This window comes from Bradyrhizobium sp. SZCCHNRI20481 (assembly GCF_032485055.1).
Lineage (GTDB): Bacteria > Pseudomonadota > Alphaproteobacteria > Rhizobiales > Xanthobacteraceae > Bradyrhizobium.
Map to the genome: position 1 here is coordinate 1 of NZ_JAUEUE010000023.1, position 57,671 is coordinate 57,671.

At 65.8% G+C, this 57,671-nt stretch carries 46 protein-coding genes and 1 pseudogene (1 of these 47 running past the window's edge); 26 read left to right on the forward strand and 21 right to left on the reverse strand.

The genetic code is table 11. From position 1 onward, the window contains the following. Positions 1–153: pseudogene (locus QX132_RS30180) on the forward strand (acyl-CoA thioester hydrolase); the annotation flags it as partial. Positions 154–346: 193 nt separating this feature from the next. Here QX132_RS30180 and QX132_RS30185 read toward each other — a convergent pair. Beyond that, positions 347–874: a ParB N-terminal domain-containing protein gene (locus QX132_RS30185; protein ID WP_315775402.1), complete on the reverse strand. Its 528-nt coding sequence runs from the start codon at positions 872–874 to the stop codon at positions 347–349. Between the two features lie 288 nt (positions 875–1,162). Here QX132_RS30185 and QX132_RS30190 point away from each other — a divergent pair, with 288 nt between their 5' ends. The 4 genes from QX132_RS30190 (at position 1,163) to adh (ending at position 7,721) form a co-directional block, all read left to right on the forward strand. Continuing rightward, the gene (locus QX132_RS30190) at positions 1,163–2,143 is read left to right on the forward strand and encodes a catalase family peroxidase (RefSeq protein ID WP_315783560.1); all 981 of its coding nucleotides are present in this window, start codon (positions 1,163–1,165) and stop codon (positions 2,141–2,143) included. A 1,092-nt stretch (positions 2,144–3,235) separates the two neighbouring features. Beyond that, positions 3,236–4,774 (forward strand): outer membrane protein, encoded by a 1,539-nt coding sequence (locus QX132_RS30195; protein WP_316163585.1) that lies wholly within the window; start codon positions 3,236–3,238, stop codon positions 4,772–4,774. 277 nt (positions 4,775–5,051) lie between these two features. Continuing rightward, positions 5,052–6,056, forward strand: a complete 1,005-nt coding sequence (locus tag QX132_RS30200) for a helix-turn-helix domain-containing protein (protein WP_315734359.1) — start codon at positions 5,052–5,054, stop codon at positions 6,054–6,056. 147 nt (positions 6,057–6,203) lie between these two features. Beyond that, positions 6,204–7,721 carry an aldehyde dehydrogenase gene (gene adh / locus QX132_RS30205; protein ID WP_316163586.1) on the forward strand — a complete coding sequence of 506 codons (1,518 nt, stop codon included), beginning with the start codon at positions 6,204–6,206 and terminating at the stop codon, positions 7,719–7,721. Between the two features lie 176 nt (positions 7,722–7,897). Here the strand turns inward: adh and QX132_RS30210 are convergent, their stop codons facing one another. The 6 genes from QX132_RS30210 to xylB form a co-directional block, all read right to left on the reverse strand. Further along, positions 7,898–8,365: a J domain-containing protein gene (locus QX132_RS30210; protein ID WP_316163587.1), complete on the reverse strand. Its 468-nt coding sequence runs from the start codon at positions 8,363–8,365 to the stop codon at positions 7,898–7,900. An 83-nt stretch (positions 8,366–8,448) separates the two neighbouring features. Then, positions 8,449–8,787 (reverse strand): Rieske 2Fe-2S domain-containing protein, encoded by a 339-nt coding sequence (locus QX132_RS30215; protein WP_316163588.1) that lies wholly within the window; start codon positions 8,785–8,787, stop codon positions 8,449–8,451. Between the two features lie 449 nt (positions 8,788–9,236). After that, complete coding sequence (locus tag QX132_RS30220) at positions 9,237–10,184, reverse strand: ABC transporter substrate-binding protein (protein WP_315734349.1); 948 nt, start codon at positions 10,182–10,184, stop codon at positions 9,237–9,239. A gap of 100 nt (positions 10,185–10,284) precedes the next feature. After that, positions 10,285–11,343, reverse strand: coding sequence for an ABC transporter permease subunit (locus QX132_RS30225; protein WP_316163589.1), 1,059 nt, complete (start codon positions 11,341–11,343; stop codon positions 10,285–10,287). Then, on the reverse strand, positions 11,336–12,859 hold the full coding sequence (locus tag QX132_RS30230) for a sugar ABC transporter ATP-binding protein (protein WP_316163590.1): 1,524 nt from the start codon (positions 12,857–12,859) through the stop codon (positions 11,336–11,338). Before QX132_RS30230 ends, QX132_RS30225 begins: the two co-directional genes overlap by 8 nt. A 148-nt stretch (positions 12,860–13,007) precedes the next feature. Next, positions 13,008–14,453 (reverse strand): xylulokinase, encoded by a 1,446-nt coding sequence (xylB, locus tag QX132_RS30235; protein WP_316163591.1) that lies wholly within the window; start codon positions 14,451–14,453, stop codon positions 13,008–13,010. A gap of 128 nt (positions 14,454–14,581) precedes the next feature. Between xylB and QX132_RS30240 the strand changes: the two genes are divergently transcribed. The 4 genes from QX132_RS30240 (at position 14,582) to QX132_RS30255 (ending at position 19,787) form a co-directional block, all read left to right on the forward strand. Beyond that, positions 14,582–15,415 (forward strand): SDR family oxidoreductase, encoded by an 834-nt coding sequence (locus QX132_RS30240; protein WP_316163592.1) that lies wholly within the window; start codon positions 14,582–14,584, stop codon positions 15,413–15,415. A gap of 172 nt (positions 15,416–15,587) precedes the next feature. Further along, a complete protein-coding gene (locus QX132_RS30245) occupies positions 15,588–16,712 on the forward strand; it encodes a GGDEF domain-containing protein (RefSeq protein WP_315775393.1) in 1,125 nt (374 codons plus the stop codon). A gap of 104 nt (positions 16,713–16,816) precedes the next feature. After that, a complete protein-coding gene (locus tag QX132_RS30250) occupies positions 16,817–18,151 on the forward strand; it encodes an acyclic terpene utilization AtuA family protein (RefSeq protein WP_315775392.1) in 1,335 nt (444 codons plus the stop codon). 85 nt (positions 18,152–18,236) lie between these two features. Next, complete coding sequence (locus tag QX132_RS30255; RefSeq protein ID WP_316163593.1) at positions 18,237–19,787, forward strand: GMC family oxidoreductase; 1,551 nt, start codon at positions 18,237–18,239, stop codon at positions 19,785–19,787. A gap of 3 nt (positions 19,788–19,790) precedes the next feature. Here the strand turns inward: QX132_RS30255 and ggt are convergent, their stop codons facing one another. Beyond that, entirely contained in the window at positions 19,791–21,464 is a 1,674-nt protein-coding gene (gene ggt, locus QX132_RS30260) for a gamma-glutamyltransferase (RefSeq protein WP_315783534.1), read from the reverse strand. Between the two features lie 215 nt (positions 21,465–21,679). Here ggt and QX132_RS30265 point away from each other — a divergent pair, with 215 nt between their 5' ends. Both QX132_RS30265 and QX132_RS30270 read left to right on the forward strand, forming a co-directional pair. Next, complete coding sequence (locus tag QX132_RS30265) at positions 21,680–23,173, forward strand: amidohydrolase family protein (protein WP_315775389.1); 1,494 nt, start codon at positions 21,680–21,682, stop codon at positions 23,171–23,173. Then, positions 23,170–24,099: a GTP-binding protein gene (locus QX132_RS30270; RefSeq protein WP_316163594.1), complete on the forward strand. Its 930-nt coding sequence runs from the start codon at positions 23,170–23,172 to the stop codon at positions 24,097–24,099. The genes QX132_RS30265 and QX132_RS30270 overlap by 4 nt, the downstream gene beginning before the upstream one ends. Positions 24,100–24,115: 16 nt before the next feature. On the opposite strand, the gene QX132_RS30275 is transcribed toward QX132_RS30270, so the two are convergent. Both QX132_RS30275 and QX132_RS30280 read right to left on the reverse strand, forming a co-directional pair. Continuing rightward, positions 24,116–25,252, reverse strand: a complete 1,137-nt coding sequence (locus QX132_RS30275; protein ID WP_315734324.1) for a GGDEF domain-containing protein — start codon at positions 25,250–25,252, stop codon at positions 24,116–24,118. A 109-nt stretch (positions 25,253–25,361) separates the two neighbouring features. Beyond that, a complete protein-coding gene (locus QX132_RS30280) occupies positions 25,362–26,438 on the reverse strand; it encodes a J domain-containing protein (RefSeq protein ID WP_315775386.1) in 1,077 nt (358 codons plus the stop codon). Positions 26,439–26,920: 482 nt separating this feature from the next. Between QX132_RS30280 and QX132_RS30285 the strand changes: the two genes are divergently transcribed. The 4 genes from QX132_RS30285 (at position 26,921) to QX132_RS30300 (ending at position 33,147) form a co-directional block, all read left to right on the forward strand. Next, positions 26,921–27,796 carry a dihydrodipicolinate synthase family protein gene (locus tag QX132_RS30285; protein WP_315734320.1) on the forward strand — a complete coding sequence of 292 codons (876 nt, stop codon included), beginning with the start codon at positions 26,921–26,923 and terminating at the stop codon, positions 27,794–27,796. Between the two features lie 197 nt (positions 27,797–27,993). Further along, positions 27,994–30,333: a xanthine dehydrogenase family protein molybdopterin-binding subunit gene (locus QX132_RS30290; RefSeq protein ID WP_316163595.1), complete on the forward strand. Its 2,340-nt coding sequence runs from the start codon at positions 27,994–27,996 to the stop codon at positions 30,331–30,333. A 413-nt stretch (positions 30,334–30,746) separates the two neighbouring features. After that, positions 30,747–31,787 carry a linear amide C-N hydrolase gene (locus tag QX132_RS30295; RefSeq protein WP_316163596.1) on the forward strand — a complete coding sequence of 347 codons (1,041 nt, stop codon included), beginning with the start codon at positions 30,747–30,749 and terminating at the stop codon, positions 31,785–31,787. Between the two features lie 241 nt (positions 31,788–32,028). Further along, positions 32,029–33,147: an amidinotransferase gene (locus QX132_RS30300; protein WP_315796996.1), complete on the forward strand. Its 1,119-nt coding sequence runs from the start codon at positions 32,029–32,031 to the stop codon at positions 33,145–33,147. A 12-nt stretch (positions 33,148–33,159) separates the two neighbouring features. Here QX132_RS30300 and QX132_RS30305 read toward each other — a convergent pair whose 3' ends face one another. The 4 genes from QX132_RS30305 to QX132_RS30320 all read right to left on the reverse strand — a co-directional run bounded on the left by QX132_RS30305 (position 33,160) and on the right by QX132_RS30320 (position 37,331). Then, entirely contained in the window at positions 33,160–33,477 is a 318-nt protein-coding gene (locus QX132_RS30305; RefSeq protein WP_315783524.1) for a multidrug efflux SMR transporter, read from the reverse strand. Positions 33,478–34,162: 685 nt separating this feature from the next. After that, positions 34,163–34,411, reverse strand: coding sequence for a hypothetical protein (locus QX132_RS30310; RefSeq protein WP_315734314.1), 249 nt, complete (start codon positions 34,409–34,411; stop codon positions 34,163–34,165). Between the two features lie 855 nt (positions 34,412–35,266). After that, the gene (locus QX132_RS30315) at positions 35,267–36,691 is read right to left on the reverse strand and encodes a sensor histidine kinase (RefSeq protein WP_316163597.1); all 1,425 of its coding nucleotides are present in this window, start codon (positions 36,689–36,691) and stop codon (positions 35,267–35,269) included. After that, positions 36,666–37,331 carry a response regulator transcription factor gene (locus tag QX132_RS30320; RefSeq protein WP_315734309.1) on the reverse strand — a complete coding sequence of 222 codons (666 nt, stop codon included), beginning with the start codon at positions 37,329–37,331 and terminating at the stop codon, positions 36,666–36,668. Before QX132_RS30320 ends, QX132_RS30315 begins: the two co-directional genes overlap by 26 nt. Positions 37,332–37,451: 120 nt before the next feature. Between QX132_RS30320 and QX132_RS30325 the strand changes: the two genes are divergently transcribed. The 6 genes from QX132_RS30325 (at position 37,452) to QX132_RS30350 (ending at position 42,395) form a co-directional block, all read left to right on the forward strand. Next, positions 37,452–38,231, forward strand: coding sequence for an ABC transporter ATP-binding protein (locus tag QX132_RS30325; protein WP_316163598.1), 780 nt, complete (start codon positions 37,452–37,454; stop codon positions 38,229–38,231). A 17-nt stretch (positions 38,232–38,248) separates the two neighbouring features. Continuing rightward, positions 38,249–39,115, forward strand: coding sequence for an ABC transporter permease (locus tag QX132_RS30330; RefSeq protein WP_316163599.1), 867 nt, complete (start codon positions 38,249–38,251; stop codon positions 39,113–39,115). A 43-nt stretch (positions 39,116–39,158) separates the two neighbouring features. Continuing rightward, positions 39,159–40,175, forward strand: a complete 1,017-nt coding sequence (locus QX132_RS30335; protein ID WP_316163600.1) for an ABC transporter substrate-binding protein — start codon at positions 39,159–39,161, stop codon at positions 40,173–40,175. A 178-nt stretch (positions 40,176–40,353) separates the two neighbouring features. Further along, the gene (locus tag QX132_RS30340) at positions 40,354–40,965 is read left to right on the forward strand and encodes a LemA family protein (RefSeq protein WP_315759634.1); all 612 of its coding nucleotides are present in this window, start codon (positions 40,354–40,356) and stop codon (positions 40,963–40,965) included. Between the two features lie 15 nt (positions 40,966–40,980). After that, positions 40,981–41,880, forward strand: coding sequence for a YgcG family protein (locus QX132_RS30345; RefSeq protein WP_315775379.1), 900 nt, complete (start codon positions 40,981–40,983; stop codon positions 41,878–41,880). Positions 41,881–41,897: 17 nt separating this feature from the next. Continuing rightward, positions 41,898–42,395: a TPM domain-containing protein gene (locus tag QX132_RS30350; protein ID WP_315734296.1), complete on the forward strand. Its 498-nt coding sequence runs from the start codon at positions 41,898–41,900 to the stop codon at positions 42,393–42,395. Positions 42,396–42,570: 175 nt separating this feature from the next. Here the strand turns inward: QX132_RS30350 and QX132_RS30355 are convergent, their stop codons facing one another. After that, complete coding sequence (locus QX132_RS30355; RefSeq protein ID WP_316163601.1) at positions 42,571–43,554, reverse strand: YafY family protein; 984 nt, start codon at positions 43,552–43,554, stop codon at positions 42,571–42,573. Positions 43,555–43,640: 86 nt separating this feature from the next. Between QX132_RS30355 and QX132_RS30360 the strand changes: the two genes are divergently transcribed. After that, positions 43,641–44,285, forward strand: coding sequence for a glutathione S-transferase family protein (locus QX132_RS30360; RefSeq protein WP_315734292.1), 645 nt, complete (start codon positions 43,641–43,643; stop codon positions 44,283–44,285). Positions 44,286–44,402: 117 nt separating this feature from the next. Here QX132_RS30360 and QX132_RS30365 read toward each other — a convergent pair whose 3' ends face one another. Continuing rightward, the gene (locus QX132_RS30365; protein ID WP_315734290.1) at positions 44,403–45,263 is read right to left on the reverse strand and encodes a right-handed parallel beta-helix repeat-containing protein; all 861 of its coding nucleotides are present in this window, start codon (positions 45,261–45,263) and stop codon (positions 44,403–44,405) included. Between the two features lie 386 nt (positions 45,264–45,649). On the opposite strand from QX132_RS30365, the gene QX132_RS30370 reads away from it, so the two are divergent. Continuing rightward, on the forward strand, positions 45,650–46,312 hold the full coding sequence (locus QX132_RS30370) for a hypothetical protein (RefSeq protein ID WP_315796986.1): 663 nt from the start codon (positions 45,650–45,652) through the stop codon (positions 46,310–46,312). 100 nt (positions 46,313–46,412) lie between these two features. On the opposite strand, the gene QX132_RS30375 is transcribed toward QX132_RS30370, so the two are convergent. Further along, positions 46,413–46,835 (reverse strand): hypothetical protein, encoded by a 423-nt coding sequence (locus QX132_RS30375; RefSeq protein WP_316163602.1) that lies wholly within the window; start codon positions 46,833–46,835, stop codon positions 46,413–46,415. A 1,080-nt stretch (positions 46,836–47,915) separates the two neighbouring features. On the opposite strand from QX132_RS30375, the gene QX132_RS30380 reads away from it, so the two are divergent. Further along, positions 47,916–49,853 (forward strand): hypothetical protein, encoded by a 1,938-nt coding sequence (locus QX132_RS30380; RefSeq protein ID WP_316163603.1) that lies wholly within the window; start codon positions 47,916–47,918, stop codon positions 49,851–49,853. Between the two features lie 128 nt (positions 49,854–49,981). Next, positions 49,982–51,556, forward strand: a complete 1,575-nt coding sequence (locus QX132_RS30385) for a hypothetical protein (RefSeq protein WP_410052915.1) — start codon at positions 49,982–49,984, stop codon at positions 51,554–51,556. Between the two features lies 1 nt (position 51,557). Here the strand turns inward: QX132_RS30385 and QX132_RS30390 are convergent, their stop codons facing one another. From QX132_RS30390 to QX132_RS30400, 3 genes are all read right to left on the reverse strand, one after another. After that, a complete protein-coding gene (locus QX132_RS30390; RefSeq protein WP_316163604.1) occupies positions 51,558–52,766 on the reverse strand; it encodes a CoA transferase in 1,209 nt (402 codons plus the stop codon). A gap of 252 nt (positions 52,767–53,018) precedes the next feature. Then, positions 53,019–53,219, reverse strand: coding sequence for a cold-shock protein (locus QX132_RS30395; RefSeq protein ID WP_315734280.1), 201 nt, complete (start codon positions 53,217–53,219; stop codon positions 53,019–53,021). Positions 53,220–53,472: 253 nt separating this feature from the next. After that, on the reverse strand, positions 53,473–55,200 hold the full coding sequence (locus tag QX132_RS30400) for an adenylate/guanylate cyclase domain-containing protein (RefSeq protein WP_316163605.1): 1,728 nt from the start codon (positions 55,198–55,200) through the stop codon (positions 53,473–53,475). Positions 55,201–55,384: 184 nt separating this feature from the next. Here QX132_RS30400 and QX132_RS30405 point away from each other — a divergent pair, with 184 nt between their 5' ends. Next, positions 55,385–56,932 (forward strand): glycosyltransferase family 39 protein, encoded by a 1,548-nt coding sequence (locus tag QX132_RS30405; protein ID WP_315796983.1) that lies wholly within the window; start codon positions 55,385–55,387, stop codon positions 56,930–56,932. Between the two features lie 3 nt (positions 56,933–56,935). On the opposite strand, the gene QX132_RS30410 is transcribed toward QX132_RS30405, so the two are convergent. Next, positions 56,936–57,671, reverse strand: the 3' portion of a protein-coding gene (locus QX132_RS30410; RefSeq protein ID WP_315796982.1) for a TIGR01620 family protein. 293 nt of this gene lie beyond the right edge of the window; 736 of the gene's 1,029 nt are visible here — the last part of the coding sequence; the start codon falls outside the window, past its right edge — the gene reads right to left on this strand; its stop codon occupies positions 56,936–56,938.

The following is a 57,671-nucleotide window of genomic DNA, read 5'->3' on the forward strand; positions in this document are numbered from 1 at the left end:
GTGAAGGGCGCGTCGATCACGCTGGCGCAGGAGGTCAGGCGCGGCGAGGAGGTGCTCGTCAAGGCCGACGTGAGAGTCGCGTTCATCAGCGGCGGCAGGGCGCAGCCGATACCGAGAGCGCTGCGCGACCTGATGAAGGCGGACCTCGCATAAACTGGTGCTGACGGCCGGACGAGTGGAGGGATGAAGATGTGCCCGCCAGCGATCGCGACCTCGCCGCCGTCCAGTCGGTCACGCCATTTGCGCAGCGGATGCGGCGCGTGGCGGCGGATCACGCTGCGCTGATCCGCCCTACGGACTGCCGCTCAATCAAACCTTGGCCGGGGGCAATCGCGCGTCGAAACCGTCAGTATCGCCCGCCGCTGCGCTCTTGTTGCTTGATCCAATCCGACAGGGTTCGGGGCGTCGATCCCTGTCCGGGGCGCGATGGTTTCGCGGTGGCAGTCCTGTTGCTCCGGTTCGTCGTCTCCGTCGGCCCGCGCGGATGCGTCGCGGCATGGGCGCCCGGGACGCCTCTCGGCGCCGTGGCGAGCTTCTCCGCTTCCTCCTTCTCCAGCCGCAGCTTGCGCAGCCGCTCCATCTTCTCGCGCTCCGGATCGACGGGCGGCGGTGGCAGCTCGCGCTGGCGGGCTTCCTCGGCGGAGATCAGCAGACCCATGATGGCGCTTTCGCCGAGGGCCTTGCAGGCTTCGAGGCGGTGCAGACCTTCGATCAGGACAAAATGGTCCTTGTCGCGGCGGACGAGGATCGGCTCGCGCTGGCCGACCTCCAAAATGCTTTCGGCCAGCGCGTCGACCGCGTCCTGCTTCAGCGCCTTGCGCTTCCTGTCGGGGACGTGGATCTTGTCGATGGGGAAGCTTTCCGGTGCGGACACAGTCGAAACTCCGTCGTGGGCGCGCGCCGTCCAGCGCCAGGGTCGGAGGGGGCACGATCCCCCGATCCGCACGGCAGCGCGGAGCGGAGGCAGACCGGGCACGCGCGGCTACAATAGAGACATTCGCCATCTCGCCGCAAGGAGCGGGTGACGGGGCGGAATGTCTCCTGTCAAACGGCAAGGTGAATCATGCGACTGTGATGGGCGCCCCATCGGTCGCGCACGAAAGTCGCTTGCGCGTCAATTCATGCTGCTATGCTGCACCGCTCATACAGGAGGACGCCGCTCATGACGACACGCACGCTCGTTGCCGCGCTGGCCGGGATTGCCCTCGCGTTGCCCGCCGCTGCCCTCGCGCAGGAACCGCCGGTCGAGGAGCAGCTCGTCAATGCAATGAACAAGGTGTTCGGCGTGCACGCCGGCTTTCGCGCCAATCACGCCAAGGGCGTCGTGGTCGAGGGCAAGTTCAAGCCGTCGACCGAGGCGGCGACCTTGAGCAAGGCTTCGCTGTTCAGCGGCGGCGAAATTCCCGTGACGGTGCGGTTCTCGGACTCCACCGGCGTGCCGAACCTGCCGGACGGCTCCGGCGACGCCAATCCGCATGGCATGGCGGTGAAGTTTCATCTCGCCGACGGCAGCGACATGGACCTCGTGATCAACTCGCTGAAATTCTTCCCCGTCTCGACCGGCGCGGAGCTGCGCGATTTGTTCCTGGCGATCGCGGACTCTGGACCGAACGCGGCCAAGCCGACCAGGCTCGAGCAGTTCATCGCCAGCCATCCCTCGGTGCCGGCGGCGCTCGGTACCATCGCGACGCCGGACAGTCTTGCCGACGAGGCCTATTTCGGCGTCAACGCCTTCGTGCTCGTCAACAAGGCCGGCGAAAAGCAGGCGGTGCGCTGGCAGATGCTGCCGGAGAAGGTCGTGCATATCGACAAGGAGGACGCGGCGAAACGCGCGCCGGACTTCCTGATGGCCGAGCTGCCGGCGCGGCTGAAGCAGGGGCCGGTGACGTTCCGCTTCAAGGCGCAGCTCGCTGCGGCCGGCGACGACACCAAGGATCCGGCCAAGCCGTGGCCTGACGATCGCAAGCTGGTCGAGCTCGGCGTGCTGACGATCGACAAGGCGGTCGAAGACAGCGACGGGGCGCAGAAGAAGCTGCTGTTCCTGCCCGGCCAGCTCACCGACGGCGTCGAGGCGTCGGATGATCCGATGATCGACATCCGCAACGGCGCCTACGCCATCTCGTTCTCCCGGCGCAATCCGTGATGATGACTGACGCGCGACGCGCGGTGCGGCGGATCAGGCTGCGCTGATCCGCCCGACGGGCCTCAGTCTGTCGTCGTGGCCGAGGCGAGCCCAGCCATGATGCTGCGCGCTGCGGGCGGCGCTTGTGCCGATGACCGGACGATTTGGCGGCGAGCTCAAATCCGTATTTCCGGTCGCGATCGGCCGCGACCTAGCTTCGTTCCATCCTGATCGCGATCCAGAACGAGCGGGAATGGGGTGCATCTGTGCGGAGTGCAGGATCGGATCGATGGATACGGTCGGGCCTTCGAGCCCGGCGAGCGAGCACGACACAACCGGCCGCAATTATGGATGCTTCGCGGCGCGCGATCCCGATGAGTTGCCGCAACGTTGACGAAGCCCGGCCTCATTCAGCGCGATTGCGACGGCATTCGCCGCTTTCTCTCCCGATCGATGACGTCGCACAAGCCGCGCGATAACGGCGAAACCAAGAGCAGGGGTTGTCGACACGCGTGGACAGCCGAGCGTCGGCGCGTCGAAGGCGATGGCGACCGTGCAGCCGATGTGCCGCCATGTTCGACGTGATGCAATCAGGGCGTGTTGTCGATGCGAAGGCCGACGATCGCGAGGTGCGCGCGATCAGGAAGCATGCCGTCGAGCGCGGCGTCGACGCGCTGCGCATCCAGTGAGTTCGGTGCGCACATTCATCTACTAATGAACTCATGAGCCGCGGCGGCATCGCGCATTGCGCTGTTTGTCGCAATCGTGTCGCGCGCTGCTTCTTTTCGCCGGAATCCTGCATCTTGCGTGCAACAGTCAAAGCTGAACTTCGATCGCGTCGGCGTCGCGATCTGCATTCCTTCCGAATGACATTTTTCAATTCAGTTCGCGACACAATCTCACCCTCCTGATGCGGCCGCCGTTTGTTGCGGCACGTGTTCAGGAGTTGTGAGTTCGATGCGTCGCGTATTTGGCGTGTGCCTTTGCCTATCTACTTTCGCAGGAAGTACGACATCGGTCTGGGCGACTGATCTCGCCCTGCCTCCCCCGCTCCCGCCGCCTGACGTCTTCGCCTACAGGTGGAGTGGCTGCCATGCTGGCGCGAACGCCGGGATGGCCTGGTCACGCCAGCAGCAGACGTGGACCCAGGTCGCCAATGCCGCCGCCGCGCCCGTTCAGCCTGTGCAGCAGCCGGTCGGCAATGCAAACAACCCGCCTGTGGTCAAGCCGCCTGTGGTCGCAAATCCCGCGCCAAACCCGCCGCCGCCGAACAACCCCGGCGGGAACAACGGCGGATGGAAGCCGCCGCCGCATAAGCCGCCGGGCAAGCCCCCGATCTGTGAGCGCAACGACAAGGGCTGGTGGCAGCCCGGCAAGCAGTATCATGGCGACAAGGATCACGACTGGCCGCACGACAAGCCGTCCTACAAGCCCGATCACGACGGTGGCCATCATTGGCCGCAGGTTGGATCGAAAGGCGGCGACAACAAGTCTTCATGGCCGTCGGCGCCATCCAAGACCAAGGACGACAACTACAACGACGTCAAATACGGCAGCGGCTGGTTCGACAAGCCTCACGACGACGACCATGGCAAGTCGAGCGGCTGGTCGCAGCTCCATTCGAACGGTTACTCCGACAAATATACTTGGCTGCGACATGACCAGCAGAACGATCATGACAAGCCGGCCACCGGCTGGGGCGCGAAGAAGGACGACGGCTACGACAAGCCGCTTGGCTTCGGCTGGTCGAAGCAGCCGCTGAAGAGCGAACGTGACAGCTACGCCTGGCTGAAGCCGGATGACCGGAACGACGACAAGCATGGCGGTTACGGCTGGGGCGGCAAGCCGCGCGACAACGATGACGGGAAGGGCGGCTATGGCGACAAGCAGCCCGACAAAGATCATTGGCAGCAGCACGGCGGCAACTACAATCATGGCGGATGGCCGCATCATCCGGACAAGCCCGGCTGGCCGCCGAAAAATCCACCCCCGAACAATGGCGGCGGCCAGCCGAACCCGCCGCCGCAGGGCAACAATGGCAATCCGCCGGCGCAGAACCCGCCGGTGACCGGCGGCGGCAACGTGGCGCCGCTGCCCGTCGCGGCCGTGCAGATTCCGACCGCCATCTCCAGCAATGGCGGCGACGTCGTCGGCGGCCTGCAGCTCGGTTGCGATTACCAGATGGACCGCTTCGTCGTCGGCATCCAGGCGATGGCCGATCTCGGCATCATCAACGCGTCGAGCCCGCTGGGGCCGGCGCTGACGATGAACACGCGGACCAGCAACCTCTACACCGCCACGGTGCGCGCAGGCTATCTGGTGACGCCTGAGATCCTGGCCTATGTGCGCGGTGGCGCGGCGTGGACGCGGACCAACGTTTCGGTCGTCAACACCGCCACCGGACAGTCCGCCAGCGTGGCGTTCAACCGCAGCGGCTGGACGGTCGGCGCCGGCGTCGAGTGGATGTTCGCCCGCAACTGGTCGGCCTTCGCCGAATATGACTACGCCGATTTCGGCACCGCGACCGGCACGCTGCCGGGCGCCGCCGCGATCACAGGAGGACCGAACGTCGTCAGCCAGAAGACCCAGCTCCACACGGCGATGATCGGTGTCAACTACCGCTTCGAGATGCTGTCGCGCGGCGCCCGCTGAGGCCCGCGGCGGACGCCACGCCGCCGGTCACGCAACACGGCAAGGCCGCCTGGTTCGTCCAGGCGGCCTTTTCGGTTTTGTGGGCTGGTGCTCAGCTCGCGCGCACCGAGCTGAGGAACTTGCCGACGTCCTCCCTCAGGCGGCTACTGTCACGCGACAGGTGGGTGACCGATGACAGCTTGGTCAGCGTTCCTTGACGCCGGTCAAACCGCGGTGCTGTAGTTGCGCTAGTCTAGCAACAAGCCGCGCCAACGCGGGCAAAGCCGGGAGGAGGGACATGGGGCGTTCGCCCGGGAATGCCCATTCGGATCGCGTCCTGGAGGCCTTGGCCAAGGGGGATGCCAAGGCTGACGCTGACGGCAGAGCCGATAGCCGAGGCGCGCCGGCGGTCTCGGCGCTGGCGGCATCATGGCGCCGCTCCGGCCATCTCCATGCGCTCGATCCCGCCACGCCGAAGCTGCCAGCCCGCCTGACGGCCGCCGAGATCGCGGACGCGCGCGCCCGGCTCGGGCGGCTGCTCGCGATCGCACAGGCGAGCCTCGACCGGCTGTTCCTGGCGGTTGGGGGCGTCGGCTGCTCGGTGCTGCTGGCCGATGCCGAGGGCACGGTGCTCGAGCGCCGCGGCGCCCGCGGGGACGACGCCACCTTCGAATCCTGGGGCCTGTGGACCGGCGCGGTGTGGAGCGAGCGGCACGAGGGCACCAATGCCATCGGCACCTGCCTGGTCGAGAAGCGGCCGCTGACCATCGACCGCGATCAGCACTACCTGTCACGCAACGCGCGGCTGTTCTGCACCACGGCGCCGATCTTCGACGAGCACGGCCAGCTCAAGGCCGCGCTCGACGTCTCCTCCTGTCGCGCCGATCTGACCGAGGGTTTCAGTCGGCTGATCGCGACCACCGTCGCGGATGCCGCGCGCCTGATCGAGGCGGAGAATTTCCGCCAGGCCTTTCCGCACGCCCGCATCGTGCTCACGCCGGACAGCGAGCGCGAGATCAACTCGTTGCTGGCGGTCGATCGCAACGACCTCGTCGTCGGTGCCACACGGGCGGCGCGCCGTGCGCTCAACCTCTCTCCGTCCGCGCTGGCGCGTCCGGTGCCGGCCGGCGACCTGATCAAGGATGCAACCACCGGGGGCGACGACATTGACGCCGCCGAGCGTGCCGTTCTGAAGCGCGCGCTGGCGCGCGCCGGCGGCAACGTCTCGAAGGCGGCGAAGGAGCTCGACATGTCGCGCGCCACCCTGCACCGGAAGATGAAGCGGCTCGGGCTCGAGCGGTGAACGCGCCGCGGCTGTCGAATCGCAGCCAACATGTCGCAGAACTGCGACACTTCCTCGGACGCGCTCGTTCCGGCCTCTGGTCTGTCGCGCCGGTTTGATCGAGCCTCTCTCCAACGCCGTGTGCATCGGCGTGAATGGGAGAGAGAGATGACCAAGGTTGACGTCAATGCGGCGTTCAAGCCGCCTTTCGCTGCGCGTTACGACAACTTCATCGGCGGTGCCTGGAAGGCCCCCAACGCCGGCAAATATTTCGACAACATCTCGCCGATCACCGGCCAGCCGGTGTGCGAGATCGCGCGCTCCGATGCCTCCGATATCGAGGCCGCGCTCGACGCCGCGCATGCCGCCAAGGACGGCTGGGCGCGCACCAGCGTCACCGAGCGCGCGATGGTCCTCAACAGGATCGCCGACCGCATGGAGGCCAATCTCGACAGGCTGGCGCTCGCCGAGACCTGGGACAATGGCAAGCCGATCCGCGAGACGACCGCCGCCGACATCCCGCTCGCCATCGATCACTTCCGCTATTTCGCCGGCGTGATCCGCGCGCAGGAAGGCTCGATCGCCGAGATCGACCACGACACCATCGCCTATCACTTCCATGAGCCGCTCGGCGTCGTCGGCCAGATCATTCCGTGGAATTTCCCGATCCTGATGGCGGCGTGGAAGCTCGCGCCCGCGCTCGCCGCGGGCAACTGCGTCGTGCTCAAGCCGGCCGAGCAGACCCCGGCCTCGATCCTCGTGCTGATGGAGATCGTCGGCGACCTGCTGCCGCCGGGCGTGCTCAACGTCGTCAACGGGTTCGGCTTAGAGGCGGGCAAGCCGCTGGCCTCCTCCAACCGCATTGCCAAGATCGCCTTCACCGGTGAGACCTCGACGGGGCGGCTGATCATGCAATACGCCTCGCAGAACCTGATCCCGGTCACGCTCGAGCTCGGCGGCAAGTCGCCCAACATCTTCTTCAAGGACGTCTGCGCCGAGGACGACGACTTCCTCGACAAGGCGATCGAGGGCTTCGTGATGTTCGCGCTCAACCAGGGCGAGGTCTGCACCTGCCCGAGCCGCGCGCTGATCCACGAATCGATCTATGAGCGCTTCATGGAGCGCGCGCTGCAGCGTGTCGGCGCGATCGTGCAGGGCAGCCCGCTCGATCCGGCGACCATGATCGGCGCGCAGGCCTCCGCCGAGCAGCTCGCCAAGATCCTGTCCTACATCGATATCGGCAGGAACGAGGGCGCGCAGCTCCTGATCGGCGGCGAGCGCAACGTGCTCGGCGGCGATCTCGCCGGCGGCTACTACGTCAAGCCGACGGTGTTCAAGGGGCACAACAAGATGCGCGTGTTCCAGGAGGAGATCTTCGGCCCCGTGGTCTCGGTCACGACCTTCAAGACCGAGGACGAGGCGCTGGCGATCGCCAACGACACGCTCTACGGCCTGGGCGCCGGCGTGTGGAGCCGCGATGCCAACACCTGCTACCGCTTCGGCCGCAATATCCAGGCGGGGCGTGTCTGGACCAATTGCTATCACGCCTATCCGGCGCATGCGGCGTTCGGCGGCTACAAGCAGTCCGGCGTCGGTCGCGAGACCCACAAGGTCATGCTCGACCACTATCAGCAGACCAAGAACATGCTGGTCAGCTACAGCCCGAAGAAGCTCGGCTTCTTCTAAAGGCTGGGAGCCGGGCCGGTCGGGCATGAGCGCCCCGACCGGCTTGCTCTTTTTGACTGCATGTCAGCCGGTCGCACGAAAGCGTCCGGCTGGCTCGGGCGCCGGCTCGGATCCCGCTCCTGGTTCGCTCCGCTTGGCCATTTCGTGGCTGTCGGTCACGTCATCGCTCGTGATCTTCAGTCCAACCGCGCCAGCAGCGCATCGCGTGCCTCGGAAATGCGTCGATAAAGTTCATTGCTGCCGCCGGCGTCGGGATGCGCGGACTTGGCCAGCCGGCGGAACGCAGCTTTGATGTGTGTAGCCGTCAGCATACCCTGCAGGGGTAGCTCAAGGATTGCGCGAAAGGCATCGTCGTTCTGGTCGCGCGCGAGCTGATCCCACAAGGCGCGACGCGCGGCCCGCGCCTCGATCCGCAACGCATCCTGATCCTCGCGCCAGCGTCGTTGCGACATGACGAGGCAGGAGCCGAAGACGATGCGGCCGTGGGTCTCCAATTCGTCGAGGCTGAACGGCCCGACGACGTCATAGGGTGGCGCGAGCCGTGCGAGCCGTCCCGTTGCGCCGTCGGTGATGGAGCCGAGCCGGACCGTGTCGACGATCCCTATCGACCCATTCCAGATCACCCATTCGGCGGCGCCCGTCATGCAGCTGAACTCGTCGATACGGCCTCCCTCCGCAGCGCGGACAGGGGAGTGCCCGGCGTTTGTTCCCATCGTCGCTGTGCCGATCAAGCCGGCGACCGGGCCTGCTTGACCGGACCGACGTCGACCTGAATCTCGCCGCCTTCGACCTGCAGCGGGTAGCCGTGCAGCGCGTTGCGGACGAGATGCGTGACGCACTTGCCGTTCACGCCGTCGAAGCCCCATTGATGGTGCGGGCAGGTGATGGTCTTGCCGTCGAACGTCGCCTCGGTCAGCGGCACGTCGGCATGCGGGCAGCGGCCGCGATAGGCCTTCAGCTCGCCGCCGTGAGGCCAGAGCAGCAGCACGCTCTTCTTGCCGACCTGGTACAGGCCCATGCCGCCTTCGGTTATGGCGCTTGTCGGACAGACTGCGGTGAAAGCCATCGGATCGCCTGCTGATTGGTGCCGTCAGGCAGGCTCACGCAAATTCCGGACCAGCGAAAAGCAGCAACAAACAGCGGGTCGTTGTCGCAAACGCGACACGCCGGTGGATGGCGCGGACCTATTTGCGGCCGAGCGCGGCGAGGAATTCCGCTTGGGGAATGAACAGACCCTGGGCGCGCGGACCAGGCCGCGGCCGAGGTCGCACAGCAGGTCGCCCTTGCCGAACAGGCGCTCTGCGCCGGGCTCGTCGAGCATTCACCGCATTGGCGACCTTGAGACGGACTTTCAAGGGCAGGTTCGTCGTTCCGGCCTTGATGTCGTCGCCGAGTTTGACGACGCCTGCGCCGTTCAGAACCTGATAGAGCGCGTCCAGCGGTTCGTTCCAAGAAGAACGCCGCCCGTGAGGGCGGCGTTGCCGGGGGGCTTGGTAGAAGCGAAGCGGCCGATTTCTACTCCTTGCGCTCGGAGGTCCAGCCCTTGTACTCGCCGACATTGTCGCGCGTGATCAGCTTGGACGGCAGCAGTTCGACGGTCGAGGCCGGCTTCTGGCCGTTGAGGATGTTGACGCCGATCTGCACGGCCCGGCGCGCCATGAAGAACGGGTCCTGCGAGGCCGAGGCCTGGATCTGCTGCGAGGCCGGATCCTTCAGCGCGGCTTCGATGTCCGGGGCGCCGTCGACCGCGGTGATGATGATGCCGGTGCGCTGCTGCTGACGCGCGGCGAGATCAGTGCCGATCGCCTGGGGATCGTTGATGGCGAAGATGGCGTCGATCTTCGGGAAGCGGGTGAGATAGCCCTGCGTCACCGTGAGGCCGCCCTCGCGCGAGCCCTTGCCGTCCTGGTCGCTGGAGAGAACCTTGATGCCGGGAGCCTTGGCGAACACGCTCTTGCAGCCGTTGACGCGGTCGATCACCGCCGACACCTGCGGCCCGTTCTCGATGATGACGTCGCCTTTGCCGCCGAGCTTGTCGACGATGTACTGGCACGAGATCTCGCCGGCCTGCACGTTGTTGGTCGTCACGGTGGCATCGGCGCCCTCGGCCGCGGTGTCGACCGCAACGACGAGGATGCCGGCCGCCTGCGCCTTCTTGATGGCGGGGCCGATCGCCTTGGGATCTCCCGGGTTGAGCAGGATCATGTCGACGCCGGCGGCGATGAAATTGTCGATCTGGGTGACCTGCTTGCCGAGATCATATTCGAAGCCGACCGCGGTGATCTTGACGTTGGGATTGGTCTTCTTGGCCTCGAACTCGGCGCCCTTCGACAACGCGACGAAGAACGGGTTGCCGAGCGAGCCCAGCGACACGCCGATCGATTTCAGCTCCTTGGCCGATGACGGCGCGGAGCTCATCACGAGCGCCAGCGCGGCACCGGCTGATAACATCGACTTGACCATGTGTTTCCTCCCTGGTCCTTCCTGTTCGTCTACGCACGGCGGACCAGTGGCCGTGGAAGAATCCGTTGCGGCGGGCTCTGGTGATGCCCGCCATATTGTCTCAGGTGCGGGCCGAGCCCTGCAGCCGGTAGCGGTCGAGCGCGACGGCGCCGATGATCACGAGGCCCTTGATGACGTATTGCCAGATGTCGGACACGCCGACCAGGATGAGCCCGTTCGACAACACGGCGATGATGAGAGCGCCGACCAAGGTGCCCCAGATCGAACCGATGCCGCCGACGAAGGACGTGCCGCCGAGAATGACCGCGGTGATGGCGTCGAGCTCATAGGACTGGCCGAGTTGCAGGCCGTTCGCCGCATAGAGCCGCGCCGCCTGCATGCCGCCGCCGAGGCCCGCGAGCAGGCCGGACATGCCGTAGACGAAGATCAGCACGGCCCAGACCTTGATGCCGGCGAGCCGCGCCGCGCTTTCATTGCCGCCGACGGCATAGATGTGCACGCCGAGCACGGTCCGGCGCAGGATCAGCCAGGAGCCAAGGATCACCAGCAGCGCGATCACCGACAGCCAGGGGATCGATACGACGCCGGGGATGATCGTCAGCGAGGCGTTTCCGATGAAGGCGTAGGGAATCGATGGGTTGAACACGGTGGTGTCGCCACCCATCAGGCGGGCGAGACCGCGCACCGCCGTGAGCGAGCCGAGTGTCACGATGAAGGGCGGCAGCCGCAACAGCGCGATCAACGCGCCATTGATGACGCCGAAGGCGAGGCCCGTCAGCACCGCGGCCGGCAGCCACAGTGCGCCGAGATCGGGCATCTTCGACAGTGTCAGGCCGGCCATTGCAGCCGCGGCGAGGATCGAGCCGACCGACAAATCGATGCCGCCGGTCAGGATGACGAAGGTCATGCCGGCGGCGAGCACGGTATTCACCGCGGCCTGCTGCAGCACGATTCCGAGATTCTGTCCGGTGAAGAATCGTCCTTCGGACAGCATATGGAAGCCGACGCAGAGGATGAGCAGCACCGGCAGCATGCCGGCGGCGCGGATCATCAGCCGCAGCCGCTGCTGCTTGTTGTTCGATGCCGCGAGGCTCGGTGCCGGCGCGGCCTTCATCTGCGCTGGCGCGGGCTTGGCTTGAGCTTGGCTGTTGTCAGGCATCGACGTGCTCCGTCCCGGTGGCCAGCGCCATGATGTCTTCCTGGGTGATGGGTGATGTCGTGCTCTGCTGCAGGTCGCCGACCAGATGTCCCTCGCGCATCACCAGCACGCGGTCGCAGATGCCGAGAATCTCCGGCAGGTCGGACGAGATCACCAGGATTGCGGTGCCGGACTTGGCGAGATTGTCGATGATCGAATAGATCTCGGACTTGGCGCCGACATCGACGCCGCGGGTCGGCTCGTCGAGGATCAGGACCTTCGGTGCGGTCGCGAGCAGGCGTGACAGCAGCACCTTCTGCTGATTGCCGCCCGACAGGCCGCCGACGGTGACGCCCGGATTGGGGGCGCGAATGCCCAGCGCGCTGAACGCCTCGTCGGCGCGTGCGCGCGCCTTGTCGCGGTCGAGAAGGCCGCCGAGCTTCGCGTCACGCCCGATCACGGCAAGGTTGATGTTGTCGGCGCAGGACATGTCGAGGAACAGCCCGAGCGCCTTCCTGTCTTCGGTCAGATAGGCGATGCCCGCATCGAGCGCATCGCGCGGCGTGTCGATGCTGACTTTCTCACCGTCGAGCTCGATGTGTCCGGTCGTCTTCGGCGCCGCTCCGATGATGAGATGCGCGAGCTCGGTGCGTCCGGCGCCGATCAGCCCGGCGAGGCCGACCACCTCGCCGGCATGAACGGTCAGCGAGCAATTCTTAACGCGAAGGCCGTCGCCGAGGTCGACGGCGCTGAGCACCGCGCGATCACGCTTGGCGTGCGGGTCGTGGTCCTTCTTGTAGAAGGACGACACGTCGCGGCCGACCATCATGCGGACGATGCTGTCGGCGCGGATCTCCGGCTTGTCCAGCGACCCGACCAGCCGGCCATCGCGCAGCACGGTGACGCGGTCGCCGAGCGCATAGACCTCGTCCATGCGATGCGAGATGTAGATGATGGCGAGCCCTTCGGCGCGGAGCTGGCGGATCAGCGCGAACAGCTTCTCGCTTTCGCCGGCTGACAGCGAGGTGGTCGGCTCGTCCATGATCAGGATCTTGGATCGTGCATGCAGCGCGCGGGCGATCTCCACCAGCTGGCGCTGGCCCATCGACAACTCGGCCACCAAGGTGGAGGCTGTGAAATCGGCGCCGAGCCGGTCCAGGATCGGCCCGGCGCCCTCGCGCATGGTGCTGCGCGCGAGCAGGCCGCTCTGCGACAGCTCGCGCCCGAGATAGATGTTCTCGGCGACCGTCAGGTTCGGCGCCAGCGACAACTCCTGGTAGATGATCGAAATGCCGGCGTTGCGGCCGCCCATCGGCCCTTCGATGCGCACCGGCCGGCCCTCGATGCGGATCTCACCGCCGGGATCCGGGCGATAGGCGCCGGAGAGAATCTTCATCAGCGTGGATTTGCCGGCACCGTTTTCGCCCATCAGCGCATGGACTTCGCCGGCGTAGACGGTGAGGTCGACCTTGTGCAGGGCCTTGATGGTGAAGAATGACTTCGACACCCCGCGCATCTCGAGGATCGGACCGCTCATCGTGCCTCCCAATGCACGTCGTCTTGTCGTCCGCGGCTCGTTGATCGCTGGCGCGGGAAGCCATTAAACTAGAGGCTGTTGCCGAATACAATATGAAAGAGACGCCGCTGCAACATGTCGCCGCGACGGTGGCCTTTCGGAGATGCGTTCAGCTCGGCCGACGATAGAGCTGTTGCCAGCGCGGCCGCCGCTCGGCATAGGCTGCCGACAGCGGGATGTCCGGAGCGAAGGTCCGCACGCGCGCCGGCGGCGTGCAGACGGCACCGATGTCCTCGCCGGTGACGGCAAGACGTGCCAGCCGTGCCGCACCGAAGGCGGCGCCCGTCTCGCCCTCGGCCAGCCGATGAACGGGAATGTCGAGGACATTCGCCAGGATCGCGAGCCAAAGGTCGGAGCGCGATCCGCCGCCGATCGCATCCGCCTCGGCAATCACAAGGCCGGTTTCCGTCAACGCGTCGCGGCAGTCGGCCAGGGCGAAGGCAACGCCCTCGAGCACCGCCTGAACGATGGCGTTGCGGTCGGTGGCATGGCTCAGGCCGTCGAGCAGGCCGCGGACATGGGGATCGTCATGCGGCGTCCGCTCGCCCGCAAGATAGGGCAGGAAGCTGACCGGCGATGGCATGGCGGGCCGGGTGCCCAGCGGCGCAAGCAGCTCGGTCTCGCTCGCGCCGAGCAGCCGCGCGACCCAGGCGAGGCATGAGGCCGCCGACAGCATCGCGCCGGCCTGCAGCCACATCGCTGGGATCGCATGACAGAAGGTGTGAACGACCCGCTCGGGATTGGCCGTGACGGTGTCGACCGGCGTGATCACGGCGCCGGACGTGCCGAGCGTGATGAACGTGGCGCCCGGCCTGACAGCACCGATGCCGACGGCGCCGGCCGGGTTGTCGCCGGCGCCGCCCGCGATGGTTGGGCGCTTCGTCATGCCCCAGCGTTCCGCGAGGTCGCTGCGCAACCGACCTGCCGGTGCGCAGCCTTCGACGAGGCGCGGCATCTGCGCACGCGTGAGGCGCGTGGCGGCAAGGCCCTCGTCCGACCAGTCGCGCCTGGTGACATCGTGCCAGAGCGAGCCGGACGCATCGGACATGTCCTCGATCGCCTCGCCCGACAGCACCAGCCGGACATAGGCCTTCGGCTGCAGAACCAGCCGCGTGGCCGCGAAAATCTCCGGCTCGTGCGCCTCGATCCACATGAGCTTCGGCGCGGCGAAGCCGGGCATCGCCTTGTTGCCGGTGATCTTGCGCAAAGCGGGCCAGCGCTGCTCCAGCGCGACACATTCGCGCTCCGACCGGCCATCGTTCCAGAGAATGCACGGCCGCAACGGATTCATGGCGGTATCGAGCAGTACCGGGCCATGCATCTGGCCCGACAGGCCGATGGCTTCCACCGCCGCCACCGCGCCGGGATGATCGACCTTGAGCGCATCGAGCGTGATGAACACCGCGGCGATCCACGCGGCGGGGTCCTGCTCGGCCCAGCCCGGTCGCGGCACGTCCATCGCCAGGGCGTGGCTGCGACTCGCAACGACGCGCTGCGCGTCATCGACGATGATCGTCTTGACCGCGGATGTTCCAAGATCGATGCCGAGATACATGACGCCTCACGCCTGCGTGCGCAATGACGGATACGGAGTGGAGCGATACCAGACTCCTGATAGCCTTGTCATCCGAACGCGAGTCATCGCAGCGTGCCGAGGCGAGATCATTTTCAAGGAGTCGAGACATGGAGCCATCTGATCAACCAGCCGAACGGGCGTCGCGTCTCGTCGGACACTACGCGCTGGTGACGGGCGCAACGCAAGGCATCGGCCGCGCGATCGCGGTGCGGTTCGCCGAGGAGGGCGCGCATGTTGCGATCAATTTCGGCGGTCCGTCGCCGTCCGGCGACGAAACCCTGGCGCTGGTGCAGGCGGTCTCCGCCGCGCACGGTCACAGCGCACGTGATCATTTCGCCGTGAAGGCCGACATCGGCGTCGAGGCCGAGATCGCCGAGATGTTCGAGACGGTGCTCAAGCGCTGGCCCAGGCTCGACTGCCTGGTCAACAATGCCGGCTTCCAGCGGGAATCGCCCAGCGAGGCGCTCGACGTCGACACGTATCGCAAGATTCTCGAGGTCAATCTCAACGGCGCCGTGCTCTGCGCGCGTCACGCGCTGGCGCATTTCGTCGCGCGCGGCGGCGGCAACATCATCAACACCTCGAGCGTGCACCAGATCATTCCGAAGCCGGGCTATCTCGCTTATTCGATCAGCAAGAGCGCGATGGCGGGCCTCACGCGGACCTTGGCGCTCGAATTCGCCGGGCGCGGCATCCGCGTCAATTCGGTCGGGCCCGGTGCGGTCGACACGCCGATCAACGCGGCCTGGACCGGGGACCCGGTGAAGCGCGCCGCGGTCGAGTCTCATATTCCGATGGGGCGGGTGGCGAGCCCGGAAGAGATCGCCGGCGTGTTCGCCTTTCTCGCCTCGGCCGAGGCGAGCTACATCACCGGGCAGACGATCTATGCGTGCGGCGGCATTACGCTGTTCGGCGAATTCCGAGACAATTGGGCGAGCTGATCCGGCGCCAGCATCGGTCTTGCGCGCCGTGCGCCTGCCATCATTCGCATTGTCGTCGTCGTGGTGAGGTTCTCTTAAGCATCCGCCGCGCATGGCAGCCCTTCGCGGGTGCAGCGAGATTTCGTTAAGGCGTGGGTACGAGAGTGCGCGCGCCTGGCGAACTGGAATTGCGATGCATCGATTGGACCCGGACATTCGTCGCGATCTCGCGCATCTGCTGTACAGCTCGATGCCGCTGGTCGGGACGATCTCGGCCGCCGCCGTCGTGATCGGCAGCGTGATGGCCTGGGTTGCGCGCGATCCGGGCTACGCCGCGATCACGGTGGTGCTGCTGGTGATCGGTGCCCTTCGTGTGATCAAGCTGCGGATGTTCGCGGCGCGCTTCGATCGGCTCGATCACGATGGCATCATTCGCTGGGAACGCCTCTACGGCCTCGGCGCTGCCGCCTTCGGTCTGGCCGTCGGTGCGTTGTCGGCACGCGCGTTTCAGATCGGCGACGGGCCCGGCATTTGGATGTGCTTCGGCCTGTCGATGGCCTTCTGCGTCGGCATCGTGTCGCGTGTCAGCCCATGGATCGTCATGACCTCCTCGGCGGTGCTGCTGATTCCGACCGTGGTGGCCTGCCTGATGCAGCCCGAGCCAGTGTACCGGATGGGCGCCGGCATGGTGGTGCTGTTCTGGATCACACTGCGCGGAACGTCCTATCGACTCACGGCTGCCTTCACCGAGCGGATCACGGCGCAGCAGGCCTTGGCGCGGCAGGCGCTGTGCGATTTCCTCACCGGCCTGCCGAACCGCGCCGCGTTCATCGCCGCACTCGGCCGTTGCGATCGCCCCGTCGCCATCATCGCGGTCGATCTCGACGGTTTCAAGCTCGTCAACGACCAGTTCGGCCATCAGGCCGGTGACGAGCTGCTGCGTCAGGTCGGCGCACGCCTGCAGGACTGTCTCGGGGACGCCGGCCTTGCGGCGCGGTTCGGCGGTGACGAATTCATGCTGCTGCTGCCTGCGGTGGGACGCGACGCCGCGCTCGTGCTGGCGCAAGCCGCGGTGACGGCACTGTCGCAACCGTTTGTCTTGACCGGAATGCGCGTTCAGATCAGTGCCAGCGCCGGCATTCTGGTTACCGATGATCGGCAGGCCGACACGGAGTCTCTGCTCGACCAGGCCGATCGCGCGCTCTATGCGGCCAAGCGCGCCGGCGGCCAGCGATGGTGCTGGGCTGACGAGCACATCGCCGTTGCCGTCACATGCACGGCAAGCAGCGAGGCGCCGACGCTGGCGCTCGCGGACTAGCAGCATGCCTGACCGTTCCATGCGGACGCTGGCAAGGTCGGACCGCGGCCGCTAGTGTGATCGGCAGAAGCCGACGAACGGCATGATGTCAGGAGGAGCGGCCGATGCGGAGCATCAGGATCGGCGCCGGAGCGGGCTATTCCGGCGACCGGATCGAGCCTGCGGTGGAGCTCGCGGCGAAGGGCGGCCTCGACTATCTCGTGTTCGAGTGCCTGGCGGAGCGCACGATCGCGCTGGCGCAGCAGGCGCGCATGAAGGATCCGGCCGCCGGCTATGATCCGCTGCTGGCGGCGCGCATGCAGGCCGTGCTGCCGATCTGCCGCGCCAACAACGTCCGTATCGTCACCAACATGGGTGCGGCCAATCCGGTCGCCGCGGCCGAAGCCACCCGCACCATGGCGCGCCGGCTTGGACTGGCGGGGCTGAAGATCGCGGCCGTGACCGGCGACGATGTTCTTGAGCCGTTGAAGACAGCGGATGTCGTGCTCGACACCGGCGACACGATCCGGGCCCTCGGCAATCGGGTCGTCTCGGCCAACGCCTATGTCGGGGCGGGCGCGATCGCGGAGGCGCTCGCGGCCGGCGCGGATGTCGTGATCACCGGGCGCGCCGCCGACCCGGCGCTGTTTCTCGGACCTCTGATCCACGAGTTCGGCTGGGCCCTGGATGATTGGGACCGGCTCGGGCAGGGCACCGTCGTCGGTCATCTGCTCGAATGCGCCGGGCAGATCACCGGCGGTTATTTCGCGGACCCCGGAGTGAAGGATGTTCCCGATCTCGCCCGGCTCGGCTTTCCGATCGGCGAGGTGCGCGAGGATGGCGAACTGATCGTGACCAAGGTCGCGGGCTCCGGCGGCTGCGTCACGCCGGCGACCGTGAAGGAGCAACTGCTGTACGAGATCCACGATCCCGAGCAATATTTCCAACCCGACGTCGTGGCGGATTTCTCGCAGGTGACCGTCGAGGAGCTTGGTCCGGACCGGGTCAGGGTGGTCGGCGGCCGCGGCCGGCCGAAGACGGGACTGTTGAAGACCTCGGTGGGCTATCTCGATAGCTATGTCGGCGAGGGGCAGATCTCCTATGCCGGCCCTGGCGCAGTCGCGCGTGGCCGCCTCGCGCTCGATATCGTCCGTGAGCGCCTCGCACTCATCGGCGTGGCGACGAGCGAGCTGCGCTGCGACCTGATCGGGATGAATGCGCTGCATGGCGACGATCGCGGACAAGTCGCCGAGCCCTACGAGGTGCGCGTTCGCGTCGCCGGGCGGACCGAGACGATGGCGGAGGCGGTCCGCATCGGCAACGAGGTCGAGACGCTCTACACCAATGGCCCGGCCGGCGGCGGCGGCGCCTGGAAATCGGCGCGCGAGGTGATCGCCGTCGCTTCCTGTCTCGTTCCCGAGGACGTGCCGCAGCTCTGCGTCGGCATGCTGGTGGCTTGAGCTTTCGAGGGCTTCACGGATCGCTCCCGGCAGCGCAAGCTGGTGGTCATGGTTGCGATGCCTGAGAACAGCGAGAATTCAGTCCATGTATGACGTCATTGTCGTCGGCGGCGGCTCGGCGGGAGCGGCCGTCGCTGCGCGCCTGTCGGAAGACTCCCAGACGCGGGTCCTGCTGCTGGAAGCCGGCGCCGACTGGCGCGCGGACGACGCGCCGTGGGAGATCGTGACGCCCAATCCGATTCCGATCATCCATGATCGCGCCTTCCAGGAGAAATGGCAGTGGCCGCAGCTGATGTCCCGCCGCGTCGCCGGGCAGGACATGCGCTTCTACTGGCGTGGCAAAGGGCTGGGCGGCAGCTCGATGATGAACGGCCAGATCGCGATCCGCGGTGTGGCCGATGCGTTCGACGAATGGGCGGCCAATGGCTGTACGGGATGGTCAGCCAAGGAGGTCATGCCGCTGTTCTCGGTGATCGAGGACGATCTCGCGCTTGGCGATCGCGAGGGGCACGGTCGCGGCGGCCCGCTTCCGGTCTACCGCGCACCGCCTGACAAATGGGGCCCGATCGACCGCGGCTTGCGCGATGCTGCGCTGGCGAGCGGCTATCCCTGGTGCGACGATCTCAACGGGACCGACGGCGAAGGCGTCGCCTGCTATCCGATCAACAGCCGCAACGGCCGCCGTATTTCCACCAATGAGGGTTATCTCGAGCCGGCCCGCGGCCGTTCGAACCTCGAGATTCGCGGACGGGCGCTGGTCGATCGGCTGCTGATCAGCGACGGCAGGGCGACCGGCGTGCGCGTCCACATCGAAGGTGAAGGCGTGAAAAACGTCGCGGCGCGCGAGGTCGTGCTGTGCGCCGGCGCCATCCACAGCCCCGCAATCCTGCTGCGCTCCGGGATCGGCCCCGCGGCGGATCTGCAGGCGATGGGGCTTGCCGTCGTGCGCGATCTTCCCGTCGGCCGGCACTTCTTCGATCACCCGCTGTTCCGCACCACCATTCAGTTGCGTGAGGAGCTGCGTCCGACCGATCGCGATACGCGCCATACCAATTGCTGCGTCACTTACTCATCGGGCCTTGCCGGCGGCGGCAAGCGCGACATGATCCTGATCGCGTTCAATCACCGCGGCATCGGGATCCCCGGCGCGATCGGCGCCGGCCTGTTCAACGCCTTCTCACGGGGCACGCTCAAGCTCGCCTCGGCCGATCCGAGCGACGATCCGATCGTCGAGGAGAACATGCTGGCTGATCCGCGCGACATCGCGCGGATGCGCGACGCGGTGAAGCGGCTGGCGCTGATCACGGTGCAGCCGGCGCTGCGCGACATCGCCGACTGGATTCGCCTCGGCGATACGGAGCTCACGCTGCCGCAGGCGGCGGCGCTGCCCGATGCCGAGCTCGACGCGCTGCTGCGCCAGGTCACCGGCGACATCCAGCACGCCGCGGGGAGCTGCCGCATAAGCGGCTTCAACGATGACGATGGCGTGGTCAATCCGGATGGCACCGCGAAGGGGATCGCGGGGCTTCGCGTCGCCGACGCCTCGATCATGCCGTCCGACTGTCGCGCCAACACCCACTTGACGACGGTGGTGATCGGCGAGGCGATCGCGCGGATGATGCGAACGAGCCGATAGGCGCTACGCGATCGCGAAGCGAAGCCCGGCGCGGGCGCGCCCGCCGGAGATCGCGACCGGGGTGCCGTCGGCGCGCCAGCACGCGGCCCCCGTCAGCGTGCCGTCGTCGCCGAACGCAATCGCATTCATGCCGCCGGCCACGACCGGCTCGCGCCTGATCTCGTGGCCGCGTGCGGCGAGCTCCCGCGCCACATGGTCGGGAAACGCCGGCTCGAGCTCGAGCACGCCGCCCTGCGTCCAGAGCCGCGGCGCCTCCACCGCCTCCTGCAGCGACATGCCGTGGTCGATCAGGTTGACCAGCGCCTGGAAGGCCGAGGGAAAGATGCGCAAGCCGCCGGGCAGGCCGAGCGCATAGCGCAAGCGGCCGTCGCGCAGCGCCATCATCGGCGCCATCGAGGTGAAGACGCGCTTGCCCGGCTGGATCGACAGCGCGCGGCCCGGATGCGGATCGAAATTGTACATGTAGTTGTTGGCGGTCATGCCGGTGCCCGGGATCTGCACGCAGGCGCCGAACAGGCCGTTGATGGTCTGGGTCGCCGCGACGACGTTGCCCTCGGCATCGGCGACCGTGACATGGGTGGTGTTGGCGGACTCCGTCGGCGCAAGGCCCGGGCCGAAACTTCGGGCCCGGCTCATGTCGATCTGCGCCCGCCGCTCCGCGGCATAGACCTTCGACGTCAGCCGCTCGACCGGCACGTCGACGAAAGCGGGATCGGCGGTGGCGACCGCGCGGTCGGCGAAGGCGATCTTCAGCGCTTCGGCGAGCAGATGCACGCCATCGGCCGAACCGAAGCCGAGCCCGCCGACGTCGAAGCCTTCGAGGATGTTCAGCATCTGCACGATATGCACGCCGCTGGAAGACGGCGGCGGCGGGCCGATGATCTCATGGCCGCGATAGAAGCCGCGGATCGGCGCGCGCTCGGTCACGCGGTACGCGGCGAGATCCGCTGCATCGATCAAGCCGCCGTTCTCCGCCATGTAGCTGGCCAGCGCGGCACCGAGCGCTCCGCCGTAGAGCGCCCCGGGTCCCTGGTCCGCGATCAGATGCAGCGATGCCGCGTAGTCGCTCTGGATGACGCGCGTGCCGGCCTTCACCGGCGCGCCGCCGGGCAGGAACAGCGCGGCGAGACGCGGATCGCGCGCGAGATCGCTCGCGACCAGTCGCACGCAGTCGTTGAGATAGGGGCTCGCGATGAAGCCATGCTCGGCGAGCCGGATTGCCGGTGCCATGACCTCGACCAGCGGCAGCCGGCCGTAGCGTTCCAGCGCCTCGCACCATCCCTTCAATGCGCCGGGGACGGCCACGGCGCGTGCGCCGACGACGTTGCGGCGGTCACGGGTCTCGCGCGCCAGCGCGATCTCGTCGGAGACCGGATCGTACATGCCGGGGTCAGCGCGCGACGGCGCGGTGCTCAGGCCGTCGAGCACGACGTGGCGGCCGTCGGCGAGGCGGATGTGCGATAGGCCGCCACCGAGAATTCCGACCATCATCGGCTCGACCACGGTGAGCGCAAACAGGGAAGCGACCGCGGCATCGATCGCATTGCCGTCGCGTATCAGCATCTCGGCGCCGGCGCTGGAGGCGAGCGGATGGTTGGTGACGACCATCCCGCGCGAGCCGGTCGCCGGCTGCTTCTCGCAGGTGAAGTCGGCGATGCGCCGTGTGGGCGAAGCCATTCGGGTCTCCTCTGTCGAACGGCGGATGCCGAGAGGTCGTCTTTCGCAATCCTGACCGATCCCTTGCGCAAGGGGAAGAGCGGCGCCCCAGTTCGACGAACTGATAAGTGCGTCACGCATGGCTCGGAGAGCATCGATCTCTCCCGCCGCGTTCTCATCGCCGCGCATCTGTGTTAGGCCTGCGCGCAGTTCCACTTTGCGAGCCCAGCTGATTCATGCCTCACTACGATCTGATCATTCGCGGCGGCCGCGTGCTCGACCCCGAAACGCAACTCGACGTCACCGCCGACGTCGCGATCAAGGATGGCGCGATTGCCGCCGTCGGCGACGTCACCGGAGCGGCGGATCAGGTCATCGATGCGGCCGGCCTTGCCGTCGTGCCCGGCTTCATCGATCTGCACGCGCACGGCCAGTCGCTCCCGGCGGACCGCATGCAGGCGTTCGACGGCGTCACCACGACGCTCGAGCTCGAGATCGGCGTCATGCCGGTGGCACGATGGTATGACGAGCAGGCGGCGATCGGCCGCCTTCTCAACTATGGCGCCGCTTCTGGCTGGGTGTTCGCGCGCATCGCGACGATGACGACGCAGCAGACCGCATCCAGCATCGCCGGCATGGGCGAGGCGATGCGCGACAAGCGCTGGGTCGAGGAGGTCGCGACTGCGGCCGAGACCGCGGAGATCGTCGAGCGCACCCGGCAGGGGCTGGAGCAGGGCGGCCTTGGCATCGCCTTCCCGAATGCGTATGCGCCCGGCACCGGCATGAAGGAGCTGTCGGAGCTGTGCAGCCTGGCTGCCAAGCAGAACGTGCCGACCTATACGCACATTGCCTACATGTCGAATGTCGATCCGCGCAGCTCGGTCGACGCCTATACGCGGCTGATCGGGCTTGCCGGCTCGACCGGTGCCCACATGCACATCTGCCATTTCAACAGCACCAGCCTGCAGGATGTCGAGCGCTGCGCCGAGCTGGTGCAGACCGCGCAGGCGCAGGGCCTCAAAGTCACGACTGAAGCCTATCCCTACGGGACCGGCTCGACGGTGGTCGGCGCCGGCTTCTTCGCCGATCCGGCGTTCTGCCAGCGCATGGGCACCGGCTATGACGCGATCGAGATGGTCGCCGAGCGCCATCGTCTCGGCAGCCGCGACGAATTGCTCGCGCGGCAGCAGGAGGATCCCGGCGCATTGGTGCTGATCCATTTCCTCGATGTCGCCGTCAACCAGCGCCACCGCGACCTGCTCGACGTCTCCGTGCTGTTTCCGGGCGGCGCCATCGCGTCGGACGCGATGCCGTGGATCCTGTCCAACGGCACGGACTACACCGGCGACGCTTGGCCGCTGCCGGACGACGCGGTGTCGCATCCGCGCTCATCGGCGACGTTTACAAAATTCTTGCGCGAATGGGTGCTGGACCGCAAGGCGGTGCCGCTGATGGAGGGCCTCGCCAAGTGCACGCTGATCCCGGCCCGGATTCTGGAACCATCGACGCCCGCGATGCGAAAGAAGGGACGGCTGCAGGCCGGCTGCGACGCCGACATCGCGGTGCTCGATCTCGCCAGCCTGCGCGATCGCGCCGACTTCCTCAACATGAACCGGCCGTCCGAGGGCGTGCGGCATCTGCTCGTCCATGGCCGCGCCGTCATCGCAAATGGTGATCTTGTTCGCGATGTCAGGCCGGGACAGGCGGTGCGCCGTCCGATCCTGTCATGATCGTCCCGGTCCTGCTGGTTGCCGGATCGCTCGGCGCCGGCAAGACGACCCTGCTCAATCATCTGCTCGCCAACCCGGACGGGCGGCGCATCGCCGCCATCGTCAACGACTTCGGCACGGTCGACATCGACGCCCAACTGCTCGGCACGGTGACGGAGGAGGTGATCAGCCTGAAGAACGGCTGCATCTGCTGCTCGCTGCAGGGCGACCTGCTGCGCACGCTGTCGTCGGTCATCAAGCGCGATCCGGCCCCGGATGCGATTGCGATCGAGACCTCGGGCATTTCCGATCCGGCCGAGATCATTCGCAACCTGATGGATCCCGTGATCTTCAAGGTGGCGCCGCTGGAGACCGTCGTCACGCTGGTCGATCCGCAGCGGCTGCGCGACGATCCCGAGATCGAGCAGGACGCGCTGTGGCGCTCGCAGCTGCGCGCCGCCGATTTCGTGCTGCTGACCAAGGCCGATCTGCTCGACCGCGCCGCCCTCGACGAGGTCCGCGCCGTCGTGGGCCGCACCAAGCCGCAATCGGCGATCTTCGAGACCGCCCATGGCATCGTCGCGCCGGACCTGCTGTTCAGCCGCGACATTCGCGCGCCGCGAGAGCTGCCCAAGCAGGTGCCGACGATGTCGCAACCTTTCGCAACCCTGACCTGGACCTCCCGTGCTCCGCTGTCGCTGGCCCGCTTTCAGCAGGTGATCGGAAAACTCGCGCCGCGCACGCTGCGCATCAAGGGCATCCTGCTGTTCACCGACCATCCGGGACAGCCGATCCTGTTTCAGTCGGTGGCGACGCGCGGCACGTTGGCGCCATCGCCAGTGCCGCCCGCGGACGGCCTCACGGCCCAACTCGTGCTGATCGGACGCGAAGGTGAGCTCGACGCCGCCGAGATCGACGTACTGCTGCGCGAGATGGTCGTCGTTTGAGATCGAAGGGCGCGGGTCAGCTCGCCTGCCGCAATGCGCCGTCGGCGGCTTCGGCCCAGGTGCAGCAGCCGCCCCCGGCGCGCTTGGCGGCGTAGAGCGCGCTGTCGACCTCGCGCAGCACCTCGTCCATGGCCTCGTCCGTGAGCGGCCGGTCGTTCACCAGCAGGCCGGCGCTGGCGCCGATCACCACGGGGATGTCGGACAGCAGGAACGGCATCGATAGCGAGCGGACCGCCTCGCGCGCGAGCCCCAGCGCCTCGTCGCGTCCGTTCGCGCCGCGCGCGACCGGCCTCAGCAGCATGAACTCGTCACCGCCGAAGCGCGCGGCGAGGCCGCCCGGGCCGACACAGCTCGACAGCCGGGTCGCGACTTGCCGCAACAGCTCGTCGCCCGCGTGGTGCCCGTGGCGGTCGTTGACAGGTTTGAAACCGTCGAGGTCGATGGCAATGATCGCGATGGTCCCGACCGCGCGTTCAAGCGCGGCCAGGAAGGCGGCGCGGTTCGGCAGGCCGGTCAGGAAATCATGGTTGGCCTGGCGGGCCAGTGCGTGCTTGGCCTCGAGCCGTTCGATGAAAGCGGTGCTGAGATGACGCGATGCCTCGCGGATCGAAAACCAGAACAGCACCAGCAGAACGGCGCCGAGCTGATAGGGCAGCTCGGGGCGCATCAATCCGGCGATCAGCGTCGGGGCGAGCAGCACGGCGGTGGTCGTCAGCACGACCCACGGGCGGATCGCCGCGCGGGACACCATGCCGACGCAATAGGACATCGACAGGCCGAAGGCGATCCATGCGCCCGGAGCATCGTTGAGCTGGAACGCGCGGAAGGTGAGGGCCCCAAGTGCAAGGCCGAAGGCGGCGGCGCCCGCGGCGTAGACCTTCTCCCAGAGGATCACGTCGCGATCGGACAGGCGCCCCGCATATTGCTTGTAGCGCAGCAGGCTGACGACGCGACCGATGGCGTTGACGATGATCGCGAACGAGATCGCGATGTAGCCGGGATCGTCGTGCAGGACCGCAAGCGTGACCGAGCCGGTGATGGCGGCCGCATTGATCGACATGACCTGCGGCAGAGAGGTGTACAGGAGATCGACGAGCTCGCGCCGGATCGCCGGGTTCGGATGGATGAATCTGGAAAGCAGCCCGTGTCCCATGGGGACACCATGCGACACCTTTCCTAACAGTTGATGGGCTTGAACGATTCGCGCGACGAAGGTTCGAAGTTACCTTAAATCTTCGTCAATCCGTCAATCCGTCAATCGCTCAAGGCGCGCGGCTGGGATCGGTGGTCGGATAGATCGGCGTCGCCGTCGACATTCGCGAGGGCATCGGCGCCGCCGCCGCCACTTTCGGCGCCTCGGCCTTCGGCGTTTCCGCCTTGATGTCGGATTTGGGCGGCTCGAGCTTCAGCGGCCGCAGCGGCTGACGCTTCGCCATCGCGTCGAGCACGGCGCGGTTGGTCTTCTCGATGCGCTTTGCGGCCGCGACGTCGGCAAAGGCGCGGTCGAACTTGCGCATGCGATAGAACACGATGCCGCGGTCGATATAGGCCTCGTGGTAACGGGGGTCGAGCTGGATCGCGGCGTCGAGATCGGCCAGCGCCGCCGCGAAATCGCCCTTCTGGAACGCGGCCATGCCGCGATCGTGACGGGCCTGGGCCTCGCTCGACGCCGTGCCGCCGGCGAGCATTGCATCTGCGGTGCATGGCGCGGTCGCGCCCGCCGCGCAGGGCGTACGCTCCTGCTCGGCCGAATAGACCACGTCCACCTTGCTGACCCGCAACGGCAGCGGCTCGGCGGGAGCTGAGGCATTGTTGCTCGACGCATTGCCGTTGCCGACCGTCGTGCCGGCAGCCGGGTCGCTGCCGGGATTCGCGGCCGCGTCGCTGGCCGTCGCCGCGTCAGTGAGGCTGTCGATCGGCCTGGCGGGAACCTGGTTCGGCTTTACCTTGTTGGTCGCAACCACGATCGGCTCGAGCGGCGCGACGGATGCCGAGGACATGTGGGTGAATAGGAGGTAGCCCGTCAGCGCCAAGGCGGACGCGCCGGCCAGCGCCATCACGCCGGACGCGACCTTGTGCACCTTGGCGACGACGGCGAGCTTGGAATCCTGCCGATGCTCGTCCTGCGCGGCGCCGAGCAGCCGGTCATAGGCCGTGCGCTGCTCCTTGTCGCCAAGAATGTCGTTGGCGCGGATGATCTGTCGAAACCGCAGCGCGGCGTCCGGATCGCCGGGATTGACGTCGGGGTGGCTCTCTTTGACCGCTTTGCGGAAGGCCACCCGGATATCGTCAGCGTCATCGTCCGGAAGAGCTCCGAGTAAATCGTAAAGCGTCTTCATCGTCGTTCTCGCTGCAGGCTTCCCTCGTCTCCGATCGAAATTCCTACGGCGAATTTACGCTGGAGCACTCGTACTAACTGTTTCCGCTTGGCATGATGGTTGGTCAATCCGGCGGAAAAATGACTGAAAATGGCGAAGTTCGTAGCCATTTTTGCCGTGTTTGAGCCATCGCGCTCGTCCTTCCTCGTCATGGTGCGCGCAATCTCAGATTGAGTCGCTGCTCTCTAGCCGCCTCCGCCGCCGGATCTTCCTCTATGGTGAAGAGAAAGTTTGAAGCCGGATTTAACGGGAGGTGATTGGCAGGTCAGTTATTTGCGACAACATGCGATTGCCGCAGCAGTGTGGCACCGTCGCTCACCCGCCCGCGCGAGCCAGGTTCCGCCAGGGCGGACGCCGTTTTTGGAAACGCTCCGTGCAGCGGAAGCCGCCCGCGATCAGGCGCCTGCTTGCGGAACCAGCGGCCCGGCCGCTATACCGGCCGCATGACTGAATTTCATGGTGTCTTTCCCTACCTGGCCTCGCCGATTGGTGCGGATGGCACGATCCGTACGGAGGTGCTGGGGCGTCTGTGCGACGACCTGATCCATGCCGGTGTGCACGGCCTGACGCCGCTCGGCTCCACCGGTGAGTTCGCCTATCTCGATCGTGCCCAGCGCATGGCCGTCGTGGAGACGACCATCGATGCGGCCCAGGGCCGCGTTCCCGTGATCGCAGGCGTGGCCTCGACGGCGATCGCTGACGCGGTGGCGCAGGCCAAGGCTTACCAGAAGCGCGGCGCAACCGGAATCCTGGCGGTGCTCGAGGCCTACTTCCCGGTCAACGACGCCGGCATCGAGGCGTATTTCCGGGCGATTGCCGATGCGGTCGACGTTCCCATCGTCATTTACACCAATCCCCAGTTCCAGCGCTCGGACCTGTCGCTCGATGTCATTGCGCGCCTCGCCGAGCATCCGCGCATCAACTACATCAAGGACGCGTCTACCAACACCGGCCGGCTGTTGTCGATCATCACTCGCTGCGGCGACGCCATCAAGGTGTTCGCTGCGTCCTCGCACATTCCGGCGGCGGTGATGCTGATCGGCGGCAAGGGCTGGATGGCCGGGCCGGCCTGCATCATCCCGCGCCAGAGCGTCGAACTCTACAATCTCTGCAAGGCGTCCCGCTGGGACGATGCGATGCTGCTGCAGAAGAAGCTGTGGCGCGTCAACGAGGCCTTCGCCCGCTTCAACCTCGCGGCCTGCATCAAGGCCGGCCTGTCGATCCAGGGTTACGACGTCGGCGATCCCGTGCCGCCCCAGGCCCCGCTCACGCTCGAGCAGCGCAAGGTCGTCGAAGAGGTCCTCAGCAGCCTGGGGTAATGCCAGGATCCTTACTGCCCGTCATGGCCGTGCCGACCCGGCCATCCATGCCAAGCGGAAACGAAGTCGTGGATGCCCGGGCCCAGCCCGGGCATGACAGTGTGGTATGCCGCACCAGCACAATCACGGCTTGGCCAGCGGAACTGCGATCCGCTAAAACGCATGCAATTGCATTTGAACTGACCAAGGACTGACGAATGAACATTCTTCCCAACAATATGCGGTTTGGTGCGGGGCAGCCCGTCAAGCGTCTGGAGGATCAGCGACTGCTGACCGGGAAGGGACAGTTCATCGACGACAAGGCGGAGGATGGCGCGCTCTGGCTCTACGTGCTGCGCTCGCCGCATGCCCATGCGAAGATCGTGTCCATCGATGCCGCCGCCGCGCGGGAGATCGCCGGCGTGCAGGCGATCTACACCGGCGCGGACCTCGTCGCCGACGATGTCGGCACCATTCCGACATTGGCGATCTTCAAGCGGCCCGACGGCAAGCCGATGACGGTGCCGCCGCGCCGTCTGCTGGCGCACGAGATCGTCCGCTTCACCGGCGAAGCGGTCGCCGCCGTGGTCGCCACCTCGCGCACGATCGCGCAGGAAGCGGCGGAAGCGATCGTCGTGGACTACGAGGTGCTGCCGGCGGTGACCGATCCGGTGAAGGCGCTCGCGCCGGGTGCGCCCGTCGTCTGGGCGGAGGCGCCGGACAATATCGTTGCCGCGATGAGCTATGGCGATGCCACCAAGGTGGAGGAGGCCTTCTCCAGCGCTGCGCACAAAGTGTCGCTCGACATCACGAGCCAGCGCCTGGTGCCCTCGGCGATGGAGCCGCGCTCGACCATTGCCGAGATCGAGAAGAAGACCGGCAGGCTGTTGCTCCATGTGCAGTCGCAGACGCCGGCCTCGACCCGTGACGTCCTTGCGGAAGCCGTGCTGAAGCGGCCGAAGGAAAGTGTGCGCGTGCTGGTCGGCGACATCGGCGGCGGCTTCGGCCAGAAGACCAACCTCTATCCGGAGGACGGCATCGTCGCCTATGCCGCGACCAAGCTCGGCAAGAAGATCCGCTGGCGCGCCGAGCGGACCGACGAGTTCGTCGGCGGCACGCATGGCCGCGATCTCACCTCGACGGCCGAGTTCGCGCTCGATGCCAAGGGCAGGGTGCTGGCGTATCGGGTGCGTTCGATCGGCGCCACCGGCGCCTATTCGTCGGGCGCGGCCAACATCATTCCGCTGGTGCTCGGGCCGTTCGTCCAGACCGGTGTCTATGACCTTCCGCTGGTGCATTTCGAGGTCAAAACGGTTATGACCCACACCGCGCCGGTCGGCGCCTATCGCGGCGCCGGACGTCCCGAGGCGGTGTTCATCGTCGAGCGCCTGTTCGACACGGCCGCGCGCCAGATCGGGATCGATCCGCGCGCCATCCGCAAGACCAACTACATCAAGCCGGCGCAGCTCCCCTACACCAACGCGGTCGGACAGGTGTATGATTCCGGCGCCTTCGCCCACATGCTGGAGCGCGCGTCCAAGCTTGCCGATTGGGACGGCTTCAACGCGCGCAAGCGCGAGGCGAAGAAGCGCGGCATGCTCTACGGCCGCGGCCTCACCAGCTATATCGAATGGACCGGCGGCCGCGCCCACACCGAGAAGGTGTCGCTGCACGCGACCTCCGAGGGCCGCGTCATCCTGCATTCCGGCACCATGGCGATGGGGCAGGGCCTGCAGACCACCTACACCCAGATGATCTCCGACACGCTCGGCATTCCCTTGGACAAGATCGACGTCGTGCAGGGCGACACCGATCTCGCCACCGGCTTCGGCAGCGTCGGCTCGCGCTCGCTGTTCGTCGGCGGCACGGCGGTGGCGGTGTCGTCGAACGATCTCATTACCAAGGCGCGCGAGAAGGCATCGAACCTCTTGGAGACCGCGGTCGAGGACATCGAATATCGCGATGGCGTCCTGACGGTCGTTGGCACCGACCGCCGCATCAGCCTGTTCGAGATCGCCGGCAAGGAGAAGCAGGCCAAGCTCTCGGTCGACAGCGAGGGTGAGGTCGATGGTCCGAGCTGGCCGAACGGCACTCATGTCTGCGAGGTCGAGATTGATCCGGAGACCGGCATCAGCCGCGTGGTGCGTTACACCACGGTCGACGACGTCGGCGTCGCCGTCAATCCGATGCTGGTGGCGGGCCAGATCCATGGCGGCGTCGCGCAGGGCATCGGCCAGGCGCTGTACGAGAACGTCGCCTATGATGCCGACGGCCAGCTCCTGACCGCGACCTATCAGGACTACTGCATCCCGCGCGCCGACGACGTGCCGCCGATCGTGGTCACGCTCGACGATTCCGCGCCGTGCAAGACCAACCCGCTGGGCGCCAAGGGCTGCGGCGAGTCCGGTGCCATCGGCGGTCCGCCCTGCGTCACCAACGGCGTGATGGACGCGCTGTTCGAGTTGGGGATCACCAACCTGCAGACGCCGCTGACGCCGGAAAAGGTGTGGGCGGCGATCTCCGAGGCGAAGGCGGCAAAAGCCAAAGCGTCGGCCTGAGCGAGCGCGCGGGACGCTCCCGCGTCGGACGTGCTCCTGTTGCGTCGCTCAACGCGCCGATCTGCGCCGAACTGTTCGGTGACGAGGGCGGCGAGGGTTACGCCCGCATCTGGTCGCGCCCCTGCATGCGCAGCGGCGACTGATCTTGCTGCGTCATAGCCCGCCATTCCGGGGCAGCCCGTCAGGGCTGAATCCGGAATCTCGAGATTTTCGGTGCAATTGCGCACCTGAGGGGACGATGCTGTCGGATCGCCCCGCCGAGCCCGGCAAGATAACGATCTCATGCGAATCGTCGCGGCGCCGCGACCGAGAGCGACGATGATTGACCCAGATCAAGGTCGCCGACTCGCACTCGCCTCTAGATTGTATCCAACACAACGAGGAGCGCGACCATGCGGCGGTGTGCGGGCGTGATGCGCGGGGCGATGGCTTTGGCAATGGTCGCGTTTGGATCATCTCTGGCGGACGCGTGTTCGCGCGTCCTCTGGGCCGATAATGGTCAGGCCGTTGTCACCGGGCGCAACATGGATTGGCCCGAAGACATGCGCACCGATCTCTGGGCCTTCCCGCGCGGCCTTGCGCGCAAAGGCGAGAGCGGCGACGACAACGAACTGAGCTGGACGTCGAAATACGGCAGCGTCGGCGGGGCGGTTTATAATCTGGCGATCGCCGACGGCATGAATGAAAAAGGTCTTGTCGCCAACCTGCTGTGGCTCTCCGAGAGCGATTACGGAAAGCGCGATCTCAAGCGCCCCGGCCTCGCGCTGTCGCTATGGGCGCAATACAACCTCGACAACTTTGCCACCGTTGCCGAGGCCGTGGCCGACATCGAAACCGGTCGCTATCAACTCATCACCGCCGGCATGCCCGGATACGCGACGGCGACCGTGCATCTGTCGCTTTCGGACGCGACGGGCGATTCGGCGATCATCGAAATCGTCGATAGCGGCAAGGTGCGCGTTCATCACGACCGCCGCTATCTGGTCATGACGAACTCGCCGCCCTTCCCCGAGCAGCTCGCCAATCTGAAGAAATACCACGTCTTTGGCGGCACCGAAGCGCTGCCGGGGACGAGCGAAGCGGCCGACCGCTTCGTCCGCGCCGCCTATTACATCCAGAACCAGACCAAGCCGTCGGACACCCGCCAGACCGTGGCCCGCATGTTGTCGGTCATGCGCAACGTGGCGCAGCCTTTCGTGCGGCCAGACCCGAAGCGACCGGAGGCGTCGCATACGATCTGGCGGGCCGTCGCCGACTCGACCGACCGGCTCTATTTCTTCGAATCGACGCTCAGCCCGAACATCGTCTGGGTCAACTTGCCGCTCATCGACCTTTCCGTCGGCGCTCCGATCCGCAAGCTCGACCTGTCCGGGGCGGACAGAGATCTGGTCGGCGAGGTGAGCAGCCAGTTCAAGCCGGCCGCGCCGCTGGAATTCAAGAAAGGCGGCTCCTGACGGGGCGGAACCCTGAGGACAGATACAACGTCATCCTTATATCTGCGTTGTGGCGCTCGCACGCCGCGCGACATGATGCCGGGCGCTCGCCGTGCAGCCCTGCCACCGCACCGGGCCGGAAGCGCCGCGCCGTTTGTTAAGGACGGATTGTGGTGCATTGCAGCACTGAGGCTATGCGCCGGCGATGCTGTCGCACCAGAGTATTCCTGCCACATCAGCAACCTCCTGCTTTGGTCATGCCATGATCACGCACGAAATCGGCCCGGATGCCGACCGCAAGGTAAGGATCTCTCCGGTCAACTCGCACAATGAGTGGGATCCACTCGAGGAAGTGATTGTCGGAAGGCTCGAAGGCGCGACGATCCCATCCGCCCATCCGGTCGTCGCCTGTAACATTCCGGGAATGGCTGCACGGGCGCAAGCGCTGCTCGGGGGCTTCCGCTATCCAAGGATGTTGATTGAACCGGCTCAGCGCGAGCTCGATGGCTTTATTGCGCTGTTGCAGTCGCTTGGCGTGGTGGTCACCCGACCGGAACCGGTTGATTTCAAGAAGCGCTTCAGCACGCCCGAATGGTCTTCGCGCGGCTTCTGCAACTCCTGCCCGCGCGATAGCATGCTCGTGATCGGAGACGAAATTATTGAAACGCCCATGGCGTGGCCCAGCCGCTATTTCGAGACCCATTCCTTTCGTCCGGTCCTGAAGGACTATTTCCGTCGCGGCGCCCGCTGGACTGCCGCGCCACGGCCGCAACTCACGGACGAACTGTATAACGCCGATTTCAGACGGCCCGAAGAAGGTGAGCCGATGTCATATATTCTGACTGAATTCGAACCGGTGTTCGACGCTGCCGATTTCGTTCGCTGCGGGCGCGATCTGTTTGTAACCCTCAGCAATGTCACCAATGCATCCGGCATCGAATGGCTGCGCCGCCATCTCGGCGACGGCTATCGCATCCACGAGATCGAGAGCCGCTGTCGTAGCCCGATGCACATCGACACGACCATTTTGCCGCTGGGGCCGGGCAGGCTTCTGATCAATCCCGAATACATCGACGTCAGCCGCCTCCCGGACATACTGAAGAAATGGGACATTCTCGTCGCTCCCGAGCCTGATCCGATCACCGATCGCATGCTCAATATCACGTCGCTATGCGGAAAATGGCTCAACATGAATGTACTGATGGTGGACGAAAAGCGCATCATCGTTGATCCGCATCATGTGCGAACGATGCGTGCGATCGAGCAATGGGGTTTCGAGCCGATCCCCTGCGAATTCCTGCATTACGCCGCATTTGGCGGCGCATTCCATTGCGCGACACTCGACATCAGGCGGCGCGGGGCGCTCGAGAGCTATTTTTGAGGATTGGCACGCCTATCCGGACTCGAGGCGCAGTCCGACGATGCCAAGTACAATGAGACCAATCGAGGCGAGCCGGGTCGCGGTCGTCGGCTCGTCGAACAGATAGATTCCGAAGAGAGTGGCGACGGCGATGCTCGCGCCGGTCCACGCGGCGTAGGCCGTGCCCATCGGGATCGTCTTCATGGCGAGGCCAAGACAACCGACGCTGGCGCCCATAAAACCCACGGTGACCAGGATCGACGGCAGGCGCGAGAGACCTTCGGAATATTTGAGAGCGATCAGCCAACCCACCTCGCAAAGGCTGCCAATGAATAAGATCACCCAGGCCATGAGAGGTTCTCCCAAAAGATGGGCTTAACGATCCTCGACGGAGTTCGTGTCAGAATTCCACGGTCTCGCTATTCTGCCAACTCGTTTCGCCAAGCCCTTACACTTTGCAAGTGCACGCTGGAAGGCTACGGAAAAGCCGGCTTGTCGGATCACCCTGGGTAAGCGGTTCAAGAGCCAACAAATATGAGTCGATCATCAATTGAGAGCTGCCTGGGCACCTGATGGAGATTTCGTCTACGGCCGCCGTGGTGATCGAACAGCACGGCATGTCGGCTCATGGCCCGAAGCGAAAGTGCTGGAGCGCGCCCGACATTTCCGGAGCTGGGGTCAGATCGGCTGTGCCACCCGCCTGCCGGCCACAGCCGCCCTTGGTCCGAAGTTGACATCCAAAATAGTAGGCTCCGGTAGAATCTACTTCGCTCTTACGACCCCGCCGCAAATCCCCCAGCCTCGAAAAACACTGGTTGCTCGCGGTCGGCCAATCGGGATGGTGAGCCTTCGCAGGACCGCGCAGAAGTGCGGCTCGATCCCTCTTGCGGTGGTGGCCTGACGGTGGACAAGGGTGGGGAGTCGGGCGATTCAGCGATGAGCAGACGACGTAATGTCACGCCCCGGGCGTCCAGTCAGCGCGAGAGGCCGTATCGTTTGGGCATCATCACTGGAAAGCAATGAGTTGAGAAGAGAACTAGGGTTTAGTTTCCCATTTCAAACAAAACTCAATGTCGTCCCATCCGATACACGCCTTATGTTCATCCCAATTGACACAGATCTTCTTTTTTCCAAAACTTACACAGTATTTTCCCGATGCCTTTGCCAAGGATGGCTCGACATATATTGTCTTTCCATCGATCTCGGTTCGCACCAAAATGGTTTTGCCTTTTTTGTCCGTTACTGTTGTTTTGTCTTTACTGAGAAACAGATCTTCATCGGTCATGGTTCTTTCTCCTAAATTGCGCGCTGCCACTTGCGTCCCGGTTCGATGTCAAGCGGTCAACTCAATATAAAACCGACCAGCACCCGTTAGCTTGGCGCGAACTTGAATTCAGTCATGCTTACACCTAGAAGTAGAAATTATCTCAGAGTACTACGTATTGATTTCGATCAAAGTCGGTCGGTCCGTCTACGACGAAAACACCCAAGCTAAAGCTGCCGGGAATGCTGGCAAGCCAGGATGTCCGCCCCAACGGTCGCGACCGGGGGCGGCTGAGTCGGGCAAAACGCGCGAAGATTTGTGCCGGTCCGATCGTACGGGAGTGCCGTAGGGGACGAAAAATCATGTGCGTGGAAAATCTCATTTCGCCAGCCGTTTCAACGCGCAAGGGCAAGTGAGGCCCAAGCCTCGAATTTTTTCGCTTTCTTTTTATCAGAAATCGTGGGTTAATGCACGCATCCCGCCTCAACGAGAGGGGCGTTGCGCGCGATCGTCACGACACGCGAGGCGGGGATGCGATGGACGTTTTTGCGGCGTGAGACGAACGCGGCGAGGGCGGACGTGAAGTCGTGTGGTTCTGGCATCCCGACGCTGATGCTAAGTTGCTTGGGTGATGATCCGAGCGACGACGGTGGCCAAAAAGCCCGGTGCACCGAGAAGAGCACGATATAAGCGTTAAAACCGTCGCGCAGGGAAGGCCGGGATGTCTCGGCCGAACCTGTGGTTCCTGCCCCGTGCATTTTGTTCGCACGGGGGCCATGGGGGCGGCGAGCTCCCGGCCTTCCCTGCGCCCTCTCGATCTTCGAAAGGGCCTGTCGATCGCAAGACCCGGGCGTGATCCGCCGCGGGACGACGACGTCATGTCTGCTGCTGTTTGAGATGTGAATCTGGACGTGGATCGACTGCTGTCGACCGATCCACCGGCAGCTCCAGTCGCACACTGAAGTCGCCTGCCACTCCGCTGAACCGCAGCCGGCCGCCATGGGCCTGCGCGACCTCGGCCGCGATGGCGAGGCCCAGGCCGGAGCCGTGGGAGCCGTCGCCTTTCTGGAAGGGAGATAGCAATCGCTGCTGCGCCTCGGCGGCGATGCCGGGGCCGTCGTCCCAGACGATGATCGCGACATGGCTCGCCTTGCTTTCCACCGTCACCATCAACCGCATCTTTGCACCATGCGCCAGCGCGTTGTGAATGAGGTTGGCGAGTGCCTCGCGCAGGCTGATGGCATCGACGGCGATGACGGCATCGTCTTCTGCTGGCACGAAGCTGACGGAGACCTCGCGGTCGAGCGACAGCGGCACGCTCTGCGATAGCACCGACTTGGCCAGCGCGTTGATGTCGGTCGCGGCGAAGCGCGGCGCCTGGGCGCGGTGCTGGATCATGGCGTGATCGAGCAGTTGGCTGGTGAGGCGGGCGAGATCCGCGATGCGACTGCGCAGCCTGTCGAGCGCCTTCGGGTCCTTGGTCTGATCGCTCAGCAGCTCGACCTCGGCATCGATCGCAGCGAGCGGCGTGCGCAGCTGGTGGGTGGCGTCGGCGATGAAGCGCTGCATCAGCGTGATGCGCTCGGCAAGGCGTTGCATGAAGCCGTCGATCGCGCCGACCAGCGCGCGCACCTCGCGCGGCGGCGTCATCGCGATCGGGCTCAGATCGTCCGGCCGGCGCTTGATGATCTCGGCCTCGATCCGCGTCAGCGGTGCGAACACCAGCCGCAGGCATAACGCAGTCGCCACCAGCGCCAGCACGCTCATCGCGGCGATGAGGCCGATCGCCATCGAGGCAAGATCCCATGTCAGCGCGTCGCGGGCGCGCAGGGTCTGCGCCAGCACGATCTGGCTCCAGCCGTCTCCGGGCGCGCCGTCGAGCTTGCGCGCTACCGCGGCGATGCGCACGGCCTGGTCGCGATAGATGCCGTCGCGCAGCACGACGCCCTCGCGCAGCGCCCTGGCGGGCGCGGTGACGGCGAGATCGTCATAGCCGGCGACGACGACGCCGCGCGGATCGGTGACGCGGTAGAACACGAGGTCATAGGCCGACAAGGTCGCAAACGCTGCCGCCGGCGGATCCAGCGTCACGACGCCGCCCTGCATGTAGATGTTCTCGGCGATCTGCACGGCGCCGCCGGCGAGCAGCTTGTCATAGGCGTCGCGCGCGGCGGTGGCGGCATATTGCCAGGCGGCGAGGCTCAGCACGACGGCGCCGACGGCCAGGATCGCGCCGATCGCGATCAGCAGCCGCGCGCGCAGCGAGGTCCTGAGGTCACGAAGCGTGGAGCTGATAGCCAAGGCCGCGCTCGGTCTTGATTTCGACTGTTGTCGCCGCCAGCTTGCGCCGCAGCCGGGCGACGAACTGCTCGACGGCGTTGGGGCTCGGATCCTGGTCGAAGCTGAACAGCTGCTCGACCAGCTCCTCTTTGGCGACGTAACGCCCAGGGCGTGCGGCGAGGATTTCCAGCACGGTCAGCTCGCGCCGCGTCAGGTCCAGCGGCTGGCCGGCGACGCTGGCGGTGCGCCCGGCGCGGTCGATCACCAGCGGCCCGAGGGTCAGCAGATTGTCGGACTGGCCGGCGGCCCGGCGCAGCAGCGCCCGCGCTCGCGCCTCCAGCTCGCGATAGTCGAACGGCTTGATCAGGTAGTCGTCGGCGCCGAGGTCGAGCGCGCCGATGCGGTCGTCCACCGCCGAGCGCGCGGTCAGCACCAGCACCGGCGTGCGCAGGCCGCGCTTGCGCAGGTGCTTGAGCACGGCAAAGCCGTCCATGTTCGGCAGCATCACGTCGAGCACGATCAGGTCATAGGTCTGCACCTCGATCAGCTCGCTCGCGGTGCGGCCGTCCTTTTCCCAGTCGACGGCGTAGCCGATCCGCTCGAACCGGCTGGTCACGGCGGCGCCGATCTCGGGCGTGTCTTCCACCAGCAGGATGCGCACGGTCTCGTTGTCCGCCTCGGAGTCAGGTTCGCGTCAGTCTCCTCCTCTATCACCTCGGATAAGGGCGCCGAAGTGCACCAAGCGAAATTTCGCACTGCAATATAACGGAGGGGAGGACGCATGACCGTCCATCAATCGCCATCTCAGTTCGAGCCGCTGCTCTCCGTCGAGGGCGTGACGCTCCAGTACAAGACGCCGGACACCTTGGTCACGGCGACCTACCGCGTCGATTTCAAGGTATTCGATTCCGACCGCTTCGTGCTGCTGGGGCCCTCCGGCTGCGGCAAATCCACCCTTCTGAAGGCGATCGGCGGCTATCTGAAGCCAACCGAGGGCCGCATCCGCCTCAAGGGACACGACGTCAGCGAGCCCGGCCCGGACCGCATGATGGTATTTCAGGAATTCGACCAGCTCCTGCCGTGGAAGACCGTGCGCGAGAACGTCGTGTTCGCGCTGACAGCCAGCGGCCGGCTCGGCGCGGCCGAGGCCAACGAGCGGGCGAAGTCCTATATCGACAAGGTCGGCCTCACCAAGTTCATCGACTCCTATCCGCACATGCTCTCCGGCGGCATGAAGCAGCGCGTCGCGATCGCCAGGGGCATGGCGATGGAGCCGGACGTGCTCTTGATGGACGAGCCGTTCGCCGCCTTGGACGCGCTGACCCGGCGCAAGATGCAGGACGAGCTGCTGCAGCTCTGGCAGGACACCCGCTTCACCGTGCTGTTCGTCACGCATTCGATCGAGGAGGCGATCAAGATCGGCTCGCGCATCCTGCTGCTGTCGCCGCATCCCGGCCGTGTCCGCGCCGAGCTCAACAGCGTGCCGCCGGGCACGATGGGCTCGCCCGAACAGGTCGCGCTCGAAGGGCGCATCAACGACATGCTGTTCGGCCATCACTGAGACACGAGGAGAGCATCATGAGCGAGACGATGGCGCTGCGCCCCGAAATCGTCAATGCAGACACGCCCCTCGGCGACGTCAAGGTCGAGGCCAGCCTGTCCTGGCTGGAACGCATCTACCACGTCGGTGCGGTCCGCAAGGCCATCATCCTGGTGGCGCTGGCCGGGCTGTGGCAGGCCTATGGATTGTGGCTCGGCAATCCCCTGTTGTTTCCGACCTTCACCGACACGCTCTCAGCCTTCTTCGAGAACATCGGCAACGGCATCATCCCTGCGCGCACCCTGGTGTCGCTGGAGACGCTGCTGATCGGCTACGGCATCGGCATCGCGCTGGCGGCCGTGCTGACCACGATCGCGATCGGCTCGCGGATCGGCGCCGACATGCTGGAGGCGCTGACCTCGATGTTCAACCCGCTGCCGGCGATCGCATTGCTGCCGCTGGCGCTGATCTGGTTCGGCCTCGGCAAGGGCAGCATCATCTTCGTGCTGGTGCATTCGGTGTTGTGGGCGATCGCGCTCAACACCCATTCCGGCTTCCGCTCGGTGTCGAACACCTTGCGCATGGTCGGCCTGAACTACGGCCTGCGCGGGTTGAAGCTGGTGCGCTTCATCCTGATCCCCGCCGCATTCCCGGCCATCCTCACCGGCCTCAAGGTCGGCTGGGCCTTCGCCTGGCGTACCCTGATCGCGGCCGAGCTGGTGTTCGGCGTGTCCTCGGGCTCGGGCGGGCTCGGCTGGTTCATCTTCGAGAACCGCAACCAGTTGGAGACGGCCAACGTCTTCGCCGGCCTGTTCACCGTGATCTTCATCGGCCTCGTCGTCGAGAACCTCGTGTTCGCGACCATCGAGCGCAAGACGGTGCGGCGCTGGGGCATGCAGCACTGAATTTCGAGTTATAAGCACAACAACAACAAGGAAGGAGACGACCATGTCCTGGAGCAAATCATTCACGGCCGCCGCGCTCGGCCTCACCGCGCTGCTCGGCGCCACCGGCGCCTCGCGGGCCGAGGTCAAGGAGATCAGGCTCTCCAAGGGCTACGGCATCCTCTATCTGCCGCTGATCGTGATGGAGGATCAGAAGCTGATGGAGAAGCAGGCGGAGAAGGCCGGGCTCGGTCCGTTCAAGGTGAACTGGCAGATGCTCGACGGCGGCAACATCATCAACGACGCGATGATGGCCGGCTCGCTCGACATCGCCGGCACCGGCGCGCCCGGCTTCATCACGCTGTGGGCCAAGGCCAAGGGCATTCCGGCGGTGGAGGTGGTCGGCGTCAGCGGCCTCAGCTCGACCTCGCTGTGGATGAACACCAACAATCCTGAGATCAAGTCGCTGAAGGATTTCAAGCCGAGCGACAAGATCGCCCTGCCGGGCATCAAGACCTCGCTGTCGGCGGTCATGCTGCAGATGATGGCGGCGCAGGAGTTCGGCAAGGAGAACTACGCCAAGCTCGATCCGATGACCGTCGGCCTGCCGCATCCGGAGGCGCTGGCGGCGCTCACCTCGGGCAAGACCGAGATCACGGCGCATTTCACCTCGCCGCCGTTCTCCTACATCGAGCTGAAGGATTCGAAGATTCGCCGCGTTGCCAATTCCGCCGACGTGCTCGGACGGATGACGATGGACGTGGTGTTCGCGCCCAAGCGCTTCGTCGACGCCAATCCCAAGGTCGTGCAGGCGTTCCTCGACGCGCTCGACGAGGCCTGCACGCTGATCGCCAACGACAAGGCTGCCGCGGCCGAGATCTATGCCCGCACCGCCAAGGTGAAGACCACCAAGGAGGACGTGCTGGAGATGCTGCAGGACAAGGACACCTGGTTCTCGTCGACGCCAGAGGGCGTGCTGAAGATCGCCGAGTTCATGCACGGCGTCGGCTCGATCAAGGTCAAGCCGGCGAGCTGGCAGGACATGTTCGTGACCCAGCTACGCGACCGCAAGGGCAGTTGAGCGAGACCCGTCACGGCCTGCGCGGCCAATGACTGGCATCCGCGAGGTCGCCCGGGAACTCTCCCGAACCCACGCTCCGGCCGCCGAGACTTATGTCCGGCGGCCGCCGGCCGTCATTGCGCCGCTGCCCAAGCTGTGCTCTGACGAGGCGGCACAACCGGGAGAAGGGGGACGCGCGATGCGGAAATTGCTGACCGTGCTGGCGGCGCTGATGACGCTGAGCCTGACCAATTGCGGCTACAATGCCATCCAGACCAATGACGAGCAGGTCAAGGCGGCTTGGTCCGAGGTCGTCAACCAGTATCAACGCCGCGCCGACCTCGTGCCCAACCTGGTCAACAGCGTGAAGGGCTTTGCCCAACAGGAGAAGGACGTGCTGCTCGGCGTCACCAACGCCCGCGCCAAGGTCGGCAGCGTCCAGGCCACGCCCGACGTCGTCAACGATCCCGCTGCGCTGCAGAAGTTCCAGGCCGCGCAGAGCGAACTGACCGGCGCGCTGTCGCGGCTCCTGGTTGTCACTGAGAATTATCCGCAGCTGAAATCGGACGCGCTGTTCCGCGACCTGATGTCACAGCTCGAAGGCACCGAGAACCGCATCACGGTGGCGCGCAACCGCTTCATCAAGGCGGTCCAGGAATACAACGTCGGCATCCGCACCTTCCCGAATAACCTGACCGCAATGATGTTCGGCTACAAGGAGAAGGCCAACTTCACGGTCGAGAACGAACGCGAGATCTCGGTGGCGCCGAAGGTCGATTTCAACGCGCCGTCGCCTGCGCCGTCGAAATAGCCGGAGCAGGGAATCGTGCGCGCGCTGCCGGTCCTCAAGGCGCTGCTTGCGACGCTGCTCGTCTGCTTCGCCACGATGGTGCTGGCCGACGTCGCGGTGCCGCAGCTCACCGGCCGCGTCGTCGACCAGACCGGCACGCTGTCCTCCTCGGACATCGCAGGCCTCACGCAGAAGCTGAAGGACCTGGAAACCCGCAAGGGCAGCCAGGTCGCGGTGCTGATCGTGCCGACGACGCAGCCCGAGACCATCGAGCAGTTTTCGCTCCGCGTCGCCGAGACCTGGAAGATCGGGCGCAAGAAGGTCGACGACGGCGCGCTGCTGGTGATCGCCAAGAACGACCGCAAGCTGCGCATCGAGGTCGGCTACGGCCTCGAAGGCAGCCTCACCGACGTCACCGCGCGGCGCATCATCGACGAGGTCATCACGCCGAAATTTCGCAGCGGTGATTTCGCCGGCGGCATCGACGCCGGCGTCGATCGCATCATCGGCGTGATCAATGGGGAGACCCTGCCGGTGCCGCAGCCGCAGGCCTCGCACGGCACGGATCTCGACATCGACTCGATCTCCTCCTTCGCGCCGGTGGCGCTGTTTGGTGCGCTGGTGATCGGCGGCATCCTGCGGACCCTGCTCGGACGACTGATCGGATCGCTCGCGACCGGCGGCGCTATGGGCGTGATCGCCTGGCTGCTGGTGGGATCGGCGGGTCTCACGGCGCTGTCGGCCATTGCCGGCTTCGTCATCGCTTTCATTGCCGACAGTTTCGCCGGGATGAATACGCCGGGCAGCGGCCGCCGCGGCGGCTGGTCGAGCGGATCGTCGTCGGGCGGTTGGAGCAGCGGCAGCTCGAGCGATAGCGGCAGCTTTTCCGGCGGTGGCGGCAGCTTCGGCGGCGGCGGCGCCTCGGGCAGCTGGTAAGGACGGGACGCGCGACCATGGGCATCAAGCGGATCGGCAGGCATCTCCTGCATCGTCCCTGGCAGCTGAAGCGCATCTTCACGCCCGCAGTGCTCGCGCGCATCGAGCAGGCGATCAAGGATGGCGAGCGCACCCATGCCGGCCAGCTTCGCTTCGTCGTCGAGGGCGCGCTCGACGGCCGGCCGCTCTGGCGCGACCAACCGCCGCGCGAGCGCGCGTTGGATCTGTTCTCGCACCTGCGGATCTGGGACACCGCGCACAACAATGGCGTCCTGATCTATCTGCTCTTGGCCGATCGCGACGTCGAGATCATCGCCGACCGCGGCATCCACGACCGTGTCGGCGCGGCGGGTTGGGAGGCGATCTGCCGGGCGATGGAGGCTGAGTTTCGCCAGGGCCACTTCGAGCAGGGCGTCATGCAAGGCATCTCCGCCGTCTCACGCGAGCTCGCCAGGCACTATCCGCCGCACGCCGGCGATCCAAATGAGCTGCCCGACGCGCCAGTGGTGCTGTAGCGATCCATTCCGCGGCACACGTCTCGCTCAACCCGACTTGAAATTGGCGGGCACGATTCCAACCCCGTCATTGCGAGCGCAGCGAAGCAATCCAGACCGTCTCTGCGGAGGGATTCTGGATTGCTTCGCTGCGCCGCTGCGCTCGCAATGGCGCGGACGGAGCCGTGTTTGCCATTCACGTCGTCGTCGCAGAAGCGCCGTACCGCTTCGCCATCGCCCCCGCCATCTCCGTCATCTTCGCCCGCAACTCGGGCGGATCGAGCACTTCGACCTCCGGCCCGAAGCGCAGCAGCTCGCCAACCGCATGCCATAGTGTTGTTCCGGTCGGGATCGTCGCGATGCGCCAGCCATCGGCATCGGCTTCGTCGGCCAGGCGCGTGCGGGCGCGCACATAGGGCTGACTCAGCGCCTCTAGCAGCCGCACGCCGAGCGGTGACAGCCGCACCGTTGCGAGCTTCGGATGCAGCTCCGCTTCCAGCCGCTCGGTCGCAGCCCGCCAATAGGCGGCGAGATCGAAGTCGGCGGGCCGCGCGAAGGTCTCCACTGTGACGGTGCAATCGAGCACGCGCGCCACGCGATAGGTGCGCACGCTGCGCTCGACCTGCCCTGCGAGATACCAGCCGCCGCCCTTGAGCACGAGGCCGAGCGGCGCCACCCGGCGCCGCTTCTCGGCGCGCCAGCTCTGATAGCGGATGTCGATCAGGCGGTCGGCGAGCAGCGCGTCCGCAATGGTTCGCAGATGCGTCGGCTCCTCGGACTCGCCGAACCAGCCAGGCGCGTCGAGATGGAAGCGCGCCTGCATGCGGCCGGCATTGGCGCGCAGGCTTTGCGGTAGTGCCGCCACCAGCTTGGTCTGCGCCGCGCTCATCGCGCCATCGAGCCCGAGCGCGGCAGCGGGGCCCGGCAGGCCCGCCATGAACAGTGCGTCGGTTTCCGCCGGCGACAGCCCGTTCAGCCGCACGCGATAGCCGTCGAGCAGGCGGAATCCGCCTTCGGCGCCGCGCTCGGCATAGACCGGGATCCCCGCCGCGGCGAGCGCGTCGATGTCGCGATAGATCGTGCGCACCGAGACCTCGCAGGCGTCTGCGAGCTCGGGCGCGGTGACCTGTCCCCTGGCCTGCAGGGTGGTGAGGATCGAGAGCAGCCGGCTCGCGCGCATGCCCTTCTTTAAACATACCTGACACACCTTGTCAGGTATGGTGTGCGACAAGCCCGCACCGCAGCCGGCAATGGGAGGACACCATCATGACCGCCGACGACAAGATCACGCTGTATTACTCACCGCAGACCCGCGCCGCCGGCACCCGCGTCCTGCTCGAGGAGCTGGGCGCGCCCTACGATCTGCATGTCCTCAACATGAAGGCGGGCGAGCAGCGCAAGCCGGAGTTCTTGGCCGTCAATCCGCTCGGCAAGGTGCCGACGATCGGACATCGCGGCCAGATCGTGACCGAGCAGGTCGCGATCTTCATCTATCTCGCCGATCTGTTTCCGCAAGCGGGGCTGACGCCGGCGCTCGACGATGCCATGCGCGGGCCCTATCTGCGCTGGATCGCCTATTACGGTGCGTCGTTCGAGCCCGCCGTGATCGACCATTTCATGAAGCGCGAACCGGCCCCGATCACGCAGTCGCCCTATGCCGACTACGATACGATGCTGGGCGCGCTGGAGCAGCAGCTCGCCAAGGGGCCGTATCTCCTCGGCGAGCGCATGACCGCCGCCGACGTGCTGTGGGGCGTCGCCTTCAACTGGACCATGATGTTCGGCGTCGTGCCGCGCAAGGACGTGTTCGTGCGCTATGCCGAGCGCATCACCCAGCGTCCGGCGTTCCAGCGCGTCACCGCCGCGGATGCCGAGATGGCGGCCCAGCACGCGGCCGCCGCCGGCGTCTGAGCGCCAGCATCGACGCAATCGAGCGAGGTCCCGCCGGCAACGGGACCTCGCTGATGTGATTGCACGTTGTCCGGCAGGCGCAGCTCGCCAAATGCCGGGCTTCCCGCGGTGGCGCCGCTAGTTCAGGCTGATCCCCGTGAGCGGCGTGCCGTCGACGCCGTTGTTGCTGATCGCGTTGTTCTTGAAGGACGAGACGGAGCCGCCGCCGGTCTGGACGACGCCGTTGGCGTTGCCCTGGATGACGGAATTTCCCAACGTCACGATGGCGCCGCTGCCGCTCGCCAGAACGCCGGTGTTGTTGAACTCGGAGGTCAGCCGGTCGAGAAACACGCCCATCCCCGGCTTTCCGGCCGGGACCGTGGCGGATATCCCGGCATTGGCATTTTCGATGGCCTTCGTGTTCGAGACGAGCACGCTGATCGCACTGCTCGAATTCGCGGTTGAGACCGTGACGCCGAACGCGGACGCCTTGAGCGAGGAGTCCGCGATCACCACCTGTGCCGCACCGGTCGGCGCGACCGAGATTGCGCTTTGCGAGAAGTTCTCGAAGGTACAGTTCTCGACGACGAGCTTTCGGCCGGCCAGGAAATTGACGCCATTGAGGCCGAGGGTCGTGCCGGCGCCGTTGATGCTCAAATTGCGCAGGATGATGACGTCGTTGGCGCCGGCATTCACGTTGATGCCGTTGGTCGCCGAGGCCAGGATCGAGGCCATGGTCCCTCCGCCGTCGATGGTGATCGACTTTGTGATCGTGACGGCGCCGTAGCCGCCGGGATCGAGCACGTCGATCTCACCGCCGGCGGCGGTCTTCGAGATCGCGCCGGCGAAGGTCTTGCAGGGCGCAGTCCGGCTGCACGGGTTGACGTCGTCGCCGACGCCGGACACCCAGGTCCGCGTCGCCTGCGCGTGAGCCCCTGGCGAGGCAAGGATCAAAAGTGCGGCGCACAAAAATCCGATCGAAGAAATGAGCTTTCGCATGAGCGCTCCCCTTGAAATGCTGGAAATGAAAAAATAACCCGAACGCAGAGTATTAGTCTACGAAAGCAACCAGAGCGTTCATCGAAAACGGCGAGGGGAGACGGCACATTTGCGATCGAGAACCGGCGCCCAGCCGAAACGCGGTGAGAATTCATGACGACGCCGGCAAAACAGCTCATAGTTTGCTCGCCTTCGCCCCTCCTGCCAATTGAGTGTACATTGTCCTGTGATTTGGCGCAGGCGCCTTGGAAGATCGCTCTGCGCATGATCAACGTCATTTTTTAAGAGCGACGTGAGTAAAAATGTTTGAAGTATTCGGCGCCGCCCCTCTGGCGGAGTGGATCGAAACTCGTTCTGCGAGATAAGTCTTTTTCGGGAGAAGTCGCGTGATTGAAAGGGTCTGGGTGAGTGACTGCTTCATGGACTCTTCCAATATTTCGAAATTCAATCTGAACCCGGATGACCAGGGCAAGGATTACTGGCAAGATACCGAATATCGGGAAGAACTGGACCGTCTGGACAAGCTCATGCGCAAGCACGAGGACGGTGAAACGTTGACGGAAGATGAGCGTCCGAAGCGGGCCTACCCGAGGTACAAGGATCGGCGCATTGGAAAGTTGTCCGATTTCTTTCGGGTCAATGCCTTCATCGTTGTCTCTTCCGATTTTGCCGAAGTGCTTGGGAGATTCGACCTTGGAAAGGGCGGCCTGTCCAACATAGAGCTCTATCAGGGCAATCGCGTCGAACTGGTGCCGGGGGCCTGGTATTTCCTAAATCTCGGATGTCAGAAGCAGACCTTTCGTTCCGGGCGATCAACCGGCGGTTTCGTTCAGCCGGACTTGTGGCCCAAGGGCAAACTGATGGTTAGCTTGCCCAAAGACAACCAAATTGCGGTCGCTGCGGCAGCTCTGGAAGGTTGTGACCTCTGGACCGACCCGAGCCTTGCGGGTGCGCTGTTTCTGAGCGGGCGGCTCGAGGCTGCGCTGAAGGCCGCCAAGCTGACCCGTAACGTGCGGCGAGCACGGTGCATGATCGTCAATGAAGATTGAGGAGCGCAATGGGCTGAAGCCAAAGACCTCGGCATCTCTCGCAAGGGAGTTAAGGTGACAGTCCTGGACCGCAAACTTAGTTCGTGGATGCAGAGGCTTGTTAATCATCGATCACGCGCTGGGACAGCGGAACGACCGGTGGAGGCTCGGGGGCGGCCAGGAAGTTGAGGTGCTCCGCAAAGCTGCCTCTCCGATCGACGTCCATCTTCAGCCCGATACGCCCCGCCAACCTGTGGCGCCCGGTGGCGAACCAGCGAAAAACCTCGTAGAATATCGGGCAGTGGCTCTCATATCCAAAATGAGGGATCCCCACGAGACACGGTTGACCGAACCCCATTTCTTCATGATCACGCCTGGTGCCGTCGCCGTGTGAGACATTCCATCTGATGTCGGCGTTCTTCGACACCACAAGATCGCCAGCGAAGATCGAGATGTCGTGGACGATGTTGATGCCGTGATATGGACCGGTCCACGCCGGCTCGTAGTCATGAATGGCTGAAATGACTTCGCCGTCGCTCGGCAACAGGTGTCCGCCATATCTGAAGATCCAGCTGTCGAGTGTCGGCAGAAATCGGGTCCGATAGCGTCAGCTCGATCGAGAATGACCTCAGATAATCCGCCAATGCTTTGAGGCGGCTTTGCTTCTGCGCGAGAAAATAATCGGTTTGTCCTGATTTTGGCGTCTGACAGAACTGCCTCGCTGTCGTGAAATGGAGGCGAATAGATGGGGTAGTCGAAAAGTGCACGCCGGACTTTCCGATGATCGATCATGTTCGCAATGAAGCGCATGCTTCCTTGTCCAATCAAATGCCGTGAGCCAGGTTAGCAAGGAATTCCGGCGCCGTGTTGAACGCACCGGCTTGGATCAACCGCCTTGCTCTCCGCCCCGCACGACGGGCAATTCCCGCATCCCTCTCATGCGCCAACTGCCCGTCGAGCCAGTTTGTCGCATGTGTGCCGCCTTGCGGCGTCGGGCAAATCGCGACGATGATCCCGGCCATCCCGTTCGCGATGAGGAGGGGCGGCTCGGCCGATCGTCACGAGGCGTAGCAGCGGGGAGCGGTGGCCGTATCGGGCTTGGGGCTCTGCGCAAGCGGGCCGGCGAGCAAGCGTGGTACGGACGGTCAAGTCGTAGGGTCCTGGCATCCCGATGCCGATGCCAAGTTCGCATACAGGCTTCGCCTCGTGCGGATGACGGTGACCAGAAAGCCCGGCGCACCGGGGAGACTACGAAGCAGCCGTAACGCCATCGCGCAGGGAAGGCCGGGTGCCAGTCGGCACCCGGCCTTCCCTGCGCCCTCCGACTAATGAGGAGGGAATGATCGTCAAAGCTCGGGCGCAATCGCGCCGCGGGAGCGGCTCCGTTCGTTTCCGCGTCGACCGCGCTGCGCCGTGTGCCGAGCGAGCCTGCTGCCACCGGGCGAGGCCGCACAGAGCTGAATATTCGGGCACCGCCCGCCACATCTGCTCCACTTTGTCGGCGCAAATCCGCCCGGTATGAATCCCTAAAACTCAGGTAAGCCTTCCAAAAGTAAGATTTTGGCAATCAATCGAACGCTAACTAAGGTTACCAAGTGCTCAACGTCATGCGGAGACTCTGAACGTGAGCGACCAAAAGCCCGAACGGGCCAGCCTTGGCGTGGCCGATACGACTGGCATGGCCAGTGCGAGTGTCGACCTGATGCCGAAGACATCCGCGTTCCCCGATGCAGTCGACCTGGCCGTGCCTGCGATCGCGACCGTCGCCCCGCCCATGATCGCGCCGGATCACGAAGCGCCTGCGGCTGACCGTCCGGGCATCGACCCCAAGGCGGCGATCGTGGAAGCGGTGACCGCGCCCGAGCCGCAGGCCGAGGCCAACAAGTCTGAGATCAAGACCGAGATGACGGCCGACACCGAGATCGGGACGATCAGCGTCAAGCCGGTCAAGCCCGAGCAGGTCAAGGTCGAAGCCCTCACGGCCGAGCCGGAAAAGATCGAGCCCGCCAAGATCCAAGCGGCGAAGCCGGAGCGAGCCAAACCAGAGCCCGCGCGGCTCGACCTGGTCAAGTCCGACAAGGGCAAATCCGACAAGGTCAAGCCCGAGCTGACCAAGGCCCAGGCGGCGGGGGGCAACCTTGCGGCGACGGGCAAAGTCGAAGCCGCAGCGAGCTCGAGTGCTGCGAAATCTCCCTCGACGATCCTGGATCTGATCAGGACGGAGCCGGTCAAGTCGGAGCCGATCAAGACGGCTGCGGCCGGTGAGCTCCTCAAGGTCGAGATACCGAAGCTGTCGATGCTCGCGGCCAATGCGCCGAAAGTCGGCCCGATGGCGGCGGCTGCGCCGAAGCCGGAGACGGCCATCAAGCCGGACGCGCCGATCAAGTCCGTGGCTGCCACCAAGACAGAAGCCGTCGTCCGGCCAGAGCCGGCTGCCAAGCCGGAGACTGTTGCCAGGCCCGAGGCTGTCGCCAAGTCGGAGGCCAAGTCGGAGCCCGTTGCCAAGCAGGCATCCGCGGCCAAACCCGAGGTGTCCGCGACGCGCCCGGTCACGCCAGTCCAGGCGGATGCCGGACCGGCGACCAGGGCGGGTGCTTTTGCCGCGGTCGACAAGGCCGCGGCCTGGGCCAAAGCCAAGTTCAAGACCGAGCCCTTCAAGTTCGATGCAACGTCCAAGTCGGCGTCCGCTGCCGCAACGGCGGCCAGCAAGACCGCTGCCGGAGCGGCGCTGCCGCCTCCGCAGCCGGGCCAGGCCCCGCGGCCGCATGGCGTGAACGGCAGGCTCGGCCTTCCGGCCATGGCCGCGATCCTGCTGCTGTCGATGATTGTCGGCGGCGTTGCCGGTGGTCTGGTCACGGCTAAGTTCGTCACGCGCTCCGGCGGCGGTGACGTGGCCGATGCGGCGGCAGGCGAGGCTGCAGACGCCACGCTTGGCGCGACCGTGGCGCGGATCGACAATGATGTCGCCGCGCTGAAGGCGAGCCTCGACCAGACCAATCAGACCAGCCTCGTCGAGCTCAACAAATCCGCCGAGCGTCTCGACCGGCTCGAGAAGATCCTGGGTGACCTGTCGACGAAATCGTCGGCCAAGCCGAGCGAGCTGCAGCGTCTGAGCGAGGCCGTGGACCGGCTGCGCGCCGCGCAGGCGTCCGCGACCGCGCAGGCCCCCGCGCGAGACAGCGCCGCGTCCGTGCCGCAGGCGGTGGGCGCGATCAATGCGGCGGCGCCGCCCGCGGGCGTGGCGAGCCGGGCCGACGCGGCCAGGACCACCGAGGCAGCCAGGACCGAAGCAGCAAGGGCAGAGGCGAGCCGGGCCGAGCCGGCGAGGGCGGAGACCGCTCGCCCCGAGCCGAACCGCACGGAGGCCACCAAACCCAAGGTCGTCGAGGGCTGGGTGCTGCGCGACGTCGGTCGTGGCGGCGCGCTGATCGAGGGCCGCGGTGGCCTCTACGAAGTCTATGCCGGCGATCCCGTGCCGGGCCTCGGCAAGGTCGACGCGATCCGCAAGCAGGACGGCCGCTGGGTGGTCGTCACCACCAAGGGGCTTGTCGTCGCACGCTGACGGACCATCTGTTTTTGGAGACGAATCTGGACGAGGCGCCTCACCGCGACGTGAGGCGCCTCGTCGCACAATTGTCCGAAGCCGCCCGCCTTTCGGCTATCTTCGAGGACTAGCAGGCCCTCAATTGCATGTTCGTGGAAGCGAGGAGGCGCGTCTTGCGACTGTCGGTATTCGGCCTTGTCATGCTGTGCTGCGGCCAGCTCGCTCATGCGGACGAGAGCGCGCCGATCGAGCGCGGCGCCGCCATCCTCGAGCCGTTCGCGCTGCGTGAGCTCGACAACGGCGCGTTCGGCCTTGGGAAGATGCTTGCGCGCGCGAGCGATGCGCCGCTGACCGGCGCGGCATTGTTTGCGCTGCCGTCGATGATTCCCGTGCGCAAGGCGCTCGACGCGGAGTTCGACCGCTATGTCGACAAGCACAAGACCACGCTGCCGAACGAGAGCATTGGCGTCGGCACGTCCTACGCGTTCCAGCTGTTCGACCGCACCATGCTCGATTCGTCCGATGCCCGCTTCGTGCTGGCCGGCGTCGTCAATCGCATGGATCGCGCCTTCGTCGATCCCGACCATTGCGGCGAGGTGCGGCTGCTGTACCGCCTGACGCGGACCACGCCGCCCGAGGCCAAAGATGGCGAGGTCGCCTCGCCGCGGCTGCCGATGACGCTCAACATCGTGCTCAAGGCGCGCAGCGATGCGGAGGCCAAGAACAATTCGCCGAGCTGTGCCGAGATCGCCAAGCGCTGGCTGGCGACGTCCGATCTGCAACTGACCGGGCCGGAGCTTGCCGCGAAGCTGACGGCGCCGGACGGCCCGCTGGCGCTGATCAGGCCCGAGAACATCCACCGCATCGAGACCAACCTGCAGATCGCGCATGCGCCGAAATCGGCGATCCGCGATTTCCGCACCGACTACATGATGAAGGTGTTCGACTATCAGGCCGCGAGCGGGACGTTCGAGGAGGCGGTGCTGGAGGATCAGGTCGATCGCGACCGGCTGCTGGCGGATGCCGCTCTGGCGCGCGAGTTCAAGGCCTGGCTGCTCGACCCGGTCCATCTCGGCGAGCTCGACCGCGGCACCGCGGTGATCCCCGAGCAGTTCCTGGCCAAGGTTGCGGTGGCGCCGACCCCGGTCGGATTCGTCAATTCCGATCTGCTGCCGGCCTACGGGCTGGTGCAGGGGAGCGCGGCCGGGCAGGGCGCGGTGTTCACCGAGGCCGACGTGGTCGGTGCGCTGGAGAAGGCGGCCGCGCAGGGCATCGTGCTGGAGAACATCCGGTCGGTCGCGGGCTTCGAGCGCCGCCTCAACGATTCGAGCTGCGGCGGCTGCCATCAGACCCGCGGCATCGGCGGCTTTCACTTTCCCGGCGTCGACTGGATGGCGGAGAAGCCGTCCAACACCGTCGTGGTGCCGGGCTCGCCGCACTTCTTCGGCGACCAGGTCCGCCGGCGCGACATCCTCACCGCCTTTGCCGAGGGGCGGACTCCGGATTTCTCGCGCGGCTTCGCCAGCCGCCCGCAATTGCGCGGCAGCGATGAGCTCGCCGGCACGGTCTACAACGACGGCTGGGGCGGGCATTGCTACGCGAGCCACGCCGCGGCCGCGGACAATGACAGGAGCTTCTCGACCTGGACCTGCGCCGCGAACCTGTCCTGTCAGACCGGCCCGGCGACGCGGTTCGGCATGTGCTTCGTCGCGACCCGCTAGCTCAGGCCACCGCGCCGCGCGCGCGCAGGTCGCGGATGGTCTCGTCGTCGAAGCCGGCGCTGCGCAGGATCTCGTCGCTGTGTTGGCCTATGCCGGGCGGCTTGCGCGGGGTGACCTTGCGCTGGCCGTCGATGAAGATCGGGCTGTTGACCGTCAGCATGGTGTCGTTCTCGAACGGCACCAGCACCTCGTTCTCGATCATCTGCCTGTCGTTTGGAATGTCGTCGAGAATGCCGACCACCCCGAACACGAGCCCGTTGCCGTCGAGGATCCGGCGCCATTCGGCCAGCGGCCTGGTCGCGAACACCACGTCGAATTCGTGGATCAGCTCGACCGAGCGGGCGTGACGGTCGGCCTTGGTGACGAAGCGCGGATCGTCGATCAGCTCCTCCCGGCCGAGGCAGCGGGCGAGGATCGGCCACTGCTTCTCTTCATTGAGGAGCGACAGCATGATCCAGCGGCCGTCCTGGCACTTGTAATGATTGGCGACCGCGTTCAGCGCGCGTTCGCGTGGCCGCCGCTCGACGAAGGTCGCGCCGCAAAGCTTGGCCTGAGCAAGCACGGAGGCCGCCCAGACACCATTCGCCATCAGGTTGGAGGCGACGTGGCAGCCCTTGCCGGTCTTCTCGCGCTGGTAAAGCGCCGTGACGATCGCGCCATAGAACGCCATCGCGCAGGGGTGGTCGCCCATCCCGGCGACGGAGCGGGCGGGTGTCGTGCTCTCGTCGGCGCGGACCAGGTCCATCAGTCCGGAGCGCGCCCAATAGGCATTGCTGTCGAAGCCGGGTTTGTCGGCTTCCTCGCCCTTCTCGCCATACCCGGTGAACGACGCATAGATCAGCCGCGGATTGAGCGGCGCCAGCTTTTCGTGGGTGAGGCCGAGCTTGGCGCGGACCGACGGCGGGAAGTTGGTGATGAAGACATCGGCTTCACTCACCAGCCGCTGCAGCACGGCTTGAGCTTCGGATTTCGAAAGATCGAGCGCGAGGCTCCGCTTGTTGCGGGCTTCGAGATACCACGCGTAGTTATGCTCGCTGCGCGGATAGCCCGGCAGGTTCGGCAGGTTGCGGTAGGGATCGCCGGCGCCGGGCGGCTCGATCTTGATGACGTCAGCGCCGAAATCGGAAAGGACGGTGGCAGCTGCGGGAGCCGCGATGAAGCTCGCGCAGTCCAGCACCTTCAGGCCATGGAAAATGCCCTTGTCGTCCATGATGCGTCGCTCCCGTCGCTTGTTTCCGCGCGCTGGAATTCTGCTGACGGCGCGGTTCGAGGCGCATTTGACCCAGGTCGGGCGAGCGAGGCAATGGCGGGGAGGGAGCCGAAACTACAAACAAACGTAAAGATGTGATCAGGAGCGGGCACCGCTCCTGTCTATTTCGACGTGTCGACAATCATGCTGGCTTGGTGAGGGAAACGATCGCGCCGAAAAGCCGCGAGGCGGAATGGCGCGCCAATTGGTCCACTACACTTTCAGGTTCTCGGCCGAACTCCTGCCGCGGTTGGCGATCTCGTCGTACTCGATCGTCTGGCCCTCGTTGAGGGTCGTCAGCCCGGCCTTCTGCACTGCGGAGATGTGAACGAAAATGTCCTTGCCCCCGGCCGCGGGCTGGATGAAGCCATAGCCCTTGGTCGGGTTGAACCACTTGACCGTACCTTTAGCCATACGTCGCCTCCGCGGGACCAATCCGAGTACGAGCCGGCGGTCCCCGTAAACCGTCAGGCCCGGAATTCAAGACTACTGCGGTTGCGACAGGCGTGATAGCGCAAACCGCGGGCGGTTTTGGCCCGAAATGATCGATATCGTGGCGGCTTTGCGGCTTTTGACCGTAGCGCCACCGTTCCGCCAGTCACCGCGGACCCGCTGCAACCGTTCTCGGTATGACAGCGCAGGCTGCAAACAGGTTCAACGCAACGCGTCATGCCGCGGCCCCTTCGTCCGAGAGCATAGCGAGTTCGGCGGCATCCATGGCCGTCCTGACGCGCATCGGCTCAGCGCGGCCGCGAATCTCGACCTCGCGTTGCGGCAGCATGTCGGAGGCGAGTCGCGCCCGCGCGTAGACCTCGTCCGAGATGATCACCTGGCAGCCGAGGATCTTCGTCATGTCCTGCAGTCGTGATGCGACGTTGACGGCGTCGCCCAGCGCGGTGAACACCATGTGGTCGCGATAGCCGATCTCGCCGACGATCACCTCGCCGCCGTGAATGCCGATGCCGAAGCGGATCGGCTCATGCAGATCATGGCTGAGGAACGCGTTCAGCTCGGCGATGTTGGCCGCGATGTCACGCGCTGCCTGGATTGCCTGGCCGCAGGCGACATGTGAATCGGCGGCTAGTCCGAACAGCGCGAGCATACCGTCGCCGACGAACTGATTGGGCTGCCCGCCATTCGCCAGCACGGCCTGGGAGACGGCGCTGAGGAAGCGGTTGACGATGAACACCACGTCGAACGGCAGCCGTTTCTCAGCGAGGCCGGTCGATCCGCGCATGTCGACGAACAGGCTGACGAGATAGCGCTCCTGCCCGATTCCGGCACGCGAACTGCCGCGCTCGCCGGGTGTCGGGTTCGGCATGAACAGTTGAAAGAATGAGAGATCGTCAGTGGGGCGCAACTGGCAGGCCAGCCTGACCGACGGGTCCGCCGCGCCGATCTGCGCGAGCACGAAGGCCTCGCGAGGCGAGGGTGGCGGCAGCGCGCCGGGATCTCCGATCACCCTGATGCGGCAGGTCGAGCAGCGCGCGCGGCCGCCACACATGCTGGCATGCGGTACGTTGTTGCGCAGACTGGCCTCGAGCACGGACAAACCCTTTGGCACCCGGATGGAGCGGCCATTGTTGTAGGACAGCGTGACCATGCCGCCACGTCGCTCATGGACCGCTCGCACGCCGCGCGCGGCGAGCGCCAAGCCGATCAGGCCGCCATAGCCGACCAGGAAGCCGTTCATGATGCTCTCCAGCAGCGCCTGTTCAGATGGCGTGCCGGTCTGCTTCGGTGAAAGATTTTCGGCACGCCACTGCGGTGTTGCGCTTGCGGCGATGACGTCTCGGCCTCCACGGTAGAAGCCGAGCAGCGCCAGCGCCGGGAGCAGCACGGCGCAGGCGAGCAGCCACGGCGCCGCGCGCTTGTAGAACGGCTTGAGCCGCAGCCAGAAGTGCAGCCCGATGCAGCCATGCGCCCATGACGTCAGCAGGGCCGCCGACATCAACCAGATCCGCCAGGACGGGCCGGTCCAATACGAGTACAGAACCTGCGGGTACAGCTTCTCCTGTCCGTACAGGGTCTGTCCGATGCGGACGCCGGCGATGTGGCTGAAGATCAACGCGGGGATGCTGAGGCCGAGCAGCAGTTGCAGCGGCTCCATCGTGCTGCGGCTGAATTGCCGGCGCTGATAAAGCGCCCACACGCCGAGCCCGCCATGGGTAAGAGCCGCCCCATAGAACAGCACGGCGATCGGAAGAAACTGCCAGAACACCACATGATAGGACACGCCCTCGGCGAGCGCCTGCAGCGAGATGTTGCCGAGCGCATGGTTGAGAAAATGACTGAGCAGGTAGCTGAAGAGTATGAAGCCGCAGATCAGCCGCACCTGCCGCACACCGATGCCGCGACAGGCGGACTGCAAACGATGGTAAATCGAAATGGTCATGTGGTCCGTATGATCTGGAGCGGCAATGCTAGAGATTTATTCCCTGTTGTCCTAGAGGGCTGGTGACGGCGGTCATCCGGCGGCGCGAGCTGTGCGCGGGAACGTTGACTCGCCCGGCGGAGTCGGGGAAAAGCACCGCGTGACGGCCATTTCCCCAGGCATCGACAGCCCAGAGTCTCGGTCCATGCGCGCTGCGTGGCTGATGGCTGCGGCCGTGATCGCGAGCATGACGATCATCCGCATCGTCTATGCCGGGACGCTCGATCTGCGCACCGACGAGGCCTATTACTGGACCTGGTCGAAGGAGCTGCAGCTCTGCTTCCTCGATCATCCGCCCATGATCGCCTGGTTCATCCGGCTGGGCACTGCCCTGTTCGGCGATACCAATCTCGGTGTTCGCTTTGCCGGCATCCTCGCGATGGGGGTGACGCAGCTCCTGCTCGCCGACATCGTTCGCCGTACCACTCACGATATGCGGGCCGTGATCCTCGCGGTGCTGCTGCCCGAGGCGGCGCTCTACTATGGCCTGCTGATGGCCAAGGTGGCGCCGGATGTCGCGGCGATCCCGTTTGCGCTCGCGATGATCTGGGCGCTGGTTCGCCTCGCCGAGAGCGACGATGGCCGCTGGTGGCTCGCCGCCGGACTGTTCGGTGGACTGGCGCTGTTGTCCAAATTCACGGTGGTCATGCTGCTGCCGGGCGTGGCGGCGTTCCTGCTCGTTCCGGCCTGGCGCAGCCGTTGGCTTCTCAGTCCCTATCCATGGTGCGGGGCGCTGATCGCGCTCGCCGTGTTCTCGCCGGTGCTGATCTGGAACGTTCAGCACGACTGGGCCTCGTTCCGCTTCCAGTTCGTTCGCGCCACGGCGCCGCATGATTTTTCGTTGCGGACGCTGGGCGATTACATCGGACTGCAATTCGGACAGGTCGGCTTCGTCCTGCTGCCGGTCACGCTGTCGGCGCTGACGCTCACGGCCTGGCGCGGCTGTCGCACGCGTGAGCCGGTCGCGATTCTGCTGTCGACGGCGGTGCTGGTGCCGTTCCTCTACTTCCTCTGGAAGTCGCTCACTTTGCGGATCGGTGACACCTGGCCGATGTTCATGTGGCCGATCGGGTTTGCGGCGGTCGCGATCAACATCGTCAAGATGCCGCAGGACGGCGCGCCCGCCTGGTTCGTCCGATCGACGATGCGCTGGGCGCGCATCGCCGTCGTCAGCGGCATTGCCATGGTGGTCCTGATCTTCCTCTACTACGTCGCAGCGCCCTGGAATTTCCTCGGACGAGCCGATCCGATCGGCGCCGAGGCGGGCTATCAGCAGGTTGCGGCGCGCGTTGAGCAGGAACTGGCAAACACCGGCGCCACCTGGATCGCAACCTCCGACTACCGCACCTACGCAATGATGCGGTGGTTCTTCAGAGGCCGCGTGCCGGTGGTCCAGATCAACGAGCGTGCCCGCTTCATCGGCTTCCGTGATCCCGGCATGGACCTGATCGCAGGACATGCCGGCCTCTATGTCGTGCGCGAGCCGGACAATGCCGGCCCGCTGCTGGCGGACACGACCGCGCACCGCGAGCCGCTCGGACATGTCGAGCGGAGCTGGCGCGGCCACGTCATGGACACTTACGCGTTCGGCAAGCTGACGGGCTGGACGCCGGAGCTGGCGCCGCCACCGGACTCGCCATTGTACCCATGGCGCTGGCTCGCCGGTGACCCCGATCACACGCCGCGGGCCTGAGCTTCATGCCTGGTCCTCCTGCTTGCGCAGGAGATCCTTGGCGAGATCCGCCAGCGCCGGCCGCGGCAGCGCGGCGAACGGCATCGGCCGCGTCACGTCGATGGCCGCGAGGCCGAGCCGCGCCGTGAGCAGTCCGTTGAGCACGCCTTCGCCGAGCCGCTGCGACAGTTTGGCCGCGATGCCATGCCCCAGCACCTGCTGGATCAGGCTGTCGCTCGCGGCCATGCCGCCGGTGATGGCGAGATGCGCGACGACGTGGCGCAACAGGCTGATCATGCCGAGCGCGCCGGGACGGCCGCCATAGAGCCGCGCCAGCTGACGGATCATCCGCAAGCTTGCCACGAAGACGAACAGCACGTCGATCAGCGCGCGCGGGCTCACGGCCGTGACCACGGAAACCCGTTGCGCCGCGACCGACACCAGCCGCCGTGCCTCGATGTCGAGCGGCGCCATCAGCTCGCGCTCGGCGAGCTTGATCATGTCACCGCCGTCGATGATGTCGTCGGCGTGGCCGGCAAGCGCGGCACGCGGACGCGCCAGCCGGGGATTGGCATGTGCGATCCGCAGCAGCTCGGCGACCACCTCGCGGCTCTCGGCGCGATCGTCGGACAGCAGCACCGCGGCCGCGCGCTGATGCAGCTTCTCGATGGTGGCGAGACGCACCAGCCCGTAGGTCTCACGGGCAACGACGGCCGCCAATGCAATCGCGGCTGCGGCCGCGAACCCCGCGCCGACATAG

Coding starts and splice junctions, on each gene's coding strand:
- QX132_RS30190 (WP_315783560.1), top strand. CDS start 1,163: ATGACGACACGCACGCTCGTTGCCGCGCTGGCCGGGATTGCCCTCGCG.
- QX132_RS30195 (WP_316163585.1), top strand. CDS start 3,236: ATGGCCTGGTCACGCCAGCAGCAGACGTGGACCCAGGTCGCCAATGCC.
- QX132_RS30200 (WP_315734359.1), top strand. CDS start 5,052: ATGGGGCGTTCGCCCGGGAATGCCCATTCGGATCGCGTCCTGGAGGCC.
- adh (WP_316163586.1), top strand. CDS start 6,204: ATGACCAAGGTTGACGTCAATGCGGCGTTCAAGCCGCCTTTCGCTGCG.
- QX132_RS30210 (WP_316163587.1), bottom strand. CDS start 8,365: ATGACGGGCGCCGCCGAATGGGTGATCTGGAATGGGTCGATAGGGATC.
- QX132_RS30215 (WP_316163588.1), bottom strand. CDS start 8,787: ATGGCTTTCACCGCAGTCTGTCCGACAAGCGCCATAACCGAAGGCGGC.
- QX132_RS30220 (WP_315734349.1), bottom strand. CDS start 10,184: ATGGTCAAGTCGATGTTATCAGCCGGTGCCGCGCTGGCGCTCGTGATG.
- QX132_RS30225 (WP_316163589.1), bottom strand. CDS start 11,343: ATGCCTGACAACAGCCAAGCTCAAGCCAAGCCCGCGCCAGCGCAGATG.
- QX132_RS30230 (WP_316163590.1), bottom strand. CDS start 12,859: ATGAGCGGTCCGATCCTCGAGATGCGCGGGGTGTCGAAGTCATTCTTC.
- xylB (WP_316163591.1), bottom strand. CDS start 14,453: ATGTATCTCGGCATCGATCTTGGAACATCCGCGGTCAAGACGATCATC.
- QX132_RS30240 (WP_316163592.1), top strand. CDS start 14,582: ATGGAGCCATCTGATCAACCAGCCGAACGGGCGTCGCGTCTCGTCGGA.
- QX132_RS30245 (WP_315775393.1), top strand. CDS start 15,588: ATGCATCGATTGGACCCGGACATTCGTCGCGATCTCGCGCATCTGCTG.
- QX132_RS30250 (WP_315775392.1), top strand. CDS start 16,817: ATGCGGAGCATCAGGATCGGCGCCGGAGCGGGCTATTCCGGCGACCGG.
- QX132_RS30255 (WP_316163593.1), top strand. CDS start 18,237: ATGTATGACGTCATTGTCGTCGGCGGCGGCTCGGCGGGAGCGGCCGTC.
- ggt (WP_315783534.1), bottom strand. CDS start 21,464: ATGGCTTCGCCCACACGGCGCATCGCCGACTTCACCTGCGAGAAGCAG.
- QX132_RS30265 (WP_315775389.1), top strand. CDS start 21,680: ATGCCTCACTACGATCTGATCATTCGCGGCGGCCGCGTGCTCGACCCC.
- QX132_RS30270 (WP_316163594.1), top strand. CDS start 23,170: ATGATCGTCCCGGTCCTGCTGGTTGCCGGATCGCTCGGCGCCGGCAAG.
- QX132_RS30275 (WP_315734324.1), bottom strand. CDS start 25,252: ATGGGACACGGGCTGCTTTCCAGATTCATCCATCCGAACCCGGCGATC.
- QX132_RS30280 (WP_315775386.1), bottom strand. CDS start 26,438: ATGAAGACGCTTTACGATTTACTCGGAGCTCTTCCGGACGATGACGCT.
- QX132_RS30285 (WP_315734320.1), top strand. CDS start 26,921: ATGACTGAATTTCATGGTGTCTTTCCCTACCTGGCCTCGCCGATTGGT.
- QX132_RS30290 (WP_316163595.1), top strand. CDS start 27,994: ATGAACATTCTTCCCAACAATATGCGGTTTGGTGCGGGGCAGCCCGTC.
- QX132_RS30295 (WP_316163596.1), top strand. CDS start 30,747: ATGCGCGGGGCGATGGCTTTGGCAATGGTCGCGTTTGGATCATCTCTG.
- QX132_RS30300 (WP_315796996.1), top strand. CDS start 32,029: ATGATCACGCACGAAATCGGCCCGGATGCCGACCGCAAGGTAAGGATC.
- QX132_RS30305 (WP_315783524.1), bottom strand. CDS start 33,477: ATGGCCTGGGTGATCTTATTCATTGGCAGCCTTTGCGAGGTGGGTTGG.
- QX132_RS30310 (WP_315734314.1), bottom strand. CDS start 34,411: ATGACCGATGAAGATCTGTTTCTCAGTAAAGACAAAACAACAGTAACG.
- QX132_RS30325 (WP_316163598.1), top strand. CDS start 37,452: ATGACCGTCCATCAATCGCCATCTCAGTTCGAGCCGCTGCTCTCCGTC.
- QX132_RS30330 (WP_316163599.1), top strand. CDS start 38,249: ATGAGCGAGACGATGGCGCTGCGCCCCGAAATCGTCAATGCAGACACG.
- QX132_RS30335 (WP_316163600.1), top strand. CDS start 39,159: ATGTCCTGGAGCAAATCATTCACGGCCGCCGCGCTCGGCCTCACCGCG.
- QX132_RS30340 (WP_315759634.1), top strand. CDS start 40,354: ATGCGGAAATTGCTGACCGTGCTGGCGGCGCTGATGACGCTGAGCCTG.
- QX132_RS30350 (WP_315734296.1), top strand. CDS start 41,898: ATGGGCATCAAGCGGATCGGCAGGCATCTCCTGCATCGTCCCTGGCAG.
- QX132_RS30355 (WP_316163601.1), bottom strand. CDS start 43,554: ATGCGCGCGAGCCGGCTGCTCTCGATCCTCACCACCCTGCAGGCCAGG.
- QX132_RS30360 (WP_315734292.1), top strand. CDS start 43,641: ATGACCGCCGACGACAAGATCACGCTGTATTACTCACCGCAGACCCGC.
- QX132_RS30365 (WP_315734290.1), bottom strand. CDS start 45,263: ATGCGAAAGCTCATTTCTTCGATCGGATTTTTGTGCGCCGCACTTTTG.
- QX132_RS30385 (WP_410052915.1), top strand. CDS start 49,982: ATGTTCGTGGAAGCGAGGAGGCGCGTCTTGCGACTGTCGGTATTCGGC.
- QX132_RS30390 (WP_316163604.1), bottom strand. CDS start 52,766: ATGGACGACAAGGGCATTTTCCATGGCCTGAAGGTGCTGGACTGCGCG.
- QX132_RS30395 (WP_315734280.1), bottom strand. CDS start 53,219: ATGGCTAAAGGTACGGTCAAGTGGTTCAACCCGACCAAGGGCTATGGC.
- QX132_RS30400 (WP_316163605.1), bottom strand. CDS start 55,200: ATGACCATTTCGATTTACCATCGTTTGCAGTCCGCCTGTCGCGGCATC.
- QX132_RS30405 (WP_315796983.1), top strand. CDS start 55,385: ATGCGCGCTGCGTGGCTGATGGCTGCGGCCGTGATCGCGAGCATGACG.